General features: G+C 67.6%; 51 protein-coding genes and 1 tRNA gene (2 of these 52 cut by a window edge). 34 read left to right on the top strand and 18 right to left on the bottom strand.

The window, feature by feature from the left end; all coding sequences use genetic code 11:
- Positions 1-1,749 carry the 3' portion of an aconitate hydratase AcnA gene (gene acnA / locus EGY25_RS05650; protein ID WP_135194055.1) on the top strand. The gene continues 978 nt to the left of window position 1, outside the view, so only the last 1,749 of its 2,727 coding nucleotides appear in the window; its start codon lies off the left edge, out of view; it ends in the stop codon at positions 1,747-1,749.
- Positions 1,750-1,822: 73 nt separating this feature from the next.
- Here acnA and EGY25_RS05645 read toward each other — a convergent pair whose 3' ends face one another.
- The 3 genes from EGY25_RS05645 to EGY25_RS05635 form a co-directional block, all read right to left on the bottom strand.
- Positions 1,823-3,196 carry an NAD-dependent succinate-semialdehyde dehydrogenase gene (locus EGY25_RS05645; protein ID WP_135194054.1) on the bottom strand — a complete coding sequence of 458 codons (1,374 nt, stop codon included), beginning with the start codon at positions 3,194-3,196 and terminating at the stop codon, positions 1,823-1,825.
- A 92-nt stretch (positions 3,197-3,288) separates the two neighbouring features.
- Positions 3,289-3,540 carry a hypothetical protein gene (locus EGY25_RS05640; RefSeq protein WP_135194053.1) on the bottom strand — a complete coding sequence of 84 codons (252 nt, stop codon included), beginning with the start codon at positions 3,538-3,540 and terminating at the stop codon, positions 3,289-3,291.
- Positions 3,541-3,603: 63 nt separating this feature from the next.
- On the bottom strand, positions 3,604-4,503 hold the full coding sequence (locus EGY25_RS05635) for a hydrogen peroxide-inducible genes activator (RefSeq protein WP_135194052.1): 900 nt from the start codon (positions 4,501-4,503) through the stop codon (positions 3,604-3,606).
- Positions 4,504-4,645: 142 nt separating this feature from the next.
- On the opposite strand from EGY25_RS05635, the gene katG reads away from it, so the two are divergent.
- On the top strand, positions 4,646-6,916 hold the full coding sequence (katG, locus tag EGY25_RS05630; RefSeq protein ID WP_135194051.1) for a catalase/peroxidase HPI: 2,271 nt from the start codon (positions 4,646-4,648) through the stop codon (positions 6,914-6,916).
- Between the two features lie 62 nt (positions 6,917-6,978).
- Here the strand turns inward: katG and EGY25_RS05625 are convergent, their stop codons facing one another.
- On the bottom strand, positions 6,979-7,752 hold the full coding sequence (locus EGY25_RS05625; RefSeq protein WP_135194050.1) for a glutaminyl-peptide cyclotransferase: 774 nt from the start codon (positions 7,750-7,752) through the stop codon (positions 6,979-6,981).
- 5 nt (positions 7,753-7,757) lie between these two features.
- Positions 7,758-8,585, bottom strand: coding sequence for a TerC family protein (locus tag EGY25_RS05620; RefSeq protein WP_135194049.1), 828 nt, complete (start codon positions 8,583-8,585; stop codon positions 7,758-7,760).
- Positions 8,586-9,572: 987 nt separating this feature from the next.
- Here EGY25_RS05620 and EGY25_RS05615 point away from each other — a divergent pair.
- The 6 genes from EGY25_RS05615 (at position 9,573) to EGY25_RS05590 (ending at position 15,730) form a co-directional block, all read left to right on the top strand.
- Positions 9,573-10,127, top strand: coding sequence for a F0F1 ATP synthase subunit delta (locus EGY25_RS05615; RefSeq protein WP_135194048.1), 555 nt, complete (start codon positions 9,573-9,575; stop codon positions 10,125-10,127).
- Positions 10,128-10,205: 78 nt separating this feature from the next.
- Positions 10,206-11,738 carry a F0F1 ATP synthase subunit alpha gene (gene atpA, locus EGY25_RS05610; protein ID WP_135194047.1) on the top strand — a complete coding sequence of 511 codons (1,533 nt, stop codon included), beginning with the start codon at positions 10,206-10,208 and terminating at the stop codon, positions 11,736-11,738.
- 34 nt (positions 11,739-11,772) lie between these two features.
- A complete protein-coding gene (locus tag EGY25_RS05605) occupies positions 11,773-12,651 on the top strand; it encodes a F0F1 ATP synthase subunit gamma (protein WP_135194046.1) in 879 nt (292 codons plus the stop codon).
- Between the two features lie 37 nt (positions 12,652-12,688).
- Complete coding sequence (atpD, locus tag EGY25_RS05600; RefSeq protein WP_135194045.1) at positions 12,689-14,239, top strand: F0F1 ATP synthase subunit beta; 1,551 nt, start codon at positions 12,689-12,691, stop codon at positions 14,237-14,239.
- A 2-nt stretch (positions 14,240-14,241) separates the two neighbouring features.
- Entirely contained in the window at positions 14,242-14,511 is a 270-nt protein-coding gene (locus tag EGY25_RS05595; RefSeq protein ID WP_135194044.1) for an ATP synthase F1 subunit epsilon, read from the top strand.
- Between the two features lie 85 nt (positions 14,512-14,596).
- On the top strand, positions 14,597-15,730 hold the full coding sequence (locus EGY25_RS05590) for a serine hydrolase domain-containing protein (protein ID WP_135194043.1): 1,134 nt from the start codon (positions 14,597-14,599) through the stop codon (positions 15,728-15,730).
- On the opposite strand, the gene rarD is transcribed toward EGY25_RS05590, so the two are convergent.
- Positions 15,727-16,647 (bottom strand): EamA family transporter RarD, encoded by a 921-nt coding sequence (rarD, locus tag EGY25_RS05585; protein WP_135194042.1) that lies wholly within the window; start codon positions 16,645-16,647, stop codon positions 15,727-15,729. The two genes, EGY25_RS05590 and rarD, sit on opposite strands and share 4 nt — an antisense overlap.
- Before the next feature lie 157 nt (positions 16,648-16,804).
- Complete coding sequence (locus EGY25_RS05580) at positions 16,805-17,851, bottom strand: aspartate-semialdehyde dehydrogenase (protein ID WP_135194041.1); 1,047 nt, start codon at positions 17,849-17,851, stop codon at positions 16,805-16,807.
- A gap of 149 nt (positions 17,852-18,000) precedes the next feature.
- Here EGY25_RS05580 and zapE point away from each other — a divergent pair, with 149 nt between their 5' ends.
- Together zapE and EGY25_RS05570 are read left to right on the top strand one after the other, a co-directional pair.
- Positions 18,001-19,092: a cell division protein ZapE gene (gene zapE, locus EGY25_RS05575; protein WP_135194040.1), complete on the top strand. Its 1,092-nt coding sequence runs from the start codon at positions 18,001-18,003 to the stop codon at positions 19,090-19,092.
- A 35-nt stretch (positions 19,093-19,127) separates the two neighbouring features.
- Entirely contained in the window at positions 19,128-19,628 is a 501-nt protein-coding gene (locus EGY25_RS05570) for a YbjN domain-containing protein (protein WP_135194039.1), read from the top strand.
- Between the two features lie 107 nt (positions 19,629-19,735).
- Here EGY25_RS05570 and mdh read toward each other — a convergent pair whose 3' ends face one another.
- The gene (gene mdh / locus EGY25_RS05565; protein ID WP_135194038.1) at positions 19,736-20,698 is read right to left on the bottom strand and encodes a malate dehydrogenase; all 963 of its coding nucleotides are present in this window, start codon (positions 20,696-20,698) and stop codon (positions 19,736-19,738) included.
- 139 nt (positions 20,699-20,837) lie between these two features.
- On the opposite strand from mdh, the gene EGY25_RS05560 reads away from it, so the two are divergent.
- Complete coding sequence (locus tag EGY25_RS05560; protein WP_135194037.1) at positions 20,838-21,743, top strand: SIMPL domain-containing protein; 906 nt, start codon at positions 20,838-20,840, stop codon at positions 21,741-21,743.
- Entirely contained in the window at positions 21,743-22,147 is a 405-nt protein-coding gene (locus EGY25_RS05555) for an HIT domain-containing protein (RefSeq protein ID WP_432417368.1), read from the top strand. The genes EGY25_RS05560 and EGY25_RS05555 overlap by 1 nt, the downstream gene beginning before the upstream one ends.
- Before the next feature lie 125 nt (positions 22,148-22,272).
- Here EGY25_RS05555 and EGY25_RS05550 read toward each other — a convergent pair whose 3' ends face one another.
- Entirely contained in the window at positions 22,273-23,109 is an 837-nt protein-coding gene (locus EGY25_RS05550; protein WP_135194035.1) for an aldo/keto reductase, read from the bottom strand.
- A 49-nt stretch (positions 23,110-23,158) separates the two neighbouring features.
- Between EGY25_RS05550 and EGY25_RS05545 the strand changes: the two genes are divergently transcribed.
- Positions 23,159-24,130: an alpha/beta fold hydrolase gene (locus tag EGY25_RS05545; protein WP_135194034.1), complete on the top strand. Its 972-nt coding sequence runs from the start codon at positions 23,159-23,161 to the stop codon at positions 24,128-24,130.
- Here EGY25_RS05545 and EGY25_RS05540 read toward each other — a convergent pair.
- Complete coding sequence (locus tag EGY25_RS05540) at positions 24,127-25,131, bottom strand: LLM class flavin-dependent oxidoreductase (RefSeq protein WP_135194033.1); 1,005 nt, start codon at positions 25,129-25,131, stop codon at positions 24,127-24,129. The two genes, EGY25_RS05545 and EGY25_RS05540, sit on opposite strands and share 4 nt — an antisense overlap.
- A 105-nt stretch (positions 25,132-25,236) precedes the next feature.
- Here EGY25_RS05540 and EGY25_RS05535 point away from each other — a divergent pair, with 105 nt between their 5' ends.
- The 7 genes from EGY25_RS05535 to recA all read left to right on the top strand — a co-directional run bounded on the left by EGY25_RS05535 (position 25,237) and on the right by recA (position 32,737).
- The gene (locus tag EGY25_RS05535) at positions 25,237-25,506 is read left to right on the top strand and encodes a ribonuclease (RefSeq protein WP_135194032.1); all 270 of its coding nucleotides are present in this window, start codon (positions 25,237-25,239) and stop codon (positions 25,504-25,506) included.
- A gap of 76 nt (positions 25,507-25,582) precedes the next feature.
- Positions 25,583-26,086 carry a hypothetical protein gene (locus EGY25_RS05530; RefSeq protein ID WP_135194031.1) on the top strand — a complete coding sequence of 168 codons (504 nt, stop codon included), beginning with the start codon at positions 25,583-25,585 and terminating at the stop codon, positions 26,084-26,086.
- Positions 26,083-26,880, top strand: coding sequence for a phosphatase PAP2 family protein (locus EGY25_RS05525; protein ID WP_135194030.1), 798 nt, complete (start codon positions 26,083-26,085; stop codon positions 26,878-26,880). The genes EGY25_RS05530 and EGY25_RS05525 overlap by 4 nt, the downstream gene beginning before the upstream one ends.
- Before the next feature lies 1 nt (position 26,881).
- Positions 26,882-27,835: a right-handed parallel beta-helix repeat-containing protein gene (locus EGY25_RS05520; RefSeq protein WP_135194029.1), complete on the top strand. Its 954-nt coding sequence runs from the start codon at positions 26,882-26,884 to the stop codon at positions 27,833-27,835.
- Positions 27,836-27,909: 74 nt separating this feature from the next.
- Complete coding sequence (locus EGY25_RS05515; protein WP_135194028.1) at positions 27,910-29,763, top strand: M20/M25/M40 family metallo-hydrolase; 1,854 nt, start codon at positions 27,910-27,912, stop codon at positions 29,761-29,763.
- A gap of 81 nt (positions 29,764-29,844) precedes the next feature.
- On the top strand, positions 29,845-31,485 hold the full coding sequence (locus EGY25_RS05510; protein ID WP_135194027.1) for an MHYT domain-containing protein: 1,641 nt from the start codon (positions 29,845-29,847) through the stop codon (positions 31,483-31,485).
- 169 nt (positions 31,486-31,654) lie between these two features.
- Positions 31,655-32,737: a recombinase RecA gene (recA, locus tag EGY25_RS05505; RefSeq protein WP_135194026.1), complete on the top strand. Its 1,083-nt coding sequence runs from the start codon at positions 31,655-31,657 to the stop codon at positions 32,735-32,737.
- Between the two features lie 423 nt (positions 32,738-33,160).
- Here the strand turns inward: recA and EGY25_RS05500 are convergent, their stop codons facing one another.
- The 4 genes from EGY25_RS05500 to EGY25_RS05485 form a co-directional block, all read right to left on the bottom strand.
- Positions 33,161-35,353: a 3-hydroxyacyl-CoA dehydrogenase NAD-binding domain-containing protein gene (locus EGY25_RS05500; protein WP_135194025.1), complete on the bottom strand. Its 2,193-nt coding sequence runs from the start codon at positions 35,351-35,353 to the stop codon at positions 33,161-33,163.
- Positions 35,354-35,364: 11 nt separating this feature from the next.
- A complete protein-coding gene (locus EGY25_RS05495) occupies positions 35,365-36,570 on the bottom strand; it encodes an acetyl-CoA C-acetyltransferase (protein WP_135194024.1) in 1,206 nt (401 codons plus the stop codon).
- Between the two features lie 240 nt (positions 36,571-36,810).
- Complete coding sequence (locus tag EGY25_RS05490; protein WP_135194023.1) at positions 36,811-37,032, bottom strand: hypothetical protein; 222 nt, start codon at positions 37,030-37,032, stop codon at positions 36,811-36,813.
- A 58-nt stretch (positions 37,033-37,090) separates the two neighbouring features.
- The gene (locus EGY25_RS05485; protein WP_135194022.1) at positions 37,091-38,326 is read right to left on the bottom strand and encodes a PQQ-dependent sugar dehydrogenase; all 1,236 of its coding nucleotides are present in this window, start codon (positions 38,324-38,326) and stop codon (positions 37,091-37,093) included.
- 184 nt (positions 38,327-38,510) lie between these two features.
- Between EGY25_RS05485 and EGY25_RS05480 the strand changes: the two genes are divergently transcribed.
- Together EGY25_RS05480 and EGY25_RS05475 are read left to right on the top strand one after the other, a co-directional pair.
- Positions 38,511-38,587 (top strand) — tRNA-Met (locus tag EGY25_RS05480).
- A gap of 72 nt (positions 38,588-38,659) precedes the next feature.
- Positions 38,660-38,968: a hypothetical protein gene (locus tag EGY25_RS05475; protein ID WP_135194021.1), complete on the top strand. Its 309-nt coding sequence runs from the start codon at positions 38,660-38,662 to the stop codon at positions 38,966-38,968.
- Positions 38,969-38,976: 8 nt separating this feature from the next.
- Here the strand turns inward: EGY25_RS05475 and EGY25_RS05470 are convergent, their stop codons facing one another.
- A complete protein-coding gene (locus EGY25_RS05470; RefSeq protein ID WP_135194020.1) occupies positions 38,977-39,642 on the bottom strand; it encodes a TlpA family protein disulfide reductase in 666 nt (221 codons plus the stop codon).
- Between EGY25_RS05470 and argH the strand changes: the two genes are divergently transcribed.
- From argH to EGY25_RS05445, 5 genes are all read left to right on the top strand, one after another.
- Positions 39,641-41,080 carry an argininosuccinate lyase gene (gene argH / locus EGY25_RS05465; RefSeq protein ID WP_432417364.1) on the top strand — a complete coding sequence of 480 codons (1,440 nt, stop codon included), beginning with the start codon at positions 39,641-39,643 and terminating at the stop codon, positions 41,078-41,080. The genes EGY25_RS05470 and argH overlap by 2 nt on opposite strands.
- Positions 41,077-41,307 (top strand): hypothetical protein, encoded by a 231-nt coding sequence (locus tag EGY25_RS05460; protein WP_135194019.1) that lies wholly within the window; start codon positions 41,077-41,079, stop codon positions 41,305-41,307. The genes argH and EGY25_RS05460 overlap by 4 nt, the downstream gene beginning before the upstream one ends.
- 2 nt (positions 41,308-41,309) lie before the next feature.
- Positions 41,310-42,584, top strand: a complete 1,275-nt coding sequence (gene lysA / locus EGY25_RS05455) for a diaminopimelate decarboxylase (RefSeq protein WP_135194018.1) — start codon at positions 41,310-41,312, stop codon at positions 42,582-42,584.
- 49 nt (positions 42,585-42,633) lie between these two features.
- Positions 42,634-43,290, top strand: a complete 657-nt coding sequence (locus tag EGY25_RS05450) for a hypothetical protein (RefSeq protein ID WP_135194017.1) — start codon at positions 42,634-42,636, stop codon at positions 43,288-43,290.
- Positions 43,291-43,368: 78 nt separating this feature from the next.
- Positions 43,369-44,370 carry a cation diffusion facilitator family transporter gene (locus tag EGY25_RS05445; RefSeq protein ID WP_135194016.1) on the top strand — a complete coding sequence of 334 codons (1,002 nt, stop codon included), beginning with the start codon at positions 43,369-43,371 and terminating at the stop codon, positions 44,368-44,370.
- A 4-nt stretch (positions 44,371-44,374) separates the two neighbouring features.
- Here the strand turns inward: EGY25_RS05445 and EGY25_RS05440 are convergent, their stop codons facing one another.
- Positions 44,375-45,232, bottom strand: coding sequence for a glutamate racemase (locus EGY25_RS05440; RefSeq protein ID WP_135194015.1), 858 nt, complete (start codon positions 45,230-45,232; stop codon positions 44,375-44,377).
- 130 nt (positions 45,233-45,362) lie between these two features.
- Here EGY25_RS05440 and EGY25_RS05435 point away from each other — a divergent pair, with 130 nt between their 5' ends.
- Both EGY25_RS05435 and EGY25_RS05430 read left to right on the top strand, forming a co-directional pair.
- Positions 45,363-47,546 carry a M3 family metallopeptidase gene (locus tag EGY25_RS05435; protein WP_135194014.1) on the top strand — a complete coding sequence of 728 codons (2,184 nt, stop codon included), beginning with the start codon at positions 45,363-45,365 and terminating at the stop codon, positions 47,544-47,546.
- Between the two features lie 132 nt (positions 47,547-47,678).
- On the top strand, positions 47,679-48,644 hold the full coding sequence (locus EGY25_RS05430) for a magnesium and cobalt transport protein CorA (protein ID WP_135194013.1): 966 nt from the start codon (positions 47,679-47,681) through the stop codon (positions 48,642-48,644).
- Here EGY25_RS05430 and ppc read toward each other — a convergent pair whose 3' ends face one another.
- Positions 48,645-51,344 (bottom strand): phosphoenolpyruvate carboxylase, encoded by a 2,700-nt coding sequence (gene ppc / locus EGY25_RS05425; protein WP_135194012.1) that lies wholly within the window; start codon positions 51,342-51,344, stop codon positions 48,645-48,647.
- A gap of 203 nt (positions 51,345-51,547) precedes the next feature.
- Here ppc and EGY25_RS05420 point away from each other — a divergent pair, with 203 nt between their 5' ends.
- Both EGY25_RS05420 and EGY25_RS05415 read left to right on the top strand, forming a co-directional pair.
- Positions 51,548-52,738 (top strand): divergent polysaccharide deacetylase family protein, encoded by a 1,191-nt coding sequence (locus tag EGY25_RS05420; protein ID WP_135194126.1) that lies wholly within the window; start codon positions 51,548-51,550, stop codon positions 52,736-52,738.
- 142 nt (positions 52,739-52,880) lie between these two features.
- The gene (locus tag EGY25_RS05415) at positions 52,881-53,357 is read left to right on the top strand and encodes an RNA pyrophosphohydrolase (protein ID WP_135194011.1); all 477 of its coding nucleotides are present in this window, start codon (positions 52,881-52,883) and stop codon (positions 53,355-53,357) included.
- 50 nt (positions 53,358-53,407) lie between these two features.
- Here EGY25_RS05415 and EGY25_RS05410 read toward each other — a convergent pair whose 3' ends face one another.
- Complete coding sequence (locus EGY25_RS05410) at positions 53,408-53,887, bottom strand: Hsp20 family protein (RefSeq protein ID WP_135194010.1); 480 nt, start codon at positions 53,885-53,887, stop codon at positions 53,408-53,410.
- Positions 53,888-54,158: 271 nt separating this feature from the next.
- Between EGY25_RS05410 and EGY25_RS05405 the strand changes: the two genes are divergently transcribed.
- The 3 genes from EGY25_RS05405 to EGY25_RS05395 all read left to right on the top strand — a co-directional run.
- Positions 54,159-54,965, top strand: a complete 807-nt coding sequence (locus EGY25_RS05405) for a class I SAM-dependent methyltransferase (RefSeq protein ID WP_209307978.1) — start codon at positions 54,159-54,161, stop codon at positions 54,963-54,965.
- Between the two features lie 160 nt (positions 54,966-55,125).
- On the top strand, positions 55,126-56,049 hold the full coding sequence (locus tag EGY25_RS05400) for a class I SAM-dependent methyltransferase (RefSeq protein WP_135194008.1): 924 nt from the start codon (positions 55,126-55,128) through the stop codon (positions 56,047-56,049).
- A protein-coding gene (locus EGY25_RS05395) for an alpha/beta fold hydrolase (RefSeq protein ID WP_135194007.1) crosses the window boundary here: on the top strand, positions 56,046-56,887 show its 5' portion. It continues 193 nt past the right edge of the window; the window shows 842 of its 1,035 coding nt (coding positions 1-842); it begins with the start codon at positions 56,046-56,048; the stop codon falls past the right edge of the window. Before EGY25_RS05400 ends, EGY25_RS05395 begins: the two co-directional genes overlap by 4 nt.

The following is a 56,887-nucleotide window of genomic DNA, read 5'->3' as shown; positions in this document are numbered from 1 at the left end:
GACTATCTGACCGCCACCGGCCGCGACAAGGCGCGCGTCGCCCTGGTCGAGGCCTATGCCAAGGCTCAAGGCCTGTGGATCGACGAGACGAGCGAAGACCCGGTCTTCACCGACGTGCTGGAACTGGACATCTCGACCGTCGTGCCGTCGCTGGCGGGTCCGAAGCGTCCGCAGGACCGCGTCGAACTGACCACCGCCGCTCCGGCGTTCGAAACCGCCCTGGCCGACGTCTTCAGCCGCCCGACCGACGCCGAGCGCGTCTCGGTCGACGGTCAGAAGTTCACCGTCGGCGACGGCGACGTGGTCATCGCGGCCATCACCTCGTGCACCAACACCTCCAACCCGTCGGTCCTGATCGCCGCCGGCCTGGTGGCGCGCAAGGCCAATGCGCTGGGCCTGAAGGCCAAGCCCTGGGTCAAGACCTCGCTGGCCCCCGGTTCGCAAGTCGTCACTGACTATCTGACCGACGCCGGCCTGCAAAAGGACCTAGACGCCCTGGGCTTCAACCTGGTCGGCTATGGCTGCACCACCTGCATCGGCAACTCGGGCCCGCTGGATCCGGCCATCTCCAAGGCGATCAACGACAACGCCCTGGTCGCGACCTCGGTCCTGTCCGGCAACCGCAACTTCGAAGGCCGCGTGAACCCCGACGTTCAGGCCAATTATCTGGCCTCGCCGCCGCTGGTCGTGGCCTACGCCATCGCCGGCTCGATGCGGATCGACATCACCAAGGATCCGATCGGTCAGGACAAGAAGGGCAACGACGTCTTCCTGAAGGACGTCTGGCCGACCTCGCAGGAGATCGCCGAGATCCAGAAGAAGTCGGTCACCCCGGCCATGTTCGCCAAACGCTACAAGGACGTCTTCAAGGGCGATAAGCACTGGCAGGCCATCAAGGTCACCGGCGGTCAGACCTATGAATGGGACGACGCCTCAACCTATGTCGCCAACCCGCCCTATTTCGAAGGCCTGTCGATGGACCTGACCCCGGTCCAGGACATCGTCGAGGCGCGCGTCCTGGCCATCTTCGGCGACTCGATCACCACCGACCACATTTCCCCGGCCGGTTCGATCAAGAAGACCTCGCCCGCCGGCGTCTATCTGACCAACCACGGCGTCGAGGCGGCCGAGTTCAACAGCTACGGCGCCCGCCGCGGCAACCACGAAGTCATGATGCGCGGCACTTTCGCCAACATCCGCATCAAGAACCGCATCACGCCCGAGATCGAAGGCGGCGTGACCAAGCATTTCCCGTCGAACGACACCATGTCGATCTATGACGCCGCCATGCGGTACCAGTCGGAAGGCCGGCCGCTGGTCGTCTTCGCCGGCAAGGAATACGGCACCGGCTCGTCGCGCGACTGGGCGGCTAAGGGCACCCGCCTGCTGGGCGTTCGCGCCGTCATCGCCGAAAGCTTCGAGCGCATCCACCGTTCGAACCTGGTCGGCATGGGCGTCGTGCCGCTGCAGTTCAAGCAGGACGGCTGGTTGAAGCTGGGCCTGACGGGCGAAGAGATCGTCACCATCCGCGGCCTGTCGGACGCCAACATCGGCAAGCTGAAGCCTCGCCAGGACCTGTGGGTCGAGCTGTTCCGTCCGTCGGACGGCAAGATGGCCCGCTTCCCCGTGCGTTGCCGCATCGATAACCAGACTGAGCTTGACTATCTGCTGGCCGGCGGCGTCATGCCTTACGTGCTGCGCAACCTGGCGCGCGGCCCGGAAACCGAAGCGCCGATCGCCGCCGAATAGGCGACGGTTCGTTGAGATGAAGAAAGGGCCGGCGGAGCGATCCGCCGGCCCTTTGCTTTGGCGAGGGGTGGGGTCAGTCGGCGCTGACGACCACCAGCTTGCGGTTCACGAACTCCTTGATGCCGACATCGCCCAGCTCGCGGCCGAAGCCCGAGCGTTTGATCCCGCCGAACGGCAGTTCGGGCATGGAGGTCGTGGTGGTGTTGATGAACACCATGCCGGTCTCGATCCGCGACGCCAGCTTGCGGGCGCGCGCCGTGTCGCCCGAGAAGATCGACCCGCCCAGGCCGAAGCGGGAATCGTTGGCCAGGGCCACGACCGCATCATCATCCTCGACCACGAAGACCTGGGCCACGGGGCCGAAGAACTCCTGATAGAAGGCCGGGTTGTCGCGGGCGACGTCGGTCAGGACGGTGGGCTCGTAGAAGAAGCCGGTGCGGTCGGCGGGCTTGCCGCCGATCACCGCCTTGGCGCCGTGTTTGACCGCCTCGTCCACCTGTTTGGTCAGGGTCTTCAGCGCGTCCTCGGACGACAGCGGGCCCAGGACGGTGGCCTCATCCAGCGGGTCGCCCATGACGGCGCTCTTCATCCCCTCGACGAAGCCGGTGGTGAAGGCGTCGGCGACCGACTTCTGCACGATGAAACGCTTGGAGCCGGTGCAGACCTGGCCGGCGTTGGACAGCCGACCCTCGACGCCCGCCGCGACGGCCTTTTCGATGTCGGCGTCGTCCAGCACCACGAAGACGTCGCTGCCGCCCAGTTCCAGCGTGGACTTCTTCAGCATTTCCGATGCGCGGGCCGAGACCTTGGCGCCGGCGCCCTCCGACCCGGTCAGGGCCACGCCCTGGATGCGGTCGTCGCCGATCAGTTCGGCGACCTTGTCCGAGGAGATGTAGAGGTTGGCGACGAAGCCCTCAGGGGCGCCGGCTTCCTGGACCAGTTCGGCGAAGCGGGCGGCGCAGCGCGGCACGATGCCCGCGTGCTTGTAGAGCACCGGATTGCCGACCGCGATGGCGGGGGCGACCACGCGTATCAGTTGATAGATGGGGAAGTTCCACGGCTCGACCGCCAGAAGCACGCCGACGGGATGGAACTCGACCCAGGCCTCGCCCAGTTCGCTGTCGATCTTCTGGGGTTTGAGGAAGTCGGCGGCCTTTTCGGCATAGTAGGCGGCGATGCCTGCGCACAGATCGATTTCGCCTTGCCCCTGGGCCAGGGGCTTGCCCATCTCCTCGGCGATGGTGCGGGCCAGGCTGTCTCGGTTCTCGGTCAGCAGGGCCGACAGGGACTTCAGCACGGCGAGGCGTGGCTGGATGTCGCCCTGGGACCAGTCGGAGCGGAAGACGGCGTCGGCCTTGGCCAGGGCGGTCTCCACGGCGTCCTCCGAATGTTCGGGGTATTCCTGAAGCGTCTGTTCGGTGAACGGATTGAGAGTGCGATAGGCCATGCGGCGTCCTGAAGCTTCGGTCGGACGCCCGGGGCGGCGCCGATCCGTTGTCAGAAAGTCAACGCCTGCTGGGCAGGGCGGTTGCCCTGCTCCTAATCCGCGTCGCTGAACGGCGGCGGCAGCTGGCCGGATTTGAAGATGATCGTCGGCTCCTCGTCATAGTCACCCATTTCGGTGTCGGCGGAGACGGCGAAGGCGACGACGCCCAGGCGCAAGGGGGCCAGGCGTTCGGCCTTGCGGCGCGCCTCCTCGGCGTCCTTGCAGCCGACCTGCTGTTCGGCGCGGAGGGCCTTGCCCCGGCCCTGGACATAGGCCTGGACGATATAGACGGTTTCGGTTGCCATGCGCTTCCCAAGCGGCCTGTTCGGCGCTCAGGTCAACAGGGTCGGTCCAGTTTCAGTCCAGCTTCAGTCCAGTTTCAGAGCCTCGGCCAGAAGCCGGGCCTCGGCGGCGCGGCTGGAGCCGGAACGCCAGGCGACGACGATCTCGCGGTGGGGCGGCGCGCCGTCGGCCTGGTTCTCGAAGGCGCGGATGGCCACCGACGGGTTTTCGGCCAGACCCGCCTGCACCGCCATCTTGGGCAGAAAGCTGACGCCCAGGCCGGAGCCGACCATCTGGACCAGGGTGTGCAGGCTGGTGGCGGCGAAGACGTCGTCGCCGCGCGGGGCCTCGATGTCGAGCGCCGCCAGCGCATGGTCGCGCAGGCAGTGGCCGTCTTCCAGCAGGATCAGGTCCTCGGCCCGCAGCGAGCCGGGGCGGATCGGGCCGGGAGCGGCCAAGGCATGATCGTGGGGGGCGGCGGCCATGATCTCGTCGTCGCCGATGCGGGCATGTTCGATGCCCGGCGCGTCATAAGGCAGGGCGATGACGGCGGCGTCGATTTGGCCCGCCTTCAGGGCGGCGATCAGGCGCGGCGTCAGATCCTCGCGGATGTAGAGCTTCAGGCTGGGATAGGCGGCCTTCACCGACGGCAGTTTGGCGGGCAGCAGGAAGGGCGCGACGGTGGGGATGACGCCCAGGCGGAAGCGGCCGGACAGCAGCCGGCCGGCGTTCTTGGCCGCCTCGACCAGATCCTCGGTGCGGGCCAGCACGTCCTCGGCCCGGCGCACGGCCTCGACCCCGACGGCGGTCATGATGACGGCGCCCCGCGCCCGCTCCACCACCGGCGAGCCCAGGATGCGCTCCAACTCCTGCACCCCCGCGCTGAGGGCCGGTTGGCTGACGTGGGCGGCCTCGGCGGCGCGCGAGAAGCTGCCGTGTTCGGCCAGGAGCTTGAGATACTGGAGCTGACGAAGGGTGGGAAGCATGTCTGTAAGATAGGCCGAACCTATGCCGACACCAAGGACAATCGATTGGCTTTATGTGTTTGACCCGTGTCGAATGACCTCGTCATCTACAGGGCTATCGAGACCCGGCCCTAAGCCGCGCAAACCAGCAGGGAAGATCATCATGTCCACTGAAGCCAAATGCCCCGTTTCCGGACGGACGACGGAGTCGGTCGCGGGCGGGGGCGTGCAGAACCGCGACTGGTGGCCGGGCCAACTGCGGACCGACCTGCTGAACCAGCATTCGACCAAGTCCGATCCGCTGGGTGAGGGCTTCAACTATCGCGAGGCCTTCGCCAAGCTGGACTATGACGCGCTGAAGGCCGATCTGCGGGCGCTGATGAGGGATTCCAAGGACTGGTGGCCGGCGGACTTCGGTCACTATGGCCCGCAGTTCATCCGCATGGCCTGGCACAGCGCAGGCACCTATCGCGTCGGCGACGGCCGGGGCGGCGGCGGGCGCGGCCAGCAGCGGTTCGCGCCGCTGAACTCCTGGCCCGACAACGTCAATATCGACAAGTCGCGCCGCCTGCTGTGGCCGATCAAGCAGAAATACGGCCAAGCCATTTCCTGGGCCGACCTGATGATCCTGACCGGGAACGTGGCGCTGGAGACGATGGGTTTCCGCACCTTCGGTTTCTCGGGTGGTCGCGCGGATACCTGGGAGCCGGATCAGGACGTCTATTGGGGGCGCGAGACGACCTGGCTGGGCGGCGACGAACGCTACGCCCACGGCTCGCAAGGGGTGGTGAAGCCGGGCGACGAGGCCGTGCTGGTCAGCGATGACCGGGCGGACGGCGATGAGCACACGCGCGATCTTGAGAACCCGCTGGCCGCCGTGCAGATGGGCCTGATCTACGTCAACCCTGAAGGGCCGGACGGCAATCCCGATCCGATCGCGGCGGCGCGCGACATTCGCGAAACCTTCGCGCGGATGGCGATGAACGACGAGGAGACGGTCGCCCTGATCGCCGGCGGCCATACCTTCGGCAAGACCCACGGCGCCGGCCCAGCCGACCATGTCGGCGCAGAGCCGGAAGGCGAGGGCCTGGAGGCGCAAGGGCTGGGCTGGGCCTCCAGCTTCGGGACGGGCTCGGGCGGCGACGCCATCACCAGCGGCCTGGAAGTCACCTGGACCCAGACGCCGGCCCAGTGGAGCAACTTCTATTTCGAGAACCTGTTCGGCTTCGAATGGGAACTGGAGAAGTCCCCGGCCGGGGCGCACCAGTGGGTGGCCAAGGATGCGGGCGAGATCATCCCCGACGCCCACGATCCGGCCAAGAAGAAGCGGCCGACCATGCTGACGACCGATCTGTCGATGCGGTTCGATCCGGAATACGAGAAGATCTCGCGTCGCTTCCTGAACGATCCGCAGGCCTTCGCCGACGCCTTCGCCCGGGCCTGGTTCAAGCTGACCCACCGCGACCTGGGACCGCGTTCGCGCTATGTCGGGCCGGAAGTCCCGAGTGAAGTCCTGTTGTGGCAGGATCCCGTGCCGGAGGTCGATCACCCGCTGATCGATGCGACGGATGCGGCGGTTCTGAAAGCCAAGGTGCTGGATTCGGGCCTGAGCGCGTCGGAACTGGTCGGAACCGCCTGGGCCTCGGCCTCGACCTTCCGGGGCGGGGACAAGCGGGGCGGAGCGAACGGGGCGCGCATCCGTCTGGCGCCGCAAAAGGACTGGGCCGCCAACCAGCCAGAGCAGCTGGACCGGGTGCTGAAGACGCTGGAACGTATCCAGTTCGAGTTCAACCAAGGCCAGACGGGCGGCAAGAAAGTCTCCCTGGCCGACCTGATCGTGCTGGCGGGCAATGCGGGCGTCGAGCAGGCGGCGAAGGCGGCGGGCCACGAGGCCAGCGTGCCGTTCACGCCGGGCCGGACGGACGCCAGCCAGGCACAGACGGACGTCGAATCCTTCTCCTATCTGGAGCCGGTCGCCGATGGGTTCCGCAACTTCCAGAAGGCCCGCTATGCGGTTCCGGCCGAGGCCCTGCTGATCGACCAGGCGCAGCGGCTGACGCTGACGGCGCCGGAGATGACGGTGCTGATCGGCGGCTTGCGAGCGATCAACATCAATGTCGGCGGGGCGACGCACGGCGTGCTGACCGAGCGGCCGGGCGTGCTGTCCAACGACGTCTTCGTCAACTTGCTGGACATGGACGTGAAGTGGACGGCGACCTCGGACGCCAAGGATGTGTTCGAAGGCCGCGACCGCAAGACGGGCGAAGCCAAGTGGACCGGCACCCGCGTCGATCTGGTGTTCGGCTCCAACGCCGTGCTGCGCGCCCTGGCCGAGGTCTATGCCGGGGCGGATGCGGAGGCCAAGTTCGTGTCGGACTTCGTGGCGGCCTGGACCAAGGTGACGGAGCTGGACCGGTTCGACCTGCACGGTTGAGCCTGAGACCGGACTGAAAGCAAAGGGCCGGACGCCATCGCAGCGTCCGGCCCTTCGTCGTTCTAGTGCAGCCTGATTTCGAACAGTTGGGGCCAGCGCTTGCCGGTGACGAAGAGGCGTTTGCCGGCCGCGTCCCAGGCGATGCCGTTCAGGACGTCGTCGTTGGGGTCCAGGCCGGCGTCCTTGGGGACCAAGGCGGTCAGGTCGATGAAGGCCTTCACGACGCCGGTCTCGGGATCGATGCGGGCGATGCGGTTGTCCTGCCACAGGTTGGCGAAGACCTCGCCGTCGATCCATTCCAGCTCGTTGATCTGATCCAGCGGCTGGCCGTCGGCGGTGACGGAGACGCGGCCGGTCTCTGCGAGAGTCTCCGGATCGAGGAAGCGCAGCTGGTCGGTGCCGTCGCTCATGATCAGCCGCCGCCCGTCGGTCGTCAGGGCCCAGCCCTCGCCCGGATAGGAGAAGCCGCCTAGGGGCGAGAAGTCGTCCAGCTTCCAGATGAAGCCGATGTGGTTGCGCCATGTCAGGCTGTAGAGCTTGCCGTTCAGCGTGGTCATGCCCTCGCCGAAATAGACTGTCGGTAGGTCGCGCTGGCGCAGCACCTCGCCGGTCTCCAGCCGCACCTGGCGGATGAAGGACGGATACAGGCCTGTGCTCTCGTAGAGGGCGCCGTCATGAAAGAAGAGGCCCTCGGTGAAGGCCCCGGTGTCGTGCGGATAGGCCCGCACGACCTCGTAGGACTGGACCGGAACCTCGGCCCGGACCGGCAGGCAAACGCCCGTCGCCAGCAGCAGGCCGGCGATCAGACCGGCGAGACGCGACGACAGGCGGTTCATGGGCCTCAGCCCTGCTCGGCGGCGGCTTCGGCCTCGGCCTTCTGGGCGCGGACCTCGGCGGCGTTCGCGTCGCTGCGGGCCTGTTCGGCCATTTCCTTCTTGGTGGCGCCGCGACGCCCCATCATGTTCAGGGCCTCGACCCCGGCCGAGAAGGCCATGGCGGCGTAGATGTAGCCCTTGGGCACGTGATAGCCGAAGCCGTCGGCGATCAGCACCATGCCGATCATCAAGAGGAAACCGAGCGCCAGCATGACCACGCTGGGGTTCTTGTTGATGAAGTTGGCCAGGGGATCGGCGGCCAGCAGCATCACGGTCACGGCGACCAGGACGGCGACGACCATGATCGGCAGATGTTCGGTCATGCCGACGGCGGTCAGGATCGAGTCGATCGAGAAGACGATGTCCAGCAGGATGATCTGGAAGATCGCGGCGCCCGCGTTCATGATCATCACGTCCTTCTTGTCCATCACGTCATGGCTGGGCGTGGGATCGACGGTGTGGTGGATTTCCTTGGTCGCCTTCCAGACCAGGAACAGGCCGCCCGCGATCAGGATCAGATCCTTCCACGAGAACGCGTTGCCCATGACGGTGAAGACCGGCTGAACCAGGCCGACCAGCCAGGCGATGATCGAGAGCAGGGCCAGGCGCATGATCAGGGCCAGGCCGATGCCGAGGCGACGGACCTTCTGACGCTGATGCTCGGGCAGCTTGTTCGAAAGGATGGAGATGAAGATCAGGTTGTCGATACCAAGCACGACCTCCATCACGATGAGGGTCACCAATGCGGCCCAGGCGGCCGGATCGGAGAGCAGAGGGGTGATGCTGTCGAGCATTGGGGTTCCTGGTGGAAAATAAAGCTTGAGCGGAAAGCGCTAGGGCCGCCGCGAGTTCCGATCAAGCGACAGGGTGCGGCGTCATGGTCGCACCCCCTGTCAGTCTGCGACGGAAAACGGGCGTGCGGAAGCGTCTTCGCGGCGTTTGGCCTGCGAAGTTGGTGGAGGGCTGGGCGGAGCGCCGGGCCTTCGCCCGGAGTGTGAGTTTGTAAGTACCGTTTCGACGAAGGGTATGACGCTCCGTGCGGTTGGTTGGCCTGCTGATCCTCGGGTCAAGCCCGAGGACGGGGCGTCGAGCGGTGGCGGTCTTATCGCCTAACCCCATAAGCCTGCGACGGGTCGGCAGCCCCTGCGAGGGCTGTCCCGAGTGCGGCCGAGTATCCCCCTCGACCCTCCGACACCGCTCCATGAGTCGGTGTCAGCGCGAGCCGTTCCAGACCCGCTCCCGTTCCATCCGCTCCCGCCGCCGCAAGGTCGCAGGGCAAGCGAGCCCTCCGATGCGACGGGACGGGTTTAGAATACGCTCGTTTGGGAGGGGGGATGGGAGAAGGGGGACATAAATCGGCAAGCGGTTGGATTCGTTGGGAATGAACCAGCGTCATTGTGATGGCTGACCATCGTCTCCTCCCTGCGCAGCGGGGAGGTGGCGCGGCGCGTCTTCCGCGCCGTGACGGAGGGGTTCTTCACTGCATCACAGGCGTCTGTGGGACGTCGAGAGCCCCTCCACCCCGCTACGCGCGGTCCCCCTCCCCACGATGTGGGGAGGAGACACCTCCTTGCAGCCTGTCCCCCGCCCCCTGCGGCATCGACGCGCCTTCACGCAATGTTGCGAGCGGCGAAACCCCGTGCTATCAGGCGCCCGGCTTGAAGGGGGCGTATTTACGGATACGGCCTCTGTCGTGCTTTCCGTAAGCATTTCAAGCTTTTGACCGTTGCGAGCCTCGCAGTCGGTTGCGACCCTGACACAACGACCTCGGACCCTAATCAGTGGCTGATGATTTCAGAACGACGGAAGTCGGCGATCGCTACGCACAGGCGCTGTTTGACCTGGCGCTGGAAACCGGCCGCCTGGACGCCGTGCGCGCCGATCTGAAGTCGCTGAAGGCGGCCTGGATCGAGAGCGCCGACCTGCGTCGTCTGGCCGCCTCGCCCGTCATCGGCGCCGAGGATCAGGCCAAGGGTCTGGTCGCCATCGCCGCCAAGGCCAAGTTCGAACAGACCACGTCCAACTTCCTGGGTCTGCTGGCCCAGAACCATCGCGCCAAGGATCTGCCGGGCGTGATCGCCGGCTTCGAGGCTCGCTACGCCAAACACGCCGGCGTCGTCGCCGCCGAGGTCGTCTCGGCCCAGGCGCTGGACGCCAAACAGGTCGCCGCCATCACCGCCGCCCTGTCCAAGAGCCTGGGCAAGGCGCCGGAACTGACCGCGCGCGTCGATCCGTCGATCCTGGGCGGCCTGAAGATCAAGGTCGGCTCGAAACTGTTCGACGCCTCGCTGAAGACCAAGCTCGACCAGATGAAGTTCGCCCTCAAGCGGGCTTAAAGCCTGCTCCCCGCACACAAGAATGAAGCGCGCCTGATCGGCGCATCCGCATAAAGACTGAAGAACAGAGAGCCCGTCATGGACATCCGCGCCGCTGAAATCTCGGCCATCCTCAAGTCGCAGATCGCCAACTTCGGCGTCGAAGCCGACGTTTCAGACGTCGGCAGCGTGCTGTCGGTCGGCGACGGCATCGCCCGCATCCATGGTCTGGACAATGTCCAGGCCGGCGAAATGGTCGAGTTCACCAAGGCCGGCGTCAAGGGCATGGCCCTGAACCTGGAGCGCGACAACGTCGGCGCCGTGATCTTCGGCGCGGACGCCCAGATCGCCGAGGGCGACGACGTGCGCCGCCTGGGCGAGATCGTGGACGTGCCGGTCGGCCGGGGCCTCTTGGGCCGCGTCGTGAACCCGCTGGGCGAGCCGATCGACGGCAAGGGCCCGATCGAGTTCACCGAGCGTCGCCGCGTCGACGTCAAGGCGCCGGGCATCATCCCGCGCAAGTCGGTCCACGAGCCGATGCAGACCGGCCTGAAGGCCATCGACACCCTGATCCCCGTCGGCCGCGGCCAGCGCGAGCTGATCATCGGCGACCGTCAGGTCGGCAAGACGGCCGTCGCCGTCGACACCATCCTGAACCAGAAGAACGTCAACAAGACCGACGACGAGAGCGCCAAGCTCTACTGCATCTACGTCGCCATCGGCCAGAAGCGCTCGACCGTCGCCCAGATCGTCAAGACGCTCGAAGAAGCCGGCGCGCTGGAATACACCATCGTCGTCGCCGCCACGGCGTCGGAGCCGGCCCCGCTGCAGTTCCTGGCGCCCTTCGCCGGCACGGCCATGGGCGAGTTCTTCCGCGACAACGGCATGCACGCCCTGATCGTCTATGACGACCTGTCGAAACAGGCTGTGGCCTATCGCCAGATGTCCCTGCTGCTGCGCCGCCCGCCGGGCCGTGAAGCCTATCCGGGCGACGTCTTCTACCTGCACAGCCGCCTGCTGGAGCGTTCGGCCAAGCTGAACGAAGACTACGGCTCGGGCTCGCTGACGGCCTTGCCGATCATCGAAACCCAGGCCAACGACGTTTCGGCCTATATCCCGACCAACGTGATCTCGATCACCGACGGCCAGATCTTCCTGGAATCGGACCTGTTCTATCAGGGCATCCGTCCGGCCGTGAACGTCGGCATCTCGGTGTCGCGCGTCGGCTCGTCGGCCCAGACCAAGGCGATGAAGAAGGTCGCCGGCACCATCAAGGGCGAGCTGGCCCAGTATCGCGAGATGGCCGCCTTCGCCAAGTTCGGCTCGGACCTGGACGCCTCGACCCAGAAGCTGCTGGCGCGCGGCGCCCGCCTGACCGAGCTGCTGAAGCAGCCGCAATACTCGCCGCTGGCGATGGAAGAGCAGGTCGTCTCGGTCTACGCCGGCACGCGCGGCTATATCGACGGCATCGCCGTGGGCGACGTGGGGCGTTTCGAGAAGGAACTGCTGGCGCGCATCCATGCGAACCACGCCTCGCTGCTCGAAGGCATCCGCACCAAGAAGGACCTGACCTCGGACCTCGAAGCCGAGCTGAAGGACATCCTGGCCGCCTTCGTCAAGACCTTCGCCTGAACCCCGCCGGTAGTTAGAGGAAGAGCAACGCCGGATGGCCAGCCTCAAGGAAATGCGCAATCGGATCGGAAGCGTCAAAGCGACGCAGAAGATCACGAAAGCCATGCAGATGGTCGCCGCGGCCAAGCTGAAACGCGCCCAGGATCAGGCCGAGAGCGCCCGGCCCTATGCGCAGAAGATGGCCTCGGTCATCGCCAACCTGGCCGCCGGCGTCTCGGGCGCCGATGCGCCCAAGTTGCTGGCCGGCACCGGTCAGGACCAGCGTCACCTGATCGTGGTGGCGACGGCGGACAAGGGTCTGGCGGGCGGTTTCTCGACCAACGTCATCCGCGCCGCACGCGAGCGGATCAACAGCCTGATCGCCAATGGCAAGGACGTGAAGATCATCGCCGTCGGCAAGAAGTCGCGCGACCAGCTGACGCGTCTTTACGGCGACAAGGTGATCCACACCTTCGAACTGAGCGAGCAAAAGACCATCGGCCTGCCTTCGGCCCAGCCGGTCGCCGAAATGATCGCCACGGCGTTCGAGGACGGCCAGGCCGACGTGGTCACCCTGTTCTACAGCCAGTTCAAGTCGGTGATCCAGCAGGTTCCGACCGGCAAGCAGTTGATCCCGGCCGTGGTCGAGGGCGACGCACAGCCCATCGACCTGAACGGCGCGGTCTATGACTACGAGCCCTCGGAAGAGGAAATCCTCGAAACCCTGCTGCCCCGCAACCTGACGACCCAGATCCTGGCCGCTCTGTACGAGAACCAGGCGGGCTTCTTCGGGTCGCAGATGGCGGCGATGGACAACGCCACGCGCAACGCCGGCGACCTCATCAACGCCCTGACGCTGCAATACAACCGCAAGCGCCAAGCCCAGATCACCACCGAACTGATCGAGATCATCGCCGGCGCCGAAGCCCTCTGATCCCGACCGAACAGACATTCCGATACGGACCCCAGCCATGACCGACACCGTCGCCAAAAAAACCGCCGCCCCGAAGGCAGTCGCCAAGAAGCCCGCCGTCAAGAAGGCGCCCGCCGCCGCGACCGCGCCGGGCTCCATCGTCGCCACCGGCAAGATCGCCCAGGTCATCGGCGCCGTCGTCGACGTCGAGTTCACCGGCCACCTGCCGGCGATCCTGAACGCCCTGAACACCCAGAACGTCGACCAGAAGACGGGCGAGCCCTTCACCCTGGTGCTGGAAGTCGCCCAGCACCTCGGCGAGAACATGGTCCGCACCATCGCCATGGACACGACCGAAGGCCTGACGCGCGGCCAGCCCGTGATCGACACCGGCTCCTCGATCCAGACCCCGGTCGGACCGGGCGTGCTGGGCCGCATCATGAACGTCGTCGGCCAGCCGATCGATGAAGCCGGTCCGATCCAGACCACGCAATATCGCCCGATCCACCGCGAGGCTCCGACCTTCGAGGAGCAGACCAACTCGTCGGAAATCCTGGTCACGGGCATCAAGGTGATCGACCTGATCTGCCCCTACACCAAGGGCGGCAAGACCGGCCTGTTCGGCGGCGCCGGCGTCGGCAAGACCGTCACCATGCAGGAACTGATCAACAACATCGCCAAGGCTTACGGCGGTTATTCGGTTCTGGCCGGCGTGGGCGAGCGCACCCGCGAAGGCAACGACCTGTATCACGAGATGATCGAGTCGAACGTGAACGTCGATCCGGCCAAGAACGGCGGCTCGACCGAAGGCTCCAAGTGCGCCCTCGTCTATGGCCAGATGAACGAGCCTCCCGGCGCCCGCGCCCGCGTCGCCCTGACCGGCCTGGCCCAGGCCGAGTATTTCCGCGACGAAGAAGGCAAGGACGTCCTACTGTTCGTCGACAACATCTTCCGCTTCACGCAAGCCGGTTCGGAAGTGTCCGCCCTGCTGGGCCGCATCCCGTCGGCCGTGGGCTATCAGCCGACGCTGGCGACCGAGATGGGCAACCTGCAAGAGCGCATCACCTCGACCAAGAAGGGCTCGATCACTTCGGTCCAGGCCATCTACGTCCCCGCCGATGACCCCACCGACCCGGCGCCCGCCGCGTCCTTCGCCCACCTTGACGCGACGACCATGCTGTCGCGCGACATCGCCGCCCAGGCCATCTTCCCCGCCGTCGATCCGCTGGACTCGACCTCGCGGATCATGGACCCGCTGGTCATCGGCGAGGAGCACTATCAGGTCGCCCGTTCGGTCCAGGAAGTGCTGCAGCAGTACAAGGGCCTGAAGGACATCATCGCCATCCTGGGCATGGACGAGCTGTCGGAAGAGGACAAGCTGGTCGTCTCGCGCGCCCGCAAGATCCAGCGCTTCCTGTCGCAGCCCTTCTTCGTGGCCGAGCAGTTCACCAACGCGCCGGGCAAGTTCGTCGAACTGGCCGACACGATCCGCTCGTTCAAGGGCATCGTCGCCGGCGACTACGACCACCTGCCGGAAGCCGCCTTCTACATGGTCGGCGCCATCGAAGAGGCCGTCGCCAAGGCCGAGAAGATGGCGTCGGAAGCCTGATCGTGGCCGGCAAGCTGAACTTCTCCCTCGTCTCGCCGGAACGTGAGGTCTTCACCGGCCTCGTGGACCAGGTGGATGCGCCGGGCGTCGAGGGCGACTTCGGCGTCCTGCCGGACCACGCCCCCTTCATGACCGCCCTGCGCGAGGGTCTGGTCACCGTCTATAACGGCGGGACCAAGATCCAGTACGACGTCCACGGCGGCTTCGCCGACGTCAACGGCGAAGGTCTGACCATCCTGGCCGAACAGGCGACCGAGGTCGTCGCCGGCTGATCCGCACGCCGGATCGAACGATTTGAGGCCTCCCGTTTCGGCGGGAGGCCTTTTTCGTGGGCGGCGGTCGCGCTAGGACCAGCCCATGACCGATCCCATCGACATTCAAGGCGTCTGCGCACCCGGCTATGAGGCCGTGCGGGAGGCGTTCGCCGCCAACTTCACCGAGGCGCCCGAGGGGCTGAACGAGCAGGCGGCGCGGTTCAGCGTGCTGATCGAGGGCGAGGCGGTCGTCGATCTGTGGGCGGGCCATGCGGATACGGCGAAGACGACGCCGTTCACGGAGGCGACCCTGACCTCGGTCTTCTCGACCGGCAAGGCGGTGATGGCGATCCTGATGGCGACGGCGGTCGAGGCGGGGCAGGTCGACTATGACCAGACGGTCGCCTCGCTGTGGCCCGAGTTCGGCGCGGCGGGCAAGGCGGACGTGACCGTGGCCCAGTTGATGAGCCATCAGTCAGGCCTGCCCGGCTTCTCGGAAGCGGTCGATCCGACCATCTGGTTCGACGTGCCCGCCGTCCTGGCGCGGCTGGCGGCTCAGGCGCCGATGTGGGCGCCTGGCACGGCCTCGGGCTATCACCCCGTCACGGTCGGCTATCTGGCCAATGAGGTGTTCCGCCGTGCGACAGGGCGGACCATGGGTCAGGCCCTGCGTCAGGACTTTTCCGATCTGGATCTGTGGATCGGCCTGCCGGAGAGCGAGCACGGGCGGGTGGCGCAGATGAGGAAGCCGACCGCGGCGCCCAGCCTGGGGACCATCGATCCGATCAAACAGGCCGCCTTCCTGGATCGCGGCTCGGCGCCCGGCGGGCGGGGTTCGGCCGCGTGGCGCGAGATGGAGATCCCGTCAGCCAATCTGCACGGCACGGCCCTGGGACTGGCGCGGATGCTGGGCGTGGTCGCCAACGGCGGCGTGCTCGACGGCCGATCGGTGCTGTCGGCGGGGACGCTGGAGCAGCTCACGCGCGAACGGATTCACGGGCCGGACAAGGTGCTGCCGTTCGAGATCAGCTGGGCGGCGGGGCTGATGCGCAACGACGGGCTGAAGGTGTTCGGGCCGGACGAAGCCTTCGGGCACTATGGGTGGGGCGGGTCGATGGCCATGGCCGATCCGTCGCGCCGGTTGTCGGCGGCCTATGTGATGACGCGCCAGTCGCCGCACCTGATCGGCGACCCGCGTCCCAAACGCCTGCTGCAGGCGCTGTACGCGGCGCTCTAGACCGTTTCAGAGAGGGCGACGGCGCGCTTGGCGGCGCGTGAGCGGTTGAGCGCGCCCAGGGCGAAGACGCCCGCGCCCGCCCAGATGAAGACGAACGAGACGATGCGCAGCGGGGTCAGGGCCTCGCCCGTCAGGACGCCGCAGGCGAACTGAAGCGTGGGCGCCAGGAACTGGATGAAGCCGACGGTGGACAGGGGCAGGCGCCGCGCCGACCAGGCGAACAGCACCAGCGGGATCACCGTCGCCGGCCCGTTGACCAGGGCCCAGGCCAGGCCCGAGGGCGAGGAAAAGCCTGTCGCCTGGCCGTGCATCGTCAGCCAGGCCAGGAAGACCGCGCCGATGGGCAGCAGGACCAGACATTCGACGAATAGGCCGGTCTGGGCCGAGGCGGGGACGCGCTTTCGGATCACCGCATAGGCGCAGAAGGTGACGGCCAGGGTCAGGCCGATGATCGGCACATGACCCAGGGCGACGGTCTGGATCACGACCCCGATGGCGGCCAGACCGATGGCGACGGCGCTCCAGCGGTCTATCTTCTCGCGGAACAGCACGGCGCCCGCCGCCATGTTGAGCAGGGGATTGATATAGTAGCCGAGGCTGGCCTCCAGCGTCGCATGGTGCGTCGTGGCGTAGACGTAGAGGCTCCAGTTCGTCGCGATCAACAGGGCCGAGAGGGCCAGCCAGGCCAGGGTGCGCGGTGTGGCCAAGACCTTGCGCGCCTCGCCCCACTGGCCGGCGAGCAGCAGGACCAGGCCCGCGACGAAGACCGACCAGACGGCCCGATGGGCCAGGATTTCGGGCGCGCCGAAACCGTTGGCCGCCATCGCCATGAACAGCAGCGGCAAGAGGCCCCACAGGGTGTAGCAGGCGACGGCCGTGCCGACCGCGCGGGGGTCGTTGGGGGTGGCGGGGGGCATTAGCGAATGTCCTTCCACGCCTTCGCCGTCATCCTCGGGCTTGACCCGAGGATCGGGCGATCGGCCGCTGATTCGAACGGGCGATGCATGGGCGCTTGTCAGGTCCGACCCTCGGGTCAAGCCCGAGGATGACGGTGAGTGTTAAGGTCGAGGCTGCTTACACCGTGATCGAACGATACCCCGACGAGGACTTGATCACGCCCGTCTCGTCCAGCAACTGGGCGATCTGGATGGCGTTCAGGGCGGCGCCCTTGCGCAGGTTGTCGGACACGACCCACAGGTTCAGGCCGTGCTCGACGGTCGGATCCTTGCGAATGCGCGACACATAGACGGCGTGTTCGCCGGCGGCGTCGACGGGGGTGATGTACCCGTCGTGCTCCTGCTTATCGATGACCAGCACGCCCGGCGCCTCGCGCAGGATGGCGCGGGCCTCGTCGGGTTCCATGGGGCGGTCGAACTCGATGTTCACGGCCTCGGAGTGGCCGACGAAGACCGGCACCCGCACGCAGGTGACGGTGACCTTGATGTCGGGGTCCAGCATCTTGTGCGTCTCGTCCGACATCTTCTGCTCCTCGTCGGTCGAGCCGTCCTCAAGGAAGGAACCGATGTAGGGGATGACGTTGAAGGCGATCTGTTTGGGGAACTTCTTGGGACGCGCGTCGCCCAGGCCGTAGATGGCCTTGGTCTGGTTCCACAGCTCGTCCATGCCTTCCTTGCCGGCGCCGGACACCGATTGATAGGTCGAGACCACGACCCGCTTGATCTTGGCCGCATCATGCAGCGGCTTCAGCGCCGTCACCAGCTGGATGGTCGAGCAGTTGGGGTTGGCGATGATGTTCTTCTTGGTCGCGTCCTTGATGGCGTCGGGGTTCACCTCGGGCACGATCAGCGGCACGTCCGGGTCCTTGCGGAAGGCCGAGGAGTTGTCGATCACGATGGGGCCGGCCTTGCCGATCTTTTCCGACCATTCCTTGGACACCGCGCCGCCGGCGGACATCAGGACGATATCGACGGTCGAGAAGTCGAACTGTTCGATATCCTGGCATTTGATGGTCTTGTCGCCGAACGAGACCTCGACGCCCTTGGACTTGCGCGAGGCGATGGCGTGGATGGCGTCGACGGGGAATTCCACCTCTTCCAGAATGTTCAGCATTTCGCGGCCCACATTGCCCGTGGCTCCGACGATGGCGACGCGATAACCCATGATGCTTGGTCCTTCGGACGCGCTACGCTCGGCTCAGCGGAGCCTCGCTACTTGAGCGCATTTTTGGTGTGGTGGTTGGGGACTGCAATTAGGCGTTCGCAGCCGCGAAGCAATCGCTTTTCGGTTCGGGGGACTTTAAGCAGGGCCGCATGACCTCCCGCATCCGCAACGCCTACGATATCCGCGTGGAAGAGGGCGTGCTGACGCCCGATCCGGCGCAAGGCGCGGTGATCGCGGCGCTGGAGCGGCTGGAGGTCGATCTGGCCAAGCGCGGCCTGTTCGGCAAGGCGCCGGAGGTGCGGGGCCTCTACCTCTACGGGCCGCCGGGACGGGGCAAGTCCATGCTGATGGACCTGTTCTATTCGGCGACGCCCGAGCCGCGAAAGACCCGCGCCCACTTCCACGCCTTCATGGCCCGCATCCACGACCTGGTGAAACAGTGGCGCGAGGGGGATGCGAAGACGAGGAAGGCCGTGTTCGGCACGCATAAGGGCGACGACCCCATTCCGCCGATCGCCCGACTGATCGCGTCGGAAGCTCGGCTGCTGTGTTTCGACGAGCTTCAGGTGACGGACATCGCCGACGCCATGATCCTGGGCCGGCTGTTCGAGGCCCTGTTCGAGGACAAGGTGGTGCTGGCCATCACCTCGAACCGGGCGCCCGAGGACCTGTACAAGAACGGCATCAATCGCCAGCTGTTCGTCCCCTTCATCGACATCATCCGCGAGCGTTGCGCGGTGGTGGAGATGGCCGGGGCGCGCGACTGGCGGCTGGACCGGATGACCTCGGCCCAGGTCTGGCACACGCCGGACGACCGCGCTGGGTTCGAGGATCTGTGGCGCGAACTGAAGGGCGGCGAGCCGGAAGAGCCGGCGCACCTGACCGTGCTGGGCCGTGATGTGGTGGTGGAGCGTACCGTCGGCTCAATGGCGCGCGCGACGTTCGCGGAACTGTGCGGCAAGCCGCTAGGCCCGCAGGACTATCTGGCGATCGCCCAGCGGTTCCATACCCTGTTCCTGGAAGACGTGCCGATCCTGAGCTCGGCCAATCACCACGAGGCGCGGCGTCTGGTGACGCTGGTGGACGCGCTGTACGAGGCCAAGACAAAGCTGATCGTGCTGGCGGCGGCCAAGCCCGAGGGCCTCTATACCGAGGGGGTGGGGGCGTTCGAATTCGAACGGACGGTGTCGCGCTTCAACGAGATGCAGAGCAAGGACTGGCTGGCGCACGTGCGCGACTGACGGCTAGGGTGACGGCTGACCTTCGGAGAATTTCCATGCGCCGCCTCGCCCTCGCCGCCGCCCTTGTTCTGACCCTGTCGCCGCTGACGGCGGGAGGAGCCTTGGCCCAAACAGCGCCGGCGACGGCCAGTCGCGGCCTGACGCCAGCCGAGGTCGGGGTCTGGATCACCGGGCTGGGCGGTCGGGTCGGGTCGGTGCAGACGCAGAACGGCCTGACCTTCTTCACCGTGACCAATGCGGGCCTGACCTGGGCGGTGTTCTTCTACGGCTGCGAGGCGGGCGTCTGCGGCGAGGTTCAGTTTAGCGCCGTGGTGCCGGGCGCTGGCGCGACGCTGGACAAGGTCAACGCCTGGAACCGCGACAACCGCTATCTGAAGGCCTTCCATACCGCTGCGGAAACCCCAACGGCGACGGTGCAGTACGATGTGGTCGTGCTGTCGGGCGGAGGCGTGACGCAACTGGCGGACCCGCTGGCGGTCTGGCTGCAACTGCTGCCCAAGTTCGCGGGCGAGATGGGGTATGTGGCGCCCACCTGAGCGGAAAAGAAAAAGGGCTGCGGATCGCTCCGCAGCCCTTTCCTTCGAAATCAAAGCGCTCAAGCAGCGCGGCTCCGCGAGCCGCGCGATAGCGCCCTTCGCTGGCGTTAAGCCAGCGAGGAATCAATGTCCTTGCAGGCCTGCAGCAGGCCCTGGACCGAGGCGACGGACTTTTCGAACATCGCCTTTTCTTCGTCGTTGGTGGTGAACTCGATCACCTTCTCGACGCCGTTCGCGCCGATCAGGGCCGGGACGCCGACGTAGAGGTCCGACAGGCCGTATTCGCCCGACAGCCAGACGGCGCAGGGCAGGACGCGCTTCTGGTCCAGCAGGTAGGACTTGGCCATGGCGATGGCGCTTTCAGCCGGGGCGTAGAAGGCCGAGCCGGTCTTCAGCAGGGCCACGATCTCGCCGCCGCCCTTGCGGGTGCGGTCGACGATGGCGTCCAGATCGGCTTGCGACAGCAGGCCGGCGGCGACGGCGTCGGGGAGGGGCAGGCCGCCGACGGTCGAGTGGCGCACCATCGGCACCATGTCGTCACCGTGACCGCCCAGGGTCCAGGCGTGGATGTCCTGAACCGAGACGCCGGTCTTTTCAGCCAGGAAATAGGCGAAGCGCGCCGAGTCCAGCACGCCGGCCATGCCGACGACCTTCTCCTTGGGCAGACCTGAGAACTTCTGCAGGGCCCAGACCATGGCATCGAGCGGGTTGGTGATGCAGATGACGAAGGCGTTCGGGGCGTGGGCCTTGATGCCCTCGCCGACGGCCTTCATGACCTTCAGGTTGATGCCGATCAGGTCGTCGCGGCTCATGCCCGGCTTGCGCGGCACGCCGGCGGTGACGATGCAGACGTCTGCGCCCGCGATGTCGGCGTAGTCGTTCGCGCCCTTCAGGGCCACGTCCGAACCGAAGACGGCGGTGGCCTCGGCGATGTCCAGCGCCTTGCCCTGGGGGGTGCCTTCGGCGATGTCGAACAGGATCACGTCGCCCAGGGCTTCGCGCGCGGCCACGTGGGCCAGGGTTCCGCCGATCATGCCGGCGCCGATAAGGGCGATCTTCGCGCGAGCCATGGATGTCTCCGTTTATTGCGTGTGCGAAATGGGGATTAATCGTGCGGGCGGTCTAGACCCCTCTCGCGACTGTCGCAAGAACCTCGCTTTACGGCCTTGGTCGGGGCTGCGAAGGTCTGGTCCCAACCGGAGGATTTCGATGCGCCCTTCTCTCGCTCTCGCCCTGCTGCTGGGCGCCGCGCCCGTCTTCGCTTCTGCGCCGGCAATGGCCCAGACCCCGCCCGCCACCATCGGCGACCGCTATATTCCCGCCCCCTGGTGGATGCGCGATCCGGTGATCGCCTCGGTCGGCCAGGTGCGGGTCGAGATCCAGGCCAACCGCGCCTTCGTCTCCGCCAGCTTCCAGTCGGTGGACCGCAGCGTAACGGAGGCCTCGCGCGCCGCAGCCGATCAGGTGCGGGCGCTGAGCCAATCGCTGTCGGCCTATGGGGCGGACAAGGTGAGGGTCGAGACCAGCGTCACCACCCGGCCGCTCTATGACCAGTACCGCGACGAGAACGGGGTGATGCGCGACAACACCCGCGCCGACCGCGTGGCCCGCTATCAGGCCGACGCCTCGGTCAGCGTCACGGTGCGCGACGTGCGCCTGATCGAGCGGGTTTACGCGACCATCGTGGCCTCGCGCCCCACGTCCATCGGTCAGGTGAACTTCAACCTGGAGCCGGAAAACAGCTGGAAGGCCAATCTGCAGGCCGAGGCGATGAAGGATGCGCGGCGTCGGGCCGAGGCGGCGGCGGCGAACGCCGGCGCGACCCTGGGGCGGGTCAAGATCATCGATCCGTCGGGCCGCGTCTGCCAGACGGACGTTCTGGCCGGCTGGCCATCCTACGCCGCCGGCGGACAGGCGACGACGGTGGACGACATCGTGGTGACGGGATCGCGGGTGAGCGCCGAGGCGGCCTTTGCGCCGCCTCCCGCCCCCCCTGCGCCGATGGCCGGCGGGGCAGGTCCCAGCGAGGCGGACATAGAGGCGGCGCGGCTGGCGCTGCAGCCGCCGTTGCAGACCCTGACCGACAGCGCCTGCGTCATCTACGGGCTGAACTGATTATGAAGTTTGAGGTCGCGCCGGCCTTCGAGGCCGGGTCGGTCGCCGCCACCGAGTGGCCGCTGTGCCATGTGCGGCTGCAAGACGATGCACGGTTTCCCTGGCTGATCCTGATCCCGCGCGTCAAGGGGGCGGTGGAGCTGGAGGATTTGAGCGTCGAGCAGCGGGCGATGCTGATCGAGGAGACGGTGCGGGCCGGGGCGCTGGTTCGGCGGCTGGGCTTGGTGGAGAAGCTGAACGTCGGCGCCATCGGCAATGTGACGGCGCAACTGCATGTCCATGTGGTCGGGCGTAGGCGAGACGACGGCCTGTGGCCCGATCCGGTGTGGGGGCGAGGGCCGGTTGTTCCGTATACGGATGAAGAACGGGGGCGGCTGCTGTCCATCCTGAGTTCGTCATCCTAGGCCTTGTGCCTAGGATCCAGACTCCCGGTTTCGACGATGACGCACTCTGCGGACGCACCGGGAGTCTGGATCCTCGCCACGAGGGCGAGGATGACGGGTTTAAAAGGTGGGTCGCCCCATGACCCTCAGATAATATCCAGCGGCACCGCATGGTTCGGCGCCCGGAAGGCCTCGTCCAGGCGTTCCAGATCCTCCAGATCGAACTGGATCTCCAGGGCGTCGGCATTGGCCTCGACATGTTCGACGGAGCGGGCCTTCGGGATGGCGATGACGCCGTCGTGGCGCAGGACGGCGGCCAGGGCGACCTGGGCCGGGCTGGCCGAATGGCGATTGGCGATGTCGCGGATCAGGGGCTGTTCCAGCAGTTCGCCGCGTCCCAGAGGCGAATAGGCCATCATCGGCATGTCGCGCGCCTGCATCCACGGCAGGAGGTCGAACTCCACCCCGCGCGAGGCCAGATTGTAGAGCAGCTGGTTGGCGGCGCAGTCCTCGCCCCCCTCGATCTCCATCAGCTGTTCCATGGCCCGCAGGTCCAGGTTGGACACGCCCCACCGGGCGATCATCCCCTCGTCGACCAGATCGCGGAAGGCCTCGACGGTCTCTTCCAGCGGGACGTTGCCTTCCCAATGCAGCAGGTAGAGATCGAGCCGCTCGACGCCGAGCCGTTCCAGCGACTTCTCGCAGGCCAGCATCATCTTCATCTCCGAGGCGTTCTCGGGCCGGACCTTGGAGACCAGGAAGACCTCGTCGCGGCGGTCGGCGACGACCTCGCCGACCAGCCGTTCGGAGCGGCCGTCGCCATACAGTTCGGCCGTGTCGATCAGGGTCATCCCCAGGTCGATGCCGCGGGCCAGGGCCTGCTGCTCCTCGTCGCGCCAGGCCGGGTCGTCGCCCAGCTCCCAGGTGCCTTGGCCGAGGGCGGGAACGGTCGTACCGTCCGCAAAGGTGACGAGGCGGGTCATGTCCGTCCTGACGAAACTAGAAGCGGCGAAGACCGCGAAAGAGGGTGGAATGCGAACGCGGCTTATCAAGACCGACGGCCTGGTCCAACAGGTTCTGGACGCCGGGTTCGAAGACCCCAACGCGCCGCTGGTCCTGCTGATCCACGGCTTTCCCGAACTGGGGGTCAGCTGGCGAGCCCAGGTCGAGGCCTTGTCCCAGGCAGGATACCACGTCGCAGCCCCGGACATGAGGGGTTATGGCGGGACCGAGAAGCCGGCGGGGGTGGACGCCTATTCCATCCTGCATCTGGTCGGGGACATGGTCGATCTGGTGCGCGCACTGGGCAAGCCGTCCTGCGTCGTCGTGGGTCACGACTGGGGCGCGCCGGTGGCCTGGCATTGCGCCCTGTTGAGGCCCGATGTCTTCACCGCGGTGGCGGGCCTGTCGGTCCCGTTCCAGCCGCGCCGGCTTAAAGGGCCGCCCACCGCCGCCATGGCCGCGATCTCGAAACGGGCCGGGCTTGGCGATCTCTACATCAGCCGGTTCCAGGCGCCGGACGCCCATGTGGCGATGGACGCCGATCCGGCGACGGCGTTGAGGAAGCTGTTCTACGCCTATGACGGGGCGACCCCGGTGGATCGGCGTTCCACCGGCTTCATGCCGCAAGGCGTGGATCTGCTCGACACCATCGACGACGCAGCGACCCTGCCGCCGTGGATGAGTGAGGCGCATTTCGATGAGTATGTGCAGGCGTTTTCGGCGGGCGGGTTCGACGCGCCGCTGAACTGGTACCGCGCGATGGACCTGAACTGGTCGCTGACGGCCTTCGTGCAGGACCAGAAGATCACCCCGCCCGCCCTGTTCGTCGTCGGTGAGGACGATCCCGTGCGCCACTACGCCGGCGGGCATGAGGCGGGGCTGAAGGATTGGGCGCCGGGGCTGAGGCAGTCGGTGGTCGTGCCGGAGGCGGGACACTGGATCCAGCAGGAGCGGTCCGCAGAGGTGAACGCGCTGCTGCTGGAGTTTTTGGCCGGGCTTTAGGCCGCGTCCGCCATCGCGATCTGCTCGCGCGCCTCGGCGACGATTTTCAGGCTGTGGATGCGGGCGGCGTTGTCGAACATCATGCCGGTGACCATCAGCTCGTCCACGCCGGTCAGGGCGATGAAGTCAGAGAGCTGGCGCTTGACCGTCTCGGGCCCGCCGATGGCGGAATAGAGCAGGCGGCCCTTGGCGCCTTCGATCTGTTGCGGCGTCAGGACCGAGGCGATGTCATCGACGGGCGGGGGCAGCTTGCCGGGCTTGCCGGTCGAGAGGCGGGCGAAGCTCTGTTGCATCGAGGTGGACAGGCGCACGCCCTCGGCGTCGGTGTCGGCGGCGAAGACGTTGATCGCGGCCATGGCGTGGGGCTTGGCCAGGCGGTCCGAGGGGGTGAAGCTGCGGCGATAAAGGGCCAGGGCCTCAAGCAGCAGTTCGGGGGCGAAATGGCTGGCGAAGGCGTAGGGCAGGCCGAGTTGACCGGCCAGCTGCGCGCTGAAGAGGCTGGAGCCTAGGAGCCAGATCGGGACACGCAGGCCGGCGCCGGGCACGGCGCGGACGGGCTGGTTCTCGGACGCCGGTTCGAACCACTGGATCAGCTCGACCACGTCGCGCGGGAACTGGTCGGCGCCTTCGAAATAGCGACGGAGCGCACGGGCGGTGGCGCCGTCCGTGCCGGGCGCGCGGCCCAGGCCGACATCGATCCGACCGGGAAACAGGGTCTCCAGCGTGCCGAACTGTTCGGCGACCACCAGGGGCGCGTGATTGGGCAGCATGACGCCGCCGGAGCCGACGCGAATACGCTGCGTCCCCGCCGCCACATGGCCGATGACGATGGAGGTCGCGGCGCTGGCGATGCCGGGCATATTGTGGTGCTCGGCCAGCCAGAAGCGCTCGTAACCCAGACGGTCGGCGGCCTGGGCCAGGGCCAGGGTTTCGTCCAGGCCACGGCGGGCGTCGCCGCCTTCGACGATGGGGGACAGGTCGAGAACTGAGAACGGGATCATGACGCCTAGATCGGGGCTGTCCGCCGAGGTTCAAGGGCGCGGGGGCGGAACCGCAACCGGGTCGGGCGCTTTAAGACTCAAATCCTCATTACGGAGACCTGCGCCATGACGGACATCGATCCCAACAAGCCCGAAGTGGATTGCGACGACGCAAGAGAGGCCGCCGACATGGGCGAAAAGCCGGATCTGGGTCACAAGGCGGACACGCTGATCGACGCCCTGGACGGCAGCGATTCGGGATCGGATACGCGGGCAGGATCGCTGCGGGGCGGATCGGCCTCGGGATCGGACGACGATCCTGATTCACGCGAGATCAACGACGCCCTGGCGGAAGAGGGACGTGAGTCCGCCGATGCGGCCGAGCGCGGCGACTGACGGCGGCGCCTTGCTGCCGCCGCACGCATGCGCCACGGTGGCGCTTCGACCAAATTCGGTCAGGGACGATCTCTTGATGACGCTTCGTAGGGCGGCAGCCGCCGCCGTGGTTCTGTTCTGTATCGCCGGATGCGACCGCACGGCCAAGCCGGCCGATGCGAAACAGGCGCCCGATGCGGCTGCGCCTGCGGTGGTCGCAGAAACACCGACGCCTGACCCTATCGCGCCGTCCGACGACGCGGCCGTCGCGGGCGCGCCTGCGGTCGATGGCGCGCCGTCTTTCGCGGCGCTTTATCCGGGCGCTCAGGTCGAGGGCCAGCCGCTGCTGGCCGGCGGCGAAGCAGGCGCCGGCGGTCTGATCACCTTCACCACCGACGCTTCGCCTGATCAGGTCGTGGCCTTCTATCGCGAGCGGGCGGAGGCGGCTGGGCTGCGGTCCGTCACTGGCATGAACCAGGGCGAGGCGCGGGCCTATGGCGCAGCCGGCGACCAGGCGAACGGGCCGTCGCTCCAGGTCGTGGCGGCGCCCACGGATGCAGGCGCGACCTCGGTCCAGCTGGGCTGGAGCGCCGGGCAGTGAGGCCGGTCGCCGCCCTGGGCGCGGCGACGGCGATCCTGCTGGTCGTCGGTTGCGCCGGCGTCCCGAAACCGGTCGTGACGACGCCGAGCGAGGGGTTTCTGGCCGAGGGCGCGATCGCGCGGCTGGCCGAGGCGGTCCCGCCTCCGCCTGCGGTCGGGTCGATCCAGGACCTGGCGGACAAGGCAGCCTCCGCGCGCTATGTCGCGCTGGAAGACAGTGATCGGTGGCTGCTAGCGACCTCCCATGCGGAACTGCGTCCGCCCCTGGCCCTGCAGCATTTCGACTGCGCCCTGGGCGTGCGGCTGGGGTCGGCCGAGACGCCGACGCTGGATCGACTGATGGCGCGGCTGTTTCATGACGCGAACAGCGTGGCGGAACGGGTCAAGGCGCGACAGGCGCGGCCTCGACCGGTCGGCGACGATCCCCGACGGCGCCCCTGTCAGGTCGTGAACGCCGCCGCCCGACAAGGCGCCTCCTATCCGTCGGGCAGCGCCGCCGTCGGCATGGCCTATGGCGAGGCCTTCGCCGCGCTGCAGCCGGAGCGGGCCGAGGCCGTGCGGCGGATCGGCCATCAGATCGGCGTCAGCCGCCTGATCTGCGCCATGCATTATCCAACCGATGTGGCTGTGGGCGAAGAAATCGGCCGCGCCGTCGCGGCCGAGGCCGTGCAGACGCCCGCCTTCCAAGCGGATGCCGCGACGGCGCGAGCGGAACTGCAGGCCGCGCGTCGCAGCGGCCTGACCAACCCCGGCTGCGCGGCCGAACGCGCGGCCCTGGCGACCGTTCTGCCCTGACATGGCGCTGTGGCTCGCTTTGGCCGCCCTGGCGTCCCAGGCGCCGTCCGCCGACCGGCCCTGCACGGCGCAGGAAATCCGCGACCTGACCACGCCGTCGGATCAGCCGTATCGGCTCAGATGCCGCGCCGAACTGTCGGGCGTCGACGTTCGCCGCCGCGTCCTGATCGAGGGCGCCGAGGCGTCGGGCGCGTCGCTGGACTGCGGCGGGGGCGCTGTTCGCGCGCCGGGCCAGGCGACGACCTCTACCCCGACTGTCGCCGTCTGGTCCAGGCGAGACGGAGAGGGATGGTCGCGGCCGGTCGATGTCACGGTGCGCAACTGCACCGTCGTCGGCAATGTGCGGATCTGGGGCATGGGGGCGGGCGGGTCGATGCGCGACCTGCTGGCCTCGTCGCGCACCGCCGATCATACGCAGGCGGCCCAGTCTGCGGCGCCGATCCGGGTCACCCTGGACCGCGTGCGGTTCGAGGGGGCGGGGACCATCCCCCTCTATGTCGGGCCGGGCGTGACGCGCACGACGGTGACGCGTTCGACCTTTTCCGGCCGTTCGACCTCGACCGCCGTCTATCTGGACGCCGAGAGCGCGGGCGCCTTGATCCAGGATAACGATTTCGACATCCGCACCGGACGCGAGCAGATCGCCGTGGACGGCTCGGGCGCCAACCGAATCGTCGGCAACCGGCTGGCCCTGGGCGGCAAGGGCGGGGTGTTCCTGTACCGAAACTGCGGCGAGGACGGGGTGATCCGGCACCAGACGCCGTCCTATAATCAGATCACGGACAATGTCTTCACCGGCGCCGGTTGGCTGCGTCCGCGCGCGGTGGTGATCGGCTCGCGCGACGGCGGACGGCGCTATTGCGGCGACGACCGGGGCTGGCCGTTCGGCTCCAGCGCGAACGACAGCGATGGCGCCACGGGCAATGTGACGGCGCGCAATATCGTCCGGCGGTGAGGCCTTTGGGCCGCACTTGCGCAAAGCGGTCGTTCAAGGCTGACTGAGCGCCTGATCGATCGGGGGATTTGAGTATGCGGCTGGTCCTGTTTCTCGCGTCCCTGGCCGCCGCCCTGGGGTTGGCCGTTTTCGCCAGCCAGACGCCGGCGCCCCTGCCGGCCTCGACGCCCGCCGTCGGCTTTTCCGCCGAGCGGGCCATGGCCGATGTGCGCCGCATCGCCCGCGCGCCCCATCCCGTCGGATCGGCCGAACATCAGCAGGTCCAGGCCTATCTGGTCCAGCGGCTGACCGACTTGGGGCTGCAGCCCAGCCTGCAATCCGGCGCCCTGTCGCCGGCCGCTGTGGCGCGGATCGAGAAGGATGGCGGCGACGCCGGCGCGTTGAGAGCGGTCAATGTCGTCGGGGTTCTGCCGGGACGAGATGCCGGCCTGCCCGCCGTCGTCCTGATGGCCCATTACGACAGCGTGCCGAACTCGCCGGGCGCCGCCGACGATGCGAGCGGCGTCGCGGCGATCCTGGAGGCGGTGCGGGCGATCAGGGCGCGGGGCGGGGCGGACAGGACGCTGATCGTCCTGCTGACCGATGCCGAGGAGTTGAACCTGGACGGGGCGCGGGCCTTCTTCAGCGAACATCCGTTGCGCGACCGCATCGGGACGGTGATCAATCTGGAGGCGCGCGGCGGCGGCGGGCGCGCCATGATGTTCGAGACCGGCCTCGGCAACGCCGAGACCATCGCCCGCTACGCCCAGGCGACGCGCAAGGCGATCGGCGGTCCGTCCAGCAACGCCCTGGCGATCTTCATCTATCGGCTGATGCCCAACGGCACGGATTTCACCGTGGCGGCAGGGCGCGAACTGGCGGGGATCAACCTGGCCTTCATCGGCCGGCCGGCCCAGTACCATTCGCCGTCCTCGACGCCGGATGCGCTGGACCAGGGCAGTCTGCAGCATATCGGGTCGCAGGCGCTGGAGACCGCCGACGCCTTCCTGCGCGCGCCGACCCTGCCCCAGGCGACGCAGAATGCGGTCTATGCCGATGTGTTCGGCCTGTCCGTCGTGCGTCACCCGCCGGCGGTCGGCTGGGTCCTTCTGATCGTCGCCGGGCTTGCGACCGCCTTCGCCGCCTGGGGCGCGCATCATGCGACGGGGCTGAGGGCGATGTCGGTGGTGCGGGGCGCGACGGATGGGCTGTGGCTGCTGGCCAGCGCCGTGGTCGTCGGCCAGGCCGTGCGGGTGCTGGCCGGACCGGTCGGCGGCCGGATCGATTCGGCTGACACCTATTACACCCTGCTGCGCCGCCTGCCGATGCTGGAGGTCGGTGTGGCGCTGGCGATGCTCGCCCTGGTTCTGGTGGCGGCGGGGGGACGGGAGCGGATCGGCCGAAAGGCCATAGTCGGGGTGGTCGCCGCAGCGGCGGTGCTCGCGACGGCTCTCGGCGGGTTCAGCCTGCTGGTCGTCGGGGCGGCGGTGGTCGCTGTGGGTCTGAGCCTGTGGCCTTCGGACGAGGACCGGACGACCTGGGGCGGCTGGCTGGGCTTGATCGTGCTGGTGCTGATGCTGGGCGGGTTGGTCCAGGTCGCGGCGCCCGAGGCGGCCTTCCTCTTCCTCTGGCCCGGCCTGATCGCGGCGCTCGCCGCAGCGATTGCGGCCGTGATCGGGGCCCGGCTGACATCCTGGCGCGCCTTGATCCCGACGGCGGTCGCAACCGTGGCCGTGGGCGGATGGCTGCTGGTCCAGGGGCACGGCGTATTTCTAGGCGTCGGCACGGACCTGCCCGGCGCGCTGGGTCTGATCGCCGTGTTGGTGGTGCTGACGGCCCGGCCGCTGGCGCCGACATCGGCAGGCGAGGCGCGGGTGATCGGCGGGCTCGCCTCCGCCAGCCTGCTGTTGGGCTGCGCCGTGGCTCTGGCGGCCCGTTTCATCTCCTGACGCCGCCGTGATTTCCGGGTCGTAGGGGTCATAAATCCGGGTTATGGATGCGGCTGTTTTTCTTCCGGGGCCCAGGCGCGCTTGCACCACGCATACGTCAATCCGTTCACCGTCCTGTCGCTGGCGGTTGCGATCCTGGGCGCGTGGACGGCTCTGGACCTGTTCAATCGGACCCGCAGCCACACGGGCGCGGCGCGATTGCGCTGGCTGGGCGTCGCCGCCCTGGCTCTGGGCGTCAGCATCTGGTCGATGCATTTCCTCGCCATGCTGGGTTTCCATGTCGAGGGGCCGGTTTCCTATGACGCCGGCCTGACGCTGGTTTCATTTCTGCTGGCGACGGCCGGGACGGCGGCGGCCTTTCTGGCGGCGGGGACGGCAGGGCCCGCAGCATGGCGACTGGCGCCGGCGGCGCTGCTGATGGGCGGCGCGATCGTCGCCATGCACTATGTCGGCATGGCCGCGATGCGGATGAATGCGACCCTGACCTATCGGCCGGGGCTGGTCGCCTTGTCGGTGGTCGTCGCGGTGGCCGCCGCCTATGCCGCCCTGATCGCCGCCCGTCAGGAGCGCGACCGGGCCTGGCGCGGCGTCGCCGCCGTCATCCTGGGGTTGGCCATCGTCTCCATGCACCATATCGGCATGGCGGCCCTGACGGTGACCGCCAACGCCGGTGGGGCGCCGGTCGAGGGCGGGGCCTCTCCGGTGGTGCTGGCGGTCGCGGTGACGGCGGGCGCGGTCACCCTTTTGTTTCTCGCCGTCGGCGCCTCCATGGCGGACCATAGGGCCAATGTCCTGGCCGCCGTCGACGCCGGAGGCGTCGGCTTCTGGGAGGCGACGCTGCCGATGAAGGCGCCGGTCATGTCCCGCAGAGCCAGGGAGATCCTGTCCATCGACCCCGCCCAGCGCCTCGGCCCCAGCGAGATCGGCGACCGCCTGTCGCCCGAGGATCTGCCGCGGCATCGCCAGGCGCTGGAACAGGCCATCGCGGGAAGCGGCGAATACGATCAGGAATGGTTCCTGCCGGGGTCCGGCCGATGGATTCATCTTCGCGGGCGGTTGATCCGCAGTCGCTCGGGACGGCCCCTGAAGATGTCCGGCGTGATCACCGACATCACCGACCGCCGAGAAGCCTTCGCCGCCCTGGCCGACAGCGAACGGTTGCAGTGGTTGTTGATCAACGAGCTGAATCACCGGGTCAAGAACACCTTGGCGACGGTGCAGTCGATCGCCCGACAGACCGCCCGGCGGACGCCGGACGTGGCCACCTTCACCACCCTGTTCGAGGCGCGGCTTCTAGCGCTGTCCAACACCCAGAACCTGCTCACGGCCGGCAACTGGGAACGCGTCGATCTGCGCGCCATGCTGGCCCAGGAACTGGCGCCCTATGCCGAGGAGCAGGTGCGCCTGACCGGCCCCGACGTCGATCTGAACGCGCAGCAGACCTTGGGGATGGGGATGGTGTTCCATGAGCTGGCGGTGAACGCCGCGAAATACGGCGCCCTGGCGAATGCGACCGGATGCGTTCGCGTCGATTGGTCGGTGACGGACCGTCACCTTCTGCTGGATTGGGTCGAAAGCGGCGGGCCGCAGGTGCAGCCGCCACAGCGTCGGGGCTTCGGCTCGGCTCTGATCGAGTCGACCGTCAACCGATCCTTGGGCGGATCGGCCGCCCTGGCCTATCTGCCCGAAGGCCTCAGCTTCAGCCTGAGATTGCCGTTGTAGCCTGCGTCAATATCGGACGTGGCTTTTCGGTGTTCTTGTTTTGATCGACGAGAACATCTTGTGAACCAGAACAAACCATGCACATAGTCGTCCTCACGAAACGGGGGCGGGTCCAGGCGGGTCTCTCCCAAGCTTAATGACGGGAATCATGGCAAGGGAGACGAAGGCAATGGCTTCACAGGCAGCACTCAAGTTGGTGGGCAAGGACGACGGCGACAAGCAACGCGCCCTGGAGGCGGCGATCGCGCAGATCGATCGCGCCTTCGGCAAGGGTTCGGTGATGAAACTGGGCAAGGGCGGGGTCGCGGACGTGATCCCCTCGGTGTCCACCGGATCGCTGGGTCTGGATATGGCGCTCGGCATCGGCGGCCTGCCGCGCGGACGGGTGATCGAGGTGTTCGGCCCTGAATCCTCGGGCAAGACGACCCTGGCCCTGCATACGGTAGCCGAGGTTCAGAAGGCCGGCGGCGTCGCCGCCTTCGTCGACGCCGAACACGCGCTGGACCCCGGCTACGCCCAGAAGCTGGGCGTCAATCTGGACGATTTGCTGGTGTCACAGCCGGATACCGGCGAACAGGCGCTGGAGATCGTCGATACCTTGGTGCGCTCCGGCGCCGTGGACATCGTGGTGATCGACTCGGTCGCGGCCCTGACCCCGCGCGCCGAAATCGAGGGCGAGATGGGCGACAGCCTGCCGGGCCTTCAGGCGCGTCTGATGAGCCAGGCGCTGCGCAAGCTGACGGCCTCGATCTCCAAGTCGAACTGCATCGTCCTGTTCATCAACCAGATCCGTCACAAGATCGGCGTCATGTACGGCAGCCCTGAGACGACGACGGGCGGCAATGCGCTGAAGTTCTACGCCTCGGTGCGTCTGGACATCCGCCGCACTGGCGCGATCAAGAACCGCGACGAGGTGGTCGGCAACACCACCCGGGTCAAGGTGGTCAAGAACAAGGTCGCCCCGCCGTTCCGCGAGGTCATCTTCGACATCATGTACGGCGAGGGCATCTCCAAACTGGGCGAGATCATCGACCTGGGCGTCAAGGCCGGGGTGATCGAGAAGTCGGGCAGCTGGTTCAGCTATGACTCTACCCGGATCGGTCAGGGCCGCGAGAACGTGCGCGAGTTCCTGAAGCAAAACCCCGACATTGCCGTCTCGATCGAGAAGGCGGTGCGGGCCTCGACCAACAAGATCGCCGACGAACTGCTGGGTACGCCCGAGCCGGACGAAGGTCAGGATCTCGAAGGCTGACGCCAAGACAAGAGGCTGGGCGGCCGGGGCGGACCTGAAGGGTTCGCTCCGGCGGCGGCCCGGTCTTTTCACCCCCACTCCGTCGCCCCCAGCGACCCGCCACCGACCCCGCGAAGGGCGGCGGAGCGACCCGCTCGACCTCGTGTCGGGCGGGTCTTTTTCTTTAGCTCTCGTCATCCTCCGGCGAGCGCAGCGAGACCGGGGGACCCAGCGGCGCCGAAGGCGAAACCTCCCCACCGCGCGATGCAGGAACATTAGAGTCCGCGACAGGTTCGCGCTCACGCACGCCGCTGGGTCCCCCGATCTGCGCCGCGAAGACACGGCTTGTCGGAGGATGACGAAAGTGAAGAAGGCGCATCTCTGAAACCAAAACGGGCGACCCGAAGGCCGCCCGTTCCATCGTTCAACGCTGTCCGCTTCCGATCACGCGGCGGCCTTCTCCGGGGCGAACTTGCCGTAGAAGGTCTCGTTCTTGGCGGCCATGTCGCGCAGCAGCTGCGGGACCTTGAACCGGTCGCCGTACGTAGCCGCCAGACGGTCGGCGGTTTCCACGAACTTGGCCAGGCCGATGCCGTCGATCATGCTGATCGGGCCGCCGGTCCAGGGCGCGAAGCCCCAGCCCAGAATGGCGCCCAGGTCGGCCTCGCGCGGGTCGTCGATGACGCCCTCTTCCCAGCAGCGGGCGACTTCGACGGCCTGGCGATAGAGCAGGCGCGTCTTCAGTTCGTCGATCTGGGCGAAGGCGGTGGCCTCCTCGGGCTTGTCGATGCCCTTGCTGGTCGGCGCCAGTTCGGCCAGGCCTGCCCAAAGCGTCTTGGGCTTGCTGTCATAGTCGTAGAAGCCTTTGCCGTTCTTGCGGCCGAACCGACCGCCCTCGACCATGGTGGCGACGATCTGTTCACCCTCGTTGGCGACGTATTTGTCGCCCAGGTCGGCCTTGGTCTGCTTGGCGATCTTGTAGGACAGGTCCAGCGCGACGTCGTCGTGCATTTCCAGCGGGCCGCGCGGCATGCCGGTCATGCGACCGACATTGTCGATCAGGGCCGGGCCGTAACCCTCTTCCAGCATCGCCATGCCTTCCATCAGGAAGGTGGAGAAGCAGCGCGAGGTGTAGAAACCGCGGCTGTCGTTGACGACGATCGGCGTTTTCTTGATCTTCAGGACGTAATCCAGCGCCTTGGCGATGGCGGCCTGACCCGTCTTTTCGCCCAGGATGATCTCGACCAGCATCATCTTGTCGACGGGCGAGAAGAAGTGGATGCCGATGAAGTCCTCGGGCCGGACGCTGGCCTCGGCCAGGCCGGTGATCGGCAGGGTCGAGGTGTTGGAGCCGAAGACGGCGCCCTCGACCAGCTGGGCCTCGGCGCGCTTGGTGACGTCGGCCTTGATCTCGCGGCTTTCGAACACGGCCTCGACGACCAGGTCCGAACCCTTGATCAGCTCATAATCGGTCGTCGCGGTGACCGAACCCAGCAGGGCGTCATACTTCTCCTGCGTCAGCTGGCCGCGCGACAGTCGCTTCTTCAGCAATTCCTCGACATGGGCCTTGCCCTTGTCGGCGGCTTCCTGGGTCTGGTCGATCAGGATGGTCTCGATGCCGGCGAGCGCCTGAACATAGGCAATGCCCGCGCCCATCATGCCGGCGCCGATGACCGTGACCTTCTTGGGGTCCGACTTCGGAATGCCCGCCGGACGCACCGCGCCCTTGTCCAGTTCCTGCTTGGACAGGAACAGCGAGCGGATCATGGCCTGGGCCTGCGGCGTCATCAGTGTCTTGATGAAATAGCGGGTCTCGATGCGCAGGGCCGCGTCCATCGGAACCTGGGTTCCCTCGTAGACGGCCTTCATCAGGTTCACGACGGCGGGATAGTTGCCGTAGGACTGTTTGCGCAGCATGGCGTTGCCGACCATGAAGTTCTGGATGCCTGCCGGATGATAGGGGCCGCCGCCGGGCAGTTTGAACGACTTGTCGTCCCACGGCTGCACGGCCTTGCCGCCGTTCTTGATCCAGGTCTTGGCGGCCTCGACCGACTGGCCCTTTTCGACCACCTCATGGACGATGCCGGCGCCTTTGGCGTCGTTGGGGCGGAAGGACTTGCCCTCGCTCATCGCCATCATGGCGTTCTGCACGCCGACCAGGCGGGTCAGGCGCTGGGTGCCGCCGCCGCCGGGGAAGAGGCCGACCTTGATCTCGGGCAGGCCCAGCTGGATCTTGTTGTCGTTCTCGACCACGCGATAGTGGCAGGCCAGGGTGAACTCCAGCCCGCCGCCCAGGGCCAGGCCGTTGATCGCGGCCGCGATCGGCTTGCCCGAGGTTTCCAGCGCGCGGAAGGCGCCGTTCAGCTTCCAGCCGGCGTCGAACGCCTTCTGCAGGTCCCCGCCGCCCGACAGCACGCCGCCGGCCATGTCGCCCAGGTCTGCGCCCGCGCAGAAGCCCGACGCCTTGCCCGAAGTGATGACCGCGCCCTTGATGGCGTCGTCGGTCTTGATGCGTTCGACCAGTTCGGGGATTTCCTTCATCACCGAAGAGGTCAGGGTGTTCATCGAGCGGCCCGGCACGTCGAACGTGACCAGGGCGATGCCGTCGGCGTCGACGTCGATCTTGAAGTTTTCCATGGGTGTGATCCTCAGACGCGTTCGATGACGGTGGCGGTGCCCATGCCGCCGCCGATGCACAGGGTGATCAGGGCGGTCGACTTGTTCGAGCGTTCCAGCTCGTCCAGGGCGATGCCGGTGATCATGGCGCCGGTGGCGCCCAGGGGGTGGCCCATCGAGATGCCGCCGCCGTTCACATTCATCTTGGCGTGGTCGATGTTCAGGGCCTGCATGTAGCGCAGGACGACGGCGGCGAAGGCCTCGTTCAGCTCCCACACGTCGATGTCGTCGGGCGTCATGCCCAGCTTGCCCAGCAGTTTGCGGGTCACATATTCCGGACCCGTCAGCATGATCGACGGCTCCGAGCCGATCGAGGCGCCGCCCAGGATCTTGGCGCGCGGCTTCAGGCCCAGGGCCTTGCCGACTTCCAGCGAACCGATCAGCACGCCGGCCGAACCGTCGACGATGCCGGACGAGTTGCCGGGGGTGTGGACGTGGGTGACGCGCTCGACCTCGGGGTAGCGCTGGTTGATCACGCTGTCGAAGGCCATCTCGCCCATCATGGCGAAGGAGGGGTTCAGGCCGCCCAGGGCCTGCATGTCCGTGTTCGGACGAATGGTCTCGTCATGGTCCAGGATGGTCAGGCCCAGCTGGTCCTTGACCGCCAGAACCGACTTCTTGAACCGGCCCTCGGCCCAGGCCTTGGCGGCGCGCTTGTGGCTTTCGACTGAATAGGCGTCCACGTCGTCGCGGCTGAACCCGTATTTGGTGGCGATCATGTCCGCCGACACGCCTTGCGGCACGAAATAGGTGGGGAAGGCCGAGGAGGGATCGGTCGGCCAGGCGCCCATGTCCGAACCCATGGGCACGCGGCTCATGACCTCGACGCCGCCGCCGACGGCGAAGTCGGCCTCGCCGGACTTCACCTTGGCCGTGGCCATGTTCACGGCTTCCAGGCCTGAGGCGCAGAAGCGATTGACCTGAACGCCCGCCGTATATTGCGACCAGCCGGCCGAGAGGACCGCCGTGCGGGCGATGTCGGCGCCCAGTTCGCCCACGGGGGTGACGCAGCCCAGGATGACGTCATCGACCTTGGACGTGTCCAGGTCGTTGCGGTCGCGCAGAGCCTCCAGCACCTGGGTCGCCAGGCTCAGGCCGGTGATCTCGTGCAGCGAGCCGTCCTTCTTGCCCTTGCCGCGCGGCGTGCGGACGGCGTCGTAGATATAGGCGTCAGCCATGGGAGTGCGTCTCCATCTGTGGCCCCCATGCTCACCGCCCCCTTTTGAAAGGAATGGGCGGTTCGCGACATGAGGGCAGGGCGGTTCCAAGCGTGGACGCCAAGAACCCTACGTTTACGTCAACGTCAAGTAATAAGCCGCGTGATGCCGCGCTAGGGGGCCGGTGTCTTTCGATTCAGCAGGGGTTTCGACGCCGCTGGCGAGCGGGCCGGCGCAATGGCCAGGCCCGCTCGCGTTCCGTCAGCGCGGCGGAATGCGGGTCGCGCCGCCGGTGATCTTGCAGGCGTATTCTGTCTGGGGCCGTCCGGTCTGCAGGCCGGTCGGCGTCAGGATGCCCTGGCTACGGGTGCATTCCGCCTCCAACGCGTCCATGTCCTTCTGGTAGCTGTTGACGCCGCCCGTCGTGCCGCAGGCCCCCAGCAAGGGCAGGCTGATCGCGGCGGAGAGAATGAGGATACGCATGGCTCGGTGCTCCCTGGAGCGACGATGCGCTCCTTCCTTGCCCCCCGGCGTTCGAAGGTTACTGCGTCGCCGCCAGCCTGACCAGCTTGCCGTCGTCCTCGTCGGTGATGGCCCAGACCGCACCGTCGGCGCCGACCGCCACGTCGCGAACGCGTTCGCCCAGGTCGGTCAACAAACGCTCTTCGCCGACCACGCGGTCGTTCTGGATCACCAGACGGGCGATGTGCTTTTCCTTCAGGCCTGCGACCAACAGGTTTCCGTCCCAGCCGGGGAACATAGCCCCCTGATAGAAGATCGCGCCGCCCGGTGCGATGACCGGATCCCAGTAATAGACCGGCTGTTCGGTGCCCGGCGCCTGGGTCACGCCGCTGTTGATCTGGCCGCCGGCGTATTCGACGCCGTAAGCCGCATCAGGCCAGCCGTAGTTCAGGCCCGGCTTGTCCAGGTTGACCTCGTCGCCGCCGCGTGTGCCGTGTTCGATCGTCCAGATCGCGCCCGTGCCGGGCTGGACGGCGATCCCCTGGGCGTTGCGGTGACCCAGGCTCCAGATCTCGGGCAGGGCGCCGGCGCGGCCGACGAAGGGATTGTCCTGGGGCACGGAGCCGTCGGCGTTGATGCGGATGGTCTTGCCCATGTGTGAGCCCAGGTCCTGGGCCTGGGGCCGCATCGGCCGGTCCGAGCGTTCGCCCAGGGTGATGAACAGCTTGCCGTCGGGCGCAAAGGCCAGTGACGAACCGAAATGTTTGTCGCCGTCATAGATGGGCAGGGCGCGGAAGATGACCTGGACGTTCTCCACGCGCGCGCCGTCGTCCGACAGACGCGCACGGGCGACCGAGGTGGCGTTGCCGCCGTCACGCGGTTCGGAATAGCTCCAGTAGATCATCCGGTCCTGGGCGAAGCCGGGGCCGACGATCACGTCCAGCAGGCCGCCCTGGCCGCGGGCGTCGACGGCGGGCAGGCCCGCGACCGGCTCGCTGATCTGGCCCTGGGCGGTGATGATGCGCAGGCGGCCGGGCTTTTCCGTCACCAGCCAGCGGCCGTCGGGTAGGGCCGCCAGTCCCCAGGGATGAACCAGGCCCGAGGCCACGACCGTGTGAGCCATCGCCTGTTCGGTCTTGACGCCCGGCGCGCGCGTCTGGCCGGCGAAGGCCGGTTGCTGATCCGGGTTGTTGGCCGGGCGGGTTTCCAGCGGGGCGCTGGCCTGGGGCGGAGCGTTCGCGCTTTCGCCGTTCGCGCCACAGGCGGCGGCGAGGACAAGCAGGGACGTCGAGGCGGCGGCGACGATCAGGCGCATGGCAGAGGCTCCGATGGGAAACAGGCGTTGGTTCTGGAACGGCGACGCCAGCGTTACCGTTCCGGCCCTGCGGCGTCTTGCGCCCTATCGCCGCACGATCTGACCGAGACGACTTGAACCGCGCGCCCGACGGCGATATAGGCACGCCTCTTTCGCGCTGGCCATCGGCCTCGCGCAGGCCCGGGACTGGGTAGCTCAGATGGTTAGAGCGGTGGATTCATAACCCACAGGTCGGCGGTTCGATCCCGCCTCCAGTCACCACTTCCGCCGCTGCAACCTGTGCCGTTGTGCTGCGTTCTCGGTCGACACCTTAACCTTGACCGGAGATCCGCCGTGACGATCCGAACCAAAGCCCTGATGGCGGCCGTCGCCGCCCTGACCCTGGGCGCCGCCGCCTGCACCGAGGCCGAACAGGAAAATACCGAAGCCCATGCCGAGGCCGCCGCCGACAAGACGGCGGATGTGGCGTCGCGTGCCGGTGAGGTGATCGAGGGTGGTGCGATGAAGGCCGCTCAGGCGGTCGAGACCGGGGCCGGCAAGGTCGCGGACAAGCTGGAAGGCGAACAGGCCGAAGCGGCCGCCGAAGGCAAGCCCGGCGCGATCAATCCCGCCACGGACCAGCGCGTTCCGGTCGATAACTAAAGCACGGATCACTCTGGAGGCGGTGCGCCGCCTTCCGCCAGCACCGCGTCGATCAGGGCGCGAGCCTGGGGGCTGGACCAGTCCGCCTCGCCCGCCATCGTGGCGCGGATACGGCCTTGGCGATCCAAGATGATCGTCTGCGGCATGGCGCCCTTGCCGGGAAACTCGAACGGCAACTGGAAGCGGATGTCGCTGTAGAAGGGCAGGGGGGCGTGGTCGTCGAGGAAGCGTCTGGCCTCGGCCGCCGCTTCCGGCGTCGCGTCGACGTTGATCGGCAGAACCACCAGATCCTCATTCGCCTCATAGGCTTTCGCCAAGGCCTGAAGCGTCGGCATCTCGGCCTTGCACGGCGCGCACCACATGGCCCACAGATTTACGACCACCACCTTGCCCTGGAAGGCCGAAAAGCGGACGGCGGTGCCGGTGCGGTCGCGGAAGGCGTATTCGGGGGCCATTTCGGCCTGGACCGGGGTCGAAAGCGCCGCCAGGGGGCCGACGGCGAACCGCGCCAGGTCGCTTTTCGGCGTCGCGGCGGCGATTGCGGCCTGTTCGACTTGCGCCTTCTGGCGATGATTGGCGTATAGCGACATCGCCATGCCGCCGGCGCCGGCGATGGTGCTGACGACGACGACCGCGCCGACGACCGCCCAGATCGCCTTTCTAGAGCCGCTCATGACTGAATCCACCTCTTCCGACGCCAAGCCATCTGGCGGTTCGACTGCGCCGGTGAAGCCCGCGGGTCAAGACATGTGGGGCGGACGCTTTTCGTCGCGCCCCGCCGAAATCATGCAGGCGATCAACGTCTCCATCGGCGTGGATCAGCGGCTGTGGCGTCAGGATCTGGCCGGATCGCGCGCCCACTGCCGCATGCTGGCCAAGCAGGGCATCGTCCAGTCGGCCGACGCCGAAGCCATCCTGGGCGGGTTGGACGCCATCGAATCCGAGATCGAGGCCGGGACCTTCCCGTTCCGCGATCAGTTCGAGGACATCCACATGAATGTGGAGGCGCGCCTGAACGAACTGATCGGCGAGCCGTCGGGCCGCCTGCACACCGCGCGCAGCCGCAACGACCAGGTCGCCGTCGATTTCCGCCTGTGGGTGCGCGACGCCTGCGACCGTAGCGTGGCCCAGTTGAAGGCGTTGCAGGCCGCCCTGCTGGCGCGCGCCGAACAGCATGCAGGCGACCTGATGCCCGGCTTCACCCATTTGCAGACGGCCCAGCCCGTGACCCTGGGTCACCACCTGATGGCCTATGTCGAGATGTTCGGGCGCGATGCGGGGCGGTTCGCCGACGCGCGCGCCCGGATGAACGAAAGCCCGCTGGGCGCCGCGGCCCTGGCCGGGTCGCCCTTCCCCATCGACCGGCAGATGACGGCGGCGGAACTGGGCTTCGACCGGCCGATGGCGAACTCGCTGGACGCGGTGTCGGACCGCGATTTCGCGCTGGAAAGCCTGGCCGCCGCCTCGATTACGGCGGGCCACCTGTCGCGTCTGGCCGAGGAGATCGTGATCTGGATGACGCCGATGTTCGGCTTCGCCTCCCTGCCCGACGACCTGACGACGGGGTCGTCGATCATGCCGCAGAAGCGCAATCCCGACGCCGCCGAACTGGTGCGCGCCAAGACGGGCCGGATCATGGGCTCGCTGGTCGCCCTGTCCACGGTGATGAAAGGCCTTCCGCTGGCCTATTCCAAGGACATGCAGGAGGACAAGCCGCCGGTGTTCGAGGCCTTCGACGCGCTGGACCTGGCGCTGGTCGCCATGACCGCGATGGTCTCGGCGTTACAGCCCAACACCGAACGCATGGCCCAGGCGGCGGGCGCGGGCTTCTCGACCGCGACGGACCTGGCCGACTGGCTGGTGCGCGAGCTGAACCTGCCGTTTCGCAAGGCGCACCATGTGACGGGGGCGGCGGTGAAGCGGGCAGAGGGCCTGGGCGTGGACCTGGCGCAACTGCCGCTGGAAGAAATGCAGAAACTGGAGCCGGGCATCACCGAAGCGGTTTACAAGGTGCTGACCGCCCAGGCTTCCTGCGAAAGCCGTCAAAGCTATGGGGGAACCGCGCCGGAACAGGTCCGTGCGCGTATCGCCGATTGGAGAGCCCGCCTGTGAAGAAAACCCTCATCGTCGTGGGCGCGCTCGCCCTTATGACCTCGGCTTGTGGCCGCATGGCCGATCTGGAATCGCCTGTGCGCGAGACCGAACGCGCGCCGCGCGACAGCCGCGCGCCGCATCTGCCCGAGCCGGCGACCATGAACCGCCCGTCCAGCAGCGTGCCGATCGACGGCGGTCCGTCCAACCCCATCGGCGCCGGCGCCGCCCAGAACGACCCGCGCTAGCCTTGCACCATTTCGACCTGAAGGACGGCGCCCTGTATGCCGAGGGCGTGCCGCTGGAACTGATCGCGGACGAGGTCGGCACGCCGGCCTATGTCTATTCGACCGCGACGCTGAAGCGGCACTACGGCCTGCTGCGCGCCGCCGCCGATGCGCATCGCGACGCCCTGGGCGAGGCCCTGATCGCCTTCGCGGTCAAGGCCAACTCCAACCTGTCGGTGCTGGCGACCCTGGCCAAGCTGGGGTCGGGGGCGGACACGGTGTCCGAGGGCGAAATCCGCCGGGCTCTTGCGGCCGGCGTGCCGTCCGACCGGATCATCTTTTCCGGCGTGGGCAAGACCGATGTGGAAATGGCCTTCGCCATCAGCGTCGGCGTGCGCCAGATCAACGTCGAATCCGGCGCCGAGCTGGATCGGCTGATCGCCATCGCGGCCATGATGGACACGTCTCCGGCCATCGCCGTGCGGGTCAATCCTAACGTCGGCGCCGGCGGTCACGCCAAGATCACCACGGGCGGCAAGGGCGACAAGTTCGGCGTGCCGGTCGAGGAGGCGATGGGGCTGTACGCGCGCGCCTCGGCCTCGCCCCACGTCACGCCAGTGGGGCTGGCCTGCCATATCGGCAGCCAGATCACCGACCTGGCGCCGCTGGAGGCCGCCTTCAAGGTGTTGGCCGAGATGACGCGCACCTTGCGGTCGCAGGGTCATGCCGTGACGCGGCTGGACTTGGGCGGCGGCCTGGGCGTGCCCTATTCCGGCGGGACCGAACCGCCGTCGCCGGCCGACTATGTCGCCATGGCCGCGCGGGTTCTGAACGGGCTGGACGTCGAGGCGGCGTTCGAGCCGGGGCGGCTGCTGGCCGCCAACGCCGGCGTGCTGCTCAGCCAGGTGATCCAGGTCAACGAACGCTCCGACGGGCGGCGTTTCCTGGTGCTGGATGCGGCGATGAACGACCTGATGCGGCCGGCGCTGTACGACGCCTTCCACGACATCCAGCCGGTCAATCCGCGTGTGGGCGCGCGCCTGCCGCACGATGTGGTCGGGCCGGTGTGCGAGACCGGCGACACCTTCGCACGCGATCGTGAGTTGCCGCCGCTGGAGGCCGAGGATCTGGTCGTCTTCACCGGGGCGGGGGCTTACGGCGCGGTGATGGCCAGCGAATACAACAGCCGGCCCCTGGTCCCCGAGGTTCTGGTGGACGGCGATCAGTGGGCCGTGATCCGGCCGCGCCCGACCTATGAGGAAATGCTGGACCGCGAGCCGTTCGCCGACTGGCTTTAGGCGAGAATCCCTCTCGACCGTTATAAAGTAACACGCTATAGGGCCGGTCATGTCCCCCGGTCCCGAACAGTCCGTCATGCTTTCCCTGCTGGGGGGCGGCTTCGTCGCGGCCTTTCTGCATGCGGCCCTGCCGACCCACTGGCTGCCCTTCACGCTGGTCGGGCGGGCGCAAGGCTGGCGACCGTCGCGAATCCTCATGGCGGTGACGGCGGCGGGCCTGGCCCATATCGCCACGACGGCGGTGGTCGGCGGCCTGATCGTGGCGGCGGGCCTGGCGCTGGATCAGTGGATCGAGGGGGTGCTGCCGCATCTGGCGGCGGTGCTGCTGTTCCTGTTCGGCGCCTTCTATCTGGCCCGCGCGACCTTGCGCCGGCCGGCCGTGGCGGGCGGTCCCGCCCTGGAAACCTCGGAGCCGGCGGTATCGGACAAGGCGGCCTTCCTGGGCCTGATCGCGATGATGGCGGTGTCGCCGGGCGAAGTGTTGTTGCCCATATATCTGTCCTCGGCCTCGGCGGGCATCGGCGCTCTTGCGATGCTGACGGTAGTGTTCGCGGTCGGCACCGTCGCCGGCATGGCGACATTCACGGCCCTGGCCAGCGCCGGCGCCTCGATCCTGCGGCTGGAACGGTGGGCGAGATACGAGGGGGCGGTGCTGGGCGTGGCCCTGATCGCGCTGGGCCTCGTCGTCGCCATGCATCAGCACTGAGGCGATATTACATGATAACATTCAATGCGTTATCATGTATCAGCTTGGCTGTTGCGCCAAACGGCGTATAGGCGAGCCATGAACGCCGCGCACGACCACGCCGACCACGGCCATGACCACTCGGATCACGGGCACTCGGATCACGGGCACGGTCACGGCCATTCGCACAACCATCATGGGCACAGTCACGGGCATGGCGGACACAGCCACGGCCCGGTGGATACCGGCGACTGGCGCTACGCCGTCGGTCTGGTGGTCAATCTGCTGTTCGTGGCGTGCGAGTTCGGCGCGGGCCTGATCGCGGATTCCACGGCGCTGCTGGCCGATGCGGGGCATAATCTGTCGGACGTGCTGGGCCTGGCCATGGCGGGCGGCGCGGCCTGGCTGGCGCGGCGCGGGGCGCATGGGGCGGCGGGCGGTCGGCGGACCTATGGGTTCGGCAAGGCCACGGTTCTGGCGGCCCTGGGCAATGCGCTACTGCTGATCTTCGCCTGCGGGGCCATCGCCTTCGAGGCCGTGCGTCGCTTCAACGAGCCGGCGCCGGTCGGGTCGGGCCTCATCATGGCGGTGGCGGGCATCGGCTTCGTCATCAACCTGGGCACCGCGCTTCTGTTCATGAAGTCGCAGCACGACCTGAATGCGCGCGGCGCCTATCTGCACATGATGGCCGACGCCGGGGTGTCGCTGGGCGTGGTGGCGGCGGGGGGCTTGATCATGCTGACCGGCTGGTCGGTGGTCGATCCCCTGGTCAGCCTGGCGATCGTGGTCGTGATCCTCTGGTCGACCTGGGGCCTGCTGAAGGATTCGGTCAACCTGGCCATGGACGGCGCGCCGACGGGCGTGGACGTGCCGGCGCTGGAGAAGGCGCTGGTCGCCCTGCCGGGCGTGCGGGCGGTGCATGATCTGCACGTCTGGGGCCTGTCCACGACCGAGACGGCCCTGACGGCGCATCTGGTGCACGACCGTCGCGATACGGCGGCTTTGATTTGCGAGGCCCAGGCCGTGGCGAAACGTTACGCCATCGGCCACACGACGCTGCAGCTGGAGAACGAGCCGCTGCCGGATTGTCCGGGCTGCTGACCCTCTAGGCCTGGGCGAAGGTCAGGGGCGCGCCCCAGAACTGCGACACCATCTCCGATTGGGGGCCGGCCTGGCCGGTGGTCAGGAAATCGCGGCGGCCGCTGTCGCCCAGATCGTATTCGGGGTGCGTCTTGAAATAGCGCTCCAGCGCGTCGGCGACGGCCTTGGGCTGTTCGATCAGCGCGGTTCCCGCCGGCAGGGCCTGGGCGAACAGTTCGGCGACGATCTCGTAGTGAGTGCAGCCCAGTATGGCCTTGTCAGGATGGCGGCCGATGCGGCGGCGCAGGGCGTCGACGTGATCGTCGATCACCACCTTCAGCTCTTCGCGAGGGGCGCCCAGCTCGATCAGGCCCGCCAGGCCGGGGCAGGGTTCGGAGAAGACGGCGATGTCCTCGCGTCGCTTGTCGATCTCGATCTCATAGACGCGGCTGATCGCGGTGGCGGCGGTGCAGAAGACGCCGGTGATGGCGATGGAGGCGACCTTCTCGCCCTCCTGCGGGCGCTCGGCCTCGAAGCTCCAGGGCTTGCCGGTCGCGGCCTCGATGGTCGGCACGATGATGCCCAGGATGTTGACCGGACGGCCCAGCCGCTCCCGTAGGCCCGGCAGCCAGGTCTGTTGCAGGCGGCGAAGGGCGATGGCGCTGGCGGTATTGCAGGCCAGGACGACCACGGAGGCGCCGGCGTCGAACAGGCGCTCGCACCCCGTCTTGGTCAGTTCGACGATGTCCTCGCCGCTGCGCCCGCCATAGGGGGCGTGGGCCTGATCGGCCAGATAGATGAAGTCCCGCGCGGGGAAACGCCGTGTCAGTTCGCGGTGAACGGTCAGACCGCCCACGCCGGAGTCGAAAACGCCAATAGCCATGGGCGCGCTTTAGAGCAGTGCGACGACGTATCCAACCGGATTGCCGAGAAGATTACCGTCCTGTCAGGTGACGGGGCCGTCCGGTGCGCCTAAGTGTGTGGGCAATCATGATCTTCTTTCGGAGCATTCCATGCATAGACGCCAGCTTCTCATCGCGGGCGGCAGCCTGATGGCCCTGTCGGCCTGCGCCTCGACGGGGGCCGCCTCTGGCGGGTCCGCAGCCGCGCCGTCCGCCGCCAGCCTGGCCGAGGAAGCGCGCATCGCCCGCGCCGTCCTGCCGACCCAGACCCCGCGCGCCGAGCTGTTGCAGGTCTGGACCGGCTCCTACGACGGCGTGCCGCCGTTCGACAAGGTGACGCCGGCCAAGCTGCGCGAAGCCATGCTGGAAGGCATCGAGCTGCAACGCGCAGACATCGCCGCCATCGCCAACAATCCCGAGGCCCCGACCTTCGCCAACACCATGGCGGCGCTGGAACTGGCGGGCGAGCCGCTGGACCGCGCGTCCAACATCTATGGGGTGATGACCTCCAACATCGGCGGCGAAGCCTATGACGCCGTCGATACCGAGCTGTCGCCGATCCTGTCGGCCGCCTCGGACGAGATCACCTTCAACGAAAAGCTGTTCCAGCGGGTCAAGACCGTCGCCGACACCGCAGACGCGGCGGGCCTGAGCGCCCAGCAGAAGCGTCTGGCCGAGCGTCGCCGCGACGCCTTCATCCGTTCGGGCGCCAATCTGGACGCGGCCGGCAAGGCCGAGCTGGGCCGGATCAACACCGCCCTGTCCAACGCCTTCACCCGCTTCGGCCAGAAGGTCGTCGCCGACGAGAACGCCTGGACCCTGATCCCGAACGAAGCCGGTCTGGCGGGCCTGCCCGATTCCAACAAGGCCGCCGCTGCGGGCGCCGCACGCAGCCGCAACCTGCAGGGTTGGGCCATCCTGAACACGCGTTCGTCGGTGGATCCCTTCCTGACCTTCGCCGACGATCGGGCGCTGCGCGAACAGGTCTGGAAGAAGTTCGTCAACCGCGGCGACAACGGCGACGCCAACGACACCAACGCGACCATCGCCGAGATCGTCAAGCTGCGTGACCAGCGCGCCAAGCTGCTGGGCTATCGCAACCATGCCGAACTGCGCATGCAGGACACCATGGCCAAGACGCCGGCAGCGGCCCAGGCCCTGATGGATCGCGTCTGGGCGCCGGCCAAGGCCCGCGTCGCCGAAGAGGTCGCCGACATGAAGGCGATCGCCGGTTTCGATATCGAGCCGTGGGACTACCTCTACTTCGCCGAGAAGGTCCGTAAGGCCAAGTACGACCTGGATCAGAACCAGCTGAAGCCCTATTTCGAACTGAACGCGGTGCGCGCCGGCTCCTTCGCCATGGCCGAGCGCCTGTACGGCTTCAAGTTCACCAAGCTTCCCAAGGGTTCGGTCCCGACCTTCGAGCCGGACGTCGAGGTCTATGAGCTGCACGACAAGGCCACCGGCAAGCTGATCGGCCTGTACTACACCGACGACTACGCCCGTCCGGGCAAGCGTTCGGGCGCCTGGATGACCACCTACCGGTCGTTCTCGACCCTGGATGGCTCCAAGGTGATCCTGGGCTCGAACAACAACAACTTCACCAAGCCCGAGCCCGGCGAGCCCGTTCTGATCTCGCTGGACGACGCCGAGACCCTGTTCCACGAGTTCGGCCACACCCTGCACTACTATTCGTCGAACGTGACCTATCCGTCGTTCGGCAATACGCCGCGCGACTTCGTGGAATATCCGTCGCAGGTGCACGAGCACTGGGTGCTGAGCCGCCCGATCCTGGACGGCTATCTGAAACACTATCAGACGGGCGCGGCCATGCCGCAGGCGCTGGTCGACAAGATCGAGGCCGCCGCCACCTTCAACCAGGGCTATGCGACGGTCAGCTATCTGTCCTCGGCCATCGTCGACATGGACCTGCATACGCAAGCCACGCCGCCGACCGATATCGACGCCTTCGAAAAGGCCAGCCTGGCGCGGATCGGCATGCCCAAGGAGATCGTGATGCGGCACCGCCTGCCGCAGTTCAATCACCTGTTCACGTCGGACGGCTATTCGGCGGGCTACTACAGCTACCTGTGGTCCGAGACGATGGACGCCGACACCTGGGCCTATTTCGAGGAGTCGGGCGACGTGTTCAACCCGGACATCGCCGGCCGCTTCAAGTCGATCATGCTGGCGCCGGGCAACACCACGGACCGCGCGGAAGCCTACCGCGCCTTCCGCGGTCGCGACCCGGACGTGGCGGCTCTGCTGAAGGTCCGGGGCTTCCCGGTCTCCTAGAGGCGCTATCGCGCTTCGCGCGACTTGAGCGCGTTCGTGAACTTTACGGCCGGCGGAGCGATCCGCCGGCCGTTTCGTTTGTGCGAAAGCTGGCCTAGAGCAGGTCGAGACCCGCGTAGATCAGGAACCTGCATGACCGTCGTCGCCTCCTACGTCTATCGCGACGGCCAGCGCGTGCGCGAGGCGCCTTTGACGCCCGAGGGGCTGGCGCTCGAACCGGGAGAGTTCGTCTGGGTCGGGCTCTATGATCCGACGGACGCCGAGATCGATGTCCTGGTCGAACGGTTCAAGCTGCACCCGCTCGCGGTCGAGGACGCCCTTGCCGCGCACCAGATGCCCAAGGTCGAGGTCTATGGCCGCGAACTGTTCGTGGTCGCCCGCACGGCGTTGAAGATCGACGATCGCATCGCCTATGGCGAGACCCACGTCTTCGTCGGCGACGACCACGTGGTCAGCATCCGCCACGGCTCGGCGCGGGCGCACAATCTGTTGCGGGCGCAGCTGGAGGCCTCGCCGCTACAGCTCAAGAAGGGGCCGGACTTCGTCCTGCACGGCATTCTGGACTTCATCGTCGATGCCTATGCTCCCATCGTCGACGACGCCGAGGACAGCGTGCTGGAGATGGAGCAGCGGACGCTGGACGCCTTCCTGTCTCGGGTCGAGATCCGGCGCCTGTTCACCCTGCGCCGCGAACTGCTGAAGTTCCGGCGCATCCTGGGGCCGATGGAGGAGGTGCTGGGGCGTCTGCAGTCGCTGGACATGCCCTGTATCGACCCGGACGTAAGGCCCTATTTCCGCGATGTCAGCGACCATGTGCGACGGGTGAACAGCCGGCTGGGCGGGCTGAACGACATCCTGTCGTCGGTGTTCGAGGTCGCCAACCTGCTGGAGCAGCAACGCCAAGGCCTGATCACCCGGAAACTGGCCGCCTGGGCCGCCATCCTGGCCGTACCGACCGCCATCGCCGGCATCTACGGCATGAACTTCGAGCACATGCCCGAGCTGCGCTGGGAATATGGATACTATGCGGTCCTAGGCGTCATCGCCGCCATCTGCGCGGGCCTGTATGTGACGTTCAAGCGGACGAAGTGGCTGTAGTCACCCGCTGTTCCTCAATCCCGCCGCCACGCCGTTGATGGCCAGAAGGATGCCCTCGCGGACGCGGGGGTCGTCGTCGCCGGCGCGGCGGCGGCGGATCAGCTCGATCTGGACGTGGTTAAGCGGCTCGACATAGGGCATGCGCAGGCGGATCAGCCGGTCCAGTTCCGGTTGGCCGCCCAGCAGTTGGTCGTGGCCGGTGATGGCCAGGATGGCGTCGTGGGTGCGCTGCCATTCCTCTTTGATCTCGCCATAGATGCGGGCCGCCAGAGAGGCGTCGGGGACCAGGGTGGCATAGCGGCGGGCGATGGTCATGTCGGACTTGGCCATGACCATCTCCATGTTCTGGACCAGGGTCTTGAAGAAGGGCCAGGCCTCGGCCATCGCCTTCAGCTGGCCCATGTCCTGGCCCTGGACGGCCGAGCCGAAGCCGAACCAGCCGGGCAGCATGACCCGGCTCTGCGACCAGCTGAACACCCAGGGGATGGCGCGTAGGTCCTCGATCCGCGTCGAGGCGGTGCGCGACGACGGGCGCGAGCCGATCTTCAGGTCGGCGATCTCGGCGATGGGGGTGGCGGCGCGGTAGTAATCGACGAAGCCGTCGGTCTCATAGACCAGCTGGCGATAGGCGGCCATCGACCGGGCCGACAGGTCCGACAGGGTGGCGCCGTGTTCGGCGGTGAAGGCGTGATCCGTCCCCTTGCCCAGCGAGGCCAGCATGGCGCCGCAGGTCAGGGCGTCCAGATTGCGCAGGGCGATCTCGGGCTCGCCGTATTTGTTGGCGATGACCTCGCCCTGTTCGGTGGTGCGGATGCGGCCCTGGACCGTGCCTTCCGGCTGGGCCAGGACGCCGGCGAAGGACGAGCCGCCGCCCCGCCCGACCGTGCCGCCGCGCCCGTGGAACAGCTGCAGCTTCAGCCCGTGCGTCTGCGTCACCTCGACCAGGGCGCGCGAGGCCTCGTGCAGCTCCCAACCCGAGGTCAGGTAGGAGCCGTCCTTGTTCGAGTCCGAATAGCCGATCATCACCTCCTGCACCCCGCGCGCTTGGGCGACGGCGAGGGCGGACGGTTCCTGCAACAGACGCTCCAAGGTCGGGCGGGCGGCGCGCAGATCCTCGATGGTCTCGAACAGGGGCGCGGCCTGGATCGGGCAGGCGGCGGGATCTTCAGGGCGATAGAGGCCAACCTCCTTGAGCAGCAGATAGACCTCCAGCAGGTCCGAGGCCGCGTCGGTCTTGGACACGATATGGGTGCGGATGGCCTGGGGGCCGAATGCGGCGAGCGCGGTCGCCGCCGCCTGAAGGATGGCGCGCTCCTTCAGCGTCACGGCCTCGTAGTCGGCATAGGGGCTGAACAGCAGGCGCGACGAGGCCAGTTCCTCGGCCAGGACTTTCAGTCGCCCCTCCTCGTCGAGCGCCAGATAGTCAGGGCAGACGCCGGCGACCTTGAGCAGATCGGCGACGACAATTTCATGGACGTCGGCGTTCTGGCGCATGTCCAGGGTCGCCATGTGGAAGCCGAACACCTCGACCGCCGTGATCAGGTCGCTGAGCCGGTCGTCGGCGAAGACGCCGCCGTGATGCGAGACCAGGCTGTCGTGCAGGGTCTTTAGGTCGGCCTCGAAGGCGTCGGGACCGGGATAGGGCTGGGCCTCGACGGCGGGACGACGCGGGGCGGGGGCGTCGCCCAGCTTCTGGTGCGTGGCGGCGAGGCGGGCGTAGACCCCGGTCAGGGCGCGGCGATACGGCTCGTCGGCGCGATGAGGCGAGGGGTCGTGTGCGGCGTCGGCCAAGGCCTGAAGTTCGGGCGACACCTGGGCCAGTTCGGCGGCGAGGCTGAGTTCGGCGCCCAAGGCGTGAATCTCGTCCAGATAGAAGGTCAGCACCGCCCGAGCCTGGGTGCGGAAGGCGGCGGCCATGACCGTGGCGTCCACGTTCGGATTGCCGTCGCGGTCGCCGCCGACCCAGGTCCCGACCCGCATGAAGGGCTTCAGGTCCGGGGCGTCCAGCAGACGCCGCCAGGCCGCCAGCTGCTTGGGCGCAACGTGCAGGAAGATGCGGTCCAGGAAGGAGACGACGGTGTCGATCTCGTCCTGCACCACCAGCCCTTGGGTGCGGACCAGACGCGTGGCCCACAGGATGACGATCTGGCGGCGCAGCGGCTCGGACACAGCGTCAAGCGTGCACGCGTCGCCCGCCTTGTCGCAGGCGTCCAGCAGGCCGGTGATGGCGGCGATCCGGTCGATGACGCTCTTTCGGCGCACCTCGGACGGGTGGGCGGTCAGGACGGGCGAGATCAGCGACTGGTCCAGCAGGGCGCGCACGGCCTCGCGGTCCACGCCCTGATCGGCCAGCCGCTTCAGCGCGCCTTCGGGGGTGTCAGGCCGGGCGCCGGCCTCGGCCTGGCTCTGGGCCCGCCTGCGGGTCGAGCGGTCTTCGGCGATATTGGCCAGGAGGGAGAACAGGGCGAAACCGTGCGCCAGCCCGGCCGCCTGATCCACCGACATGGCGGTCAACAGCTTCTCCAGCCGCTTGGCGGGATGCGAGGCCGGGTCGCGGTGATAGGCGATGGAGGCCTGACGCACCGCCTCGACGTGGTCGAACAGGGCCTGTCCGCCTTCGTCGCGGATGATGTCGCCCAGAAGACCGCCCAGCAGTCGGACTTCGTCACGCAGGGCGTCGTCGGCGGCGGGGCTCATCATCGGGCAGATCCTTGGTCGGCATAGAGATCGGGGCAGGGAGATCGGCATCTGGAAGGGCTGAAGCGCCCGCGTCAACGCACGATCCGTGACAGCCGCCCTCAGAAATCCCCACAGAGATCATGGTGAACCCGCCGTTAGGGTTTCTTAACCGGCGCGGGGCGATGATGGCGGCGTAGGATTCCAGATCGGTTCCGCCCGTGCCCATGTTCGCCAAACGCCAATCCGCCCTCGCCGCCGCCGCCGGAGCCGCTCCGCGCGCAAAGGACGGCCCGAGCCTCACGCCCGTCATCAACGCGCTGAAGAAGCCGCCGGTCGTGGCGGGCCTGGCCGGGCTGTTTCTGCTGAGCACCAGCGCCCTGTTCCTGACGGTGCTGGGCGATCCCAAGGCCGGAACGCCCTCGGCCCATGTGGCGCTGGAGCGCGAAGCCCCGGCGCCGCAAGCGCCGGCGCCGACCGGGTTCGAGGCCTTCTCCATGGGGGCGATGGGGCTTTATCAGAACCTGGCTGGCGGCGGGGACGCCGCCACGGGCGGCGAGGCCATGATCACTCTGCCGGACGGCGGCAGCGTCTCGGGCGGCGGCGCGGCCTATAGCGCGCCGGTCCATGCCGCCTCGCCCCTGGCCAAGGCGCCGATCGCGGGCCTGTCGCAGCCCGGCCCGAACGGCGTCCTGCCGATGATCGCGCCTGACGGCCGCGTCCCGGCCCAGGCCTATGCCCGCCCCTTCCGCCCCAACGGCAAGCCGCGCGTGTCGCTGATCGTCGGCGGTCTGGGATTGAATGCAGTGACGACCCGAGCGGCCATCGAACGCCTGCCGCCGGAAGTGACGCTCAGCTTCGTGCCCTATGCCGACAACCTGCAATCCTGGATCGACCAGGCGCGGGCGCAGGGCCACGAGGTCATGCTGGAAATGCCGATGGAGCCGACCGGCTATCCCGACAATGATCCCGGCCCCTATACGCTGCTGGCCGACGGCGGCGCGGATGACGTGACGGCCAAGATGGACTGGCTGCTGGGCCGGGCCACCGGCTATTTCGGGGTGACCAACTATCTGGGCGACCGTTTCTCAAGCTCGGACACGGGCATGAACGCCTTCCTGGGCATCCTGCGCCAGCGCGGCGTCGCCTTCTTGGACGACGGCTCGTTCCAGCGCCGGCCGGGCGCCTGGGCGCGGGGCAGCGCGGATCGAGTCATCGACCGGACCCAGTCTCCGGCCGCCATCATCGCCGCCCTGAACGGGCTGGAGGCTCACGCCAAGCTGCGCGGCTCGGCCCTGGGGACCGGCTTCAGCTATCCGGTGACGGTCGAGGCCGCCGCCCGCTGGACCGCCGGTCTGGAACAGCGCGGCCTGCAACTGGCGCCCGCCTCGTCCATGTCGATGCGGCCGGGGCGTTAAGAAAAGTGGCGAGTGGCGAGTGGCGAGTGGCGAGTGGCGGCTTCTGCCGCCCCATCGACTATGTCACGAAGCGCCTTGCTGAACGGCCCGACAGGTTTTTGCTGCGGGGCCTCGCCACTCGCCACTCGCCACTCGCCACTCGATGACAGATCTCCACGCCTATCGCCCCAATGTCGGGGTCGTGTTGTTCAACCGCGACGGCCTGGTCTGGTACGGCCAGCGCCACGCCACGCCCGGCCCGCATAACTGGCAGTTCCCGCAAGGCGGCGTCGATGCGGGCGAGGATCTGGAAGCCGCCGCCCGCCGCGAACTGCGCGAGGAGACGGGCGTGACCTCGGTCCAGCTGCTGGCGCGGACGGACGACTGGATCCTGTACGACTTCCCGCCCGAGGCCATGAACAACGCCAAGGCCTGGCGCGGCTTCAAGGGCCAGAAGCAGCAGTGGTTCGCCTTCCGCTTCACCGGCGACGAGGCCGAGATTGATCTGGCGGCCGACGACGATGTCGAGTTCGACGCCTGGCGCTGGGGCCCGTTGTCGGACGCCTGCGACCTGATCGTGCCGTTCAAACGGCCGGCCTATGAACAGGTCGTCGCCGCCTTTTCGCATCTGGCGGCATAGAAAAAGGGGCGGCGCGAACGCCGCCCTTTCAGAGTTCGCCTTGAAACGGCTTAGGCCGCTTCGGCCTTCTTTTCAGCCTTGCCTTCGATCAGGGGCTGGCCGGCGCCGATCTCGATACGGCGGGGCTTCAGCGCCTCGGGCAGTTCGCGCTTCAGCGAAATCGACAGCAGGCCGTTGACCAGGTTCGCGTCGGTGACGACGACATAGTCGGCCAGCTGGAAGCGGCGCTCGAAGTCGCGCTCGGCCAGGCCGCGATGCAGATAGGTCTTCTGTGTCGCGGCATCGTCGTTGGCGGTCTTGCGGCCGGTCACGGTGAGAAGGTTTTCCTTCACCTCGATATTCAGCTCGTCAGGGCCGAAGCCGGCGACGGCGATCTCGATGCGATAGGCGTTTTCGCCGGTGGTCTCGATATTGTAGGGCGGATAGCCCGTGTCCTGGCTGGTCGTGCGCGAGGCGCTTTCCAGCAGATTGGCCAGACGGTCGAAGCCGACGGCCGAACGGTACAGCGGGGTGAAATCATAGGTACGCATCAGCATCCTCCTGAGGATCAGCAAGGTTGAGCCGCCCGGCGGTTTGGCCCGGACGGTAGGGATGCAGCCCGACGACCCGAAACCGGCGTCGTCAGTCTGGAGAACCCGAAATCGGCGCTCTCGGGAGAAGAGATGGTGACCTGCAAAACCGCGTCAAGGGCGCGGGGGCGAGGATTTTGATTGCGTCAAATTGGCCGGCGTCTCGCGAACGTCATTTGCTCGGGCGCCGCGCCTGCCTATGGAGGAGGACCTGAACCCGGAGCCCCTGATCATGCGTCCTGCCGTCTTTGGCCTCGCCGCCGTCCTGCTGTCCGCCGCCCCCGCCGTCGCCCAACAGTCGCCCCAGACCGAAGGGGCGTGGACGCCGCCGCGCTCGGCCCTGTCCAGCGCCCTGCCCACCTTCGCCGAGGACACGGCCCTGCAGGCCGCTGTCGCCGCCGAGACCCGCCCCGCCGCCGACCGCGCGCGCGACGTCTATCGCCACCCTTACGAATCCCTGACCTTCTGGGGCCTGACGCCGGGCATGACGGTGGTGGAGATCGAGCCGGGCGGCGCCAGCTGGTGGCGGCATATCCTGGAACCCTATGCGGCGGCGACCGGCGGTCGCTACGTGCCCGTCAACCGCCCGCTGGAAGACATGGGCGTGTCCGAGGGCAGCGCGGACTTCATCCTGGTGGCGCGCGCCTTCCACAACTGGTCGCGCAACGACCGGACCCAGCCCTATCTCCAAGCCTTCTTCAAGGCGTTGAAACCGGGCGGCGTCCTGGCCGTCGAACAGCACCGCAGCGCCGAGGGTCTGAACGTCGCCGACGTGGCCTCGACCGGCTATGTGCCTGAAAGCTATGTGATCCACGAGGCCCGCAACGCCGGCTTCGTGCTGGAGGCGCGCAGCGAGCTGAACGCCAATCCCAAGGACGATCATGACCATCCGTTCGGCGTCTGGACTCTGCCGCCGATCCGCCAGTCGGCGGCGCGCAACGATCCGTCCGGCCGCACCCTGACGCCCGAGGAACGGGCCGCCTTCGACGCCATCGGCGAGAGCGACCGCATGACCCTGCGGTTCCGCAAGCCGGAATAGGTGCGTCGTGCTGGAGCCTGATTCACCGCCACGTCGAAGCGCGAAGCGCTTCAACTCAGTCGGATCAGGCTCTTGCGTTTTGACCGGGCCTGCGAACCTGATTAAGCCCAATCCGCCAAGGTGTGTCGGACGCGGGTCCCGATGTCTGCGGGAGTATTGAATGGCTGATTGTCTTGCGAGCGCGGGCGGATTGTCGCGTCGGTTCCTGCTGAGCGGCGCTGCGGCGCTGGCTTTGACCGGCGTGGCGGCTTGCGGACGCAAGGACGAGGCCGCCAAGGCCCCCGAGGCGCCGCCCAAGCCCGCCGGCCCGGCGGAAGGATCGCTGGAATGGGCGGTCCAGGGATCCTGGCGCTCGGCCCAGGACAAGGCGCGCGACGCCTTCCGGCATCCGATGGAGACCCTGCGGTTCTTCGGCCTTCAGCCGCGCATGACGGTGGTGGAGTTCTGGCCCGGAAGCGGCTGGTACACCGAAATCCTGGCCCCCTATCTGGCCAAGGGGGCGGGAACCTATGTCGCCGCCCTGTTCCCGGAAGGGCCGACCGCCGATCCGGCCCAAGCCGTTCTGAACGCCGCCTTCCGCACGCGGTTCTCCAGCGACAAGAAACTGTATGGCGAGCCGCAGTTCACGGTGTTCGGCGCGGGGTCCGGCCCGGTGACCGCAGCAGCGGGGACGGCGGAACTGTGCCTGTTCATGCGCACCCTGCACGGCTGGATGGCGGCGGGCATCGTCGAGAAGGCCTTCTCCGACGCCTTCGCCGCCCTTCGGCCCGGCGGCATATTGGGGATCGAGCAGCACCGGTTGTCGCCGGAAGAGGATCAGGATCCCGTCGCCGCCAACGGCTATGTCCAGGAGGCCTTCGTGCGCCAGCTGGCGGCCGAGGCGGGCTTCGTCTTCGTCGCGGCGTCGGAGATCAACGCCAATGAGGCCGACACCAAGGACCATCCGTTCGGCGTCGATACGCTTGCGCCCACGCGTCTGACGGCGCCGCGCGGCGAGCCGGCCGACCCCGCCTTCGACCGATCCAAATACGAGGCGATCGGCGAGAGCGATCGCATGACCTTGAAGTTCAGGAAGCCCGAGTGAACCGCGCCCAAGCCTTCGCCGCCAACGCCCCCCTGATGGGGGTTCCCGGCGCCGCCTCGCCCCCCGGCGGCAAGGGCGACTGGTTCCGCGGCGCGGGCGGAATGCGCCTGCGCGCCGGCCTGTGGAAGCCGTCGCACCTGAGCGCGGACAAGGTGCGCGGCACGGTGGTGCTGAGCCCCGGCCGCACCGAGCCGATCGAGAAATACTACGAGGTCATCGGCAACTTCCTGGCGCGCGGCTGGTGCGTGCTGAGCCATGACTGGCGGGGCCAGGGCCTGTCGGCTCGCCTGCTGCCCGACCGTCTTAAGGGCCACGCCCGCGCGGTCGAGGAGTTTCTGGACGACTACAACCGCCTGCTGAACGCCTATGAGGACCAGTGCCCCAAGCCCTGGATCATGGTGGGGCATTCGATGGGCGCCTGCCTGAACCTGCTGACCCTCGAAAGCGGCGAGGATCGGTTCGCGGGCGCGGTCCTGTCCAGCCCCATGCTGCGGATCAAGACCGGCAAACGGTCGATGTGGTCGGTCAAGCTGGTGGTGCGCTGGAACATTCGCCACGGCCAGGCGGGCGACTACATCCTGGGCGACCCGGACGATCCGTTCGACCACAACTTCGCCGAGGACGCCCTGACCTCGGACGAGAGCCGATACGAGATGTGGCGACAGCAGCTGTACGCCTGCCCGCACCTGGCCATTGGCGGCCCGACCTACGGCTGGCTAGCCTTTGCGCTGGACGCCGGCGAGCGGGCCTTGAAGCCCAAGGCGCTGAAGGCGGTCAAGGCGCCGGTCGTCATCGTCCAGGCCGACGCCGACGACGTGGTGTGGAAACAGACGAACCG

Origin of the sequence: Brevundimonas intermedia (assembly GCF_004614235.1) — a bacterium.
GTDB classification, from domain to species: Bacteria; Pseudomonadota; Alphaproteobacteria; order Caulobacterales; family Caulobacteraceae; genus Brevundimonas; species Brevundimonas intermedia_A.
Note: the sequence above shows the minus strand (reverse complement) of the source record. Positions and strands in the feature narration are given on the sequence as shown.

Coding starts and splice junctions, on each gene's coding strand:
- EGY25_RS05645 (WP_135194054.1), bottom strand. CDS start 3,196: ATGGCCTATCGCACTCTCAATCCGTTCACCGAACAGACGCTTCAGGAA.
- EGY25_RS05640 (WP_135194053.1), bottom strand. CDS start 3,540: ATGGCAACCGAAACCGTCTATATCGTCCAGGCCTATGTCCAGGGCCGG.
- EGY25_RS05635 (WP_135194052.1), bottom strand. CDS start 4,503: ATGCTTCCCACCCTTCGTCAGCTCCAGTATCTCAAGCTCCTGGCCGAA.
- katG (WP_135194051.1), top strand. CDS start 4,646: ATGTCCACTGAAGCCAAATGCCCCGTTTCCGGACGGACGACGGAGTCG.
- EGY25_RS05625 (WP_135194050.1), bottom strand. CDS start 7,752: ATGAACCGCCTGTCGTCGCGTCTCGCCGGTCTGATCGCCGGCCTGCTG.
- EGY25_RS05620 (WP_135194049.1), bottom strand. CDS start 8,585: ATGCTCGACAGCATCACCCCTCTGCTCTCCGATCCGGCCGCCTGGGCC.
- atpA (WP_135194047.1), top strand. CDS start 10,206: ATGGACATCCGCGCCGCTGAAATCTCGGCCATCCTCAAGTCGCAGATC.
- EGY25_RS05605 (WP_135194046.1), top strand. CDS start 11,773: ATGGCCAGCCTCAAGGAAATGCGCAATCGGATCGGAAGCGTCAAAGCG.
- atpD (WP_135194045.1), top strand. CDS start 12,689: ATGACCGACACCGTCGCCAAAAAAACCGCCGCCCCGAAGGCAGTCGCC.
- EGY25_RS05590 (WP_135194043.1), top strand. CDS start 14,597: ATGACCGATCCCATCGACATTCAAGGCGTCTGCGCACCCGGCTATGAG.
- rarD (WP_135194042.1), bottom strand. CDS start 16,647: ATGCCCCCCGCCACCCCCAACGACCCCCGCGCGGTCGGCACGGCCGTC.
- EGY25_RS05580 (WP_135194041.1), bottom strand. CDS start 17,851: ATGGGTTATCGCGTCGCCATCGTCGGAGCCACGGGCAATGTGGGCCGC.
- zapE (WP_135194040.1), top strand. CDS start 18,001: ATGACCTCCCGCATCCGCAACGCCTACGATATCCGCGTGGAAGAGGGC.
- EGY25_RS05570 (WP_135194039.1), top strand. CDS start 19,128: ATGCGCCGCCTCGCCCTCGCCGCCGCCCTTGTTCTGACCCTGTCGCCG.
- mdh (WP_135194038.1), bottom strand. CDS start 20,698: ATGGCTCGCGCGAAGATCGCCCTTATCGGCGCCGGCATGATCGGCGGA.
- EGY25_RS05560 (WP_135194037.1), top strand. CDS start 20,838: ATGCGCCCTTCTCTCGCTCTCGCCCTGCTGCTGGGCGCCGCGCCCGTC.
- EGY25_RS05550 (WP_135194035.1), bottom strand. CDS start 23,109: ATGACCCGCCTCGTCACCTTTGCGGACGGTACGACCGTTCCCGCCCTC.
- EGY25_RS05545 (WP_135194034.1), top strand. CDS start 23,159: ATGCGAACGCGGCTTATCAAGACCGACGGCCTGGTCCAACAGGTTCTG.
- EGY25_RS05540 (WP_135194033.1), bottom strand. CDS start 25,131: ATGATCCCGTTCTCAGTTCTCGACCTGTCCCCCATCGTCGAAGGCGGC.
- EGY25_RS05535 (WP_135194032.1), top strand. CDS start 25,237: ATGACGGACATCGATCCCAACAAGCCCGAAGTGGATTGCGACGACGCA.
- EGY25_RS05530 (WP_135194031.1), top strand. CDS start 25,583: ATGACGCTTCGTAGGGCGGCAGCCGCCGCCGTGGTTCTGTTCTGTATC.
- EGY25_RS05520 (WP_135194029.1), top strand. CDS start 26,882: ATGGCGCTGTGGCTCGCTTTGGCCGCCCTGGCGTCCCAGGCGCCGTCC.
- EGY25_RS05515 (WP_135194028.1), top strand. CDS start 27,910: ATGCGGCTGGTCCTGTTTCTCGCGTCCCTGGCCGCCGCCCTGGGGTTG.
- recA (WP_135194026.1), top strand. CDS start 31,655: ATGGCTTCACAGGCAGCACTCAAGTTGGTGGGCAAGGACGACGGCGAC.
- EGY25_RS05500 (WP_135194025.1), bottom strand. CDS start 35,353: ATGGAAAACTTCAAGATCGACGTCGACGCCGACGGCATCGCCCTGGTC.
- EGY25_RS05495 (WP_135194024.1), bottom strand. CDS start 36,570: ATGGCTGACGCCTATATCTACGACGCCGTCCGCACGCCGCGCGGCAAG.
- EGY25_RS05490 (WP_135194023.1), bottom strand. CDS start 37,032: ATGCGTATCCTCATTCTCTCCGCCGCGATCAGCCTGCCCTTGCTGGGG.
- EGY25_RS05485 (WP_135194022.1), bottom strand. CDS start 38,326: ATGCGCCTGATCGTCGCCGCCGCCTCGACGTCCCTGCTTGTCCTCGCC.
- argH (WP_432417364.1), top strand. CDS start 39,641: ATGACTGAATCCACCTCTTCCGACGCCAAGCCATCTGGCGGTTCGACT.
- EGY25_RS05470 (WP_135194020.1), bottom strand. CDS start 39,642: ATGAGCGGCTCTAGAAAGGCGATCTGGGCGGTCGTCGGCGCGGTCGTC.
- EGY25_RS05450 (WP_135194017.1), top strand. CDS start 42,634: ATGTCCCCCGGTCCCGAACAGTCCGTCATGCTTTCCCTGCTGGGGGGC.
- EGY25_RS05445 (WP_135194016.1), top strand. CDS start 43,369: ATGAACGCCGCGCACGACCACGCCGACCACGGCCATGACCACTCGGAT.
- EGY25_RS05440 (WP_135194015.1), bottom strand. CDS start 45,232: ATGGCTATTGGCGTTTTCGACTCCGGCGTGGGCGGTCTGACCGTTCAC.
- EGY25_RS05435 (WP_135194014.1), top strand. CDS start 45,363: ATGCATAGACGCCAGCTTCTCATCGCGGGCGGCAGCCTGATGGCCCTG.
- EGY25_RS05430 (WP_135194013.1), top strand. CDS start 47,679: ATGACCGTCGTCGCCTCCTACGTCTATCGCGACGGCCAGCGCGTGCGC.
- ppc (WP_135194012.1), bottom strand. CDS start 51,344: ATGATGAGCCCCGCCGCCGACGACGCCCTGCGTGACGAAGTCCGACTG.
- EGY25_RS05420 (WP_135194126.1), top strand. CDS start 51,548: ATGTTCGCCAAACGCCAATCCGCCCTCGCCGCCGCCGCCGGAGCCGCT.
- EGY25_RS05415 (WP_135194011.1), top strand. CDS start 52,881: ATGACAGATCTCCACGCCTATCGCCCCAATGTCGGGGTCGTGTTGTTC.
- EGY25_RS05410 (WP_135194010.1), bottom strand. CDS start 53,887: ATGCGTACCTATGATTTCACCCCGCTGTACCGTTCGGCCGTCGGCTTC.
- EGY25_RS05405 (WP_209307978.1), top strand. CDS start 54,159: ATGCGTCCTGCCGTCTTTGGCCTCGCCGCCGTCCTGCTGTCCGCCGCC.
- EGY25_RS05400 (WP_135194008.1), top strand. CDS start 55,126: ATGGCTGATTGTCTTGCGAGCGCGGGCGGATTGTCGCGTCGGTTCCTG.